Annotated in this window: 58 protein-coding genes and 1 tRNA gene (1 of these 59 cut by a window edge); 26 read left to right on the top strand and 33 right to left on the bottom strand. The window is 66.9% G+C overall.

Features of this window, described 5'->3' with window-relative positions:
* A protein-coding gene (locus ACWF5H_RS05135) for a cystathionine beta-synthase (RefSeq protein WP_452035261.1) crosses the window boundary here: on the bottom strand, window positions 1-964 show its 5' portion. 413 nt of this gene lie to the left of the window's left edge; only the first 964 of its 1,377 coding nucleotides appear in the window; it begins with the start codon at window positions 962-964; the stop codon falls past the left edge of the window.
* 174 nt (window positions 965-1,138) lie between these two features.
* On the opposite strand from ACWF5H_RS05135, the gene ACWF5H_RS05130 reads away from it, so the two are divergent.
* Window positions 1,139-2,209, top strand: a complete 1,071-nt coding sequence (locus tag ACWF5H_RS05130) for a DNA-3-methyladenine glycosylase family protein (protein ID WP_452035259.1) — start codon at window positions 1,139-1,141, stop codon at window positions 2,207-2,209.
* Between the two features lie 131 nt (window positions 2,210-2,340).
* On the opposite strand, the gene trxA is transcribed toward ACWF5H_RS05130, so the two are convergent.
* Window positions 2,341-2,730: a thioredoxin gene (trxA, locus tag ACWF5H_RS05125; RefSeq protein WP_364644056.1), complete on the bottom strand. Its 390-nt coding sequence runs from the start codon at window positions 2,728-2,730 to the stop codon at window positions 2,341-2,343.
* Window positions 2,731-2,973: 243 nt separating this feature from the next.
* Between trxA and ACWF5H_RS05120 the strand changes: the two genes are divergently transcribed.
* Window positions 2,974-3,381, top strand: a complete 408-nt coding sequence (locus tag ACWF5H_RS05120) for a hypothetical protein (protein WP_452035257.1) — start codon at window positions 2,974-2,976, stop codon at window positions 3,379-3,381.
* 47 nt (window positions 3,382-3,428) lie between these two features.
* Here ACWF5H_RS05120 and ACWF5H_RS05115 read toward each other — a convergent pair whose 3' ends face one another.
* The 3 genes from ACWF5H_RS05115 to ACWF5H_RS05105 all read right to left on the bottom strand — a co-directional run bounded on the left by ACWF5H_RS05115 (window position 3,429) and on the right by ACWF5H_RS05105 (window position 5,297).
* Complete coding sequence (locus tag ACWF5H_RS05115) at window positions 3,429-4,502, bottom strand: lipid II:glycine glycyltransferase FemX (RefSeq protein WP_452035255.1); 1,074 nt, start codon at window positions 4,500-4,502, stop codon at window positions 3,429-3,431.
* A gap of 177 nt (window positions 4,503-4,679) precedes the next feature.
* Window positions 4,680-4,761 (bottom strand) — tRNA-Tyr (locus ACWF5H_RS05110).
* Between the two features lie 95 nt (window positions 4,762-4,856).
* Window positions 4,857-5,297, bottom strand: coding sequence for a hypothetical protein (locus tag ACWF5H_RS05105; protein ID WP_452035253.1), 441 nt, complete (start codon window positions 5,295-5,297; stop codon window positions 4,857-4,859).
* A gap of 165 nt (window positions 5,298-5,462) precedes the next feature.
* Between ACWF5H_RS05105 and ACWF5H_RS05100 the strand changes: the two genes are divergently transcribed.
* On the top strand, window positions 5,463-5,954 hold the full coding sequence (locus ACWF5H_RS05100; protein WP_364644045.1) for a YajQ family cyclic di-GMP-binding protein: 492 nt from the start codon (window positions 5,463-5,465) through the stop codon (window positions 5,952-5,954).
* A 75-nt stretch (window positions 5,955-6,029) separates the two neighbouring features.
* Here the strand turns inward: ACWF5H_RS05100 and ACWF5H_RS05095 are convergent, their stop codons facing one another.
* From ACWF5H_RS05095 to ACWF5H_RS05080, 4 genes are all read right to left on the bottom strand, one after another.
* Window positions 6,030-7,202 (bottom strand): NAD(P)/FAD-dependent oxidoreductase, encoded by a 1,173-nt coding sequence (locus ACWF5H_RS05095; protein ID WP_452035251.1) that lies wholly within the window; start codon window positions 7,200-7,202, stop codon window positions 6,030-6,032.
* A gap of 177 nt (window positions 7,203-7,379) precedes the next feature.
* The gene (locus tag ACWF5H_RS05090) at window positions 7,380-8,066 is read right to left on the bottom strand and encodes a histidine phosphatase family protein (RefSeq protein ID WP_452035249.1); all 687 of its coding nucleotides are present in this window, start codon (window positions 8,064-8,066) and stop codon (window positions 7,380-7,382) included.
* Window positions 8,067-8,073: 7 nt separating this feature from the next.
* Window positions 8,074-8,943: a zinc metalloprotease HtpX gene (htpX, locus tag ACWF5H_RS05085; RefSeq protein WP_452035247.1), complete on the bottom strand. Its 870-nt coding sequence runs from the start codon at window positions 8,941-8,943 to the stop codon at window positions 8,074-8,076.
* Window positions 8,944-9,077: 134 nt separating this feature from the next.
* Entirely contained in the window at window positions 9,078-10,358 is a 1,281-nt protein-coding gene (locus tag ACWF5H_RS05080; protein ID WP_452035245.1) for an MFS transporter, read from the bottom strand.
* A gap of 299 nt (window positions 10,359-10,657) precedes the next feature.
* On the opposite strand from ACWF5H_RS05080, the gene ACWF5H_RS05075 reads away from it, so the two are divergent.
* Together ACWF5H_RS05075 and ACWF5H_RS05070 are read left to right on the top strand one after the other, a co-directional pair.
* Window positions 10,658-11,119: a Fur family transcriptional regulator gene (locus tag ACWF5H_RS05075; RefSeq protein ID WP_364644030.1), complete on the top strand. Its 462-nt coding sequence runs from the start codon at window positions 10,658-10,660 to the stop codon at window positions 11,117-11,119.
* The gene (locus ACWF5H_RS05070) at window positions 11,120-12,619 is read left to right on the top strand and encodes a catalase (protein WP_452035243.1); all 1,500 of its coding nucleotides are present in this window, start codon (window positions 11,120-11,122) and stop codon (window positions 12,617-12,619) included.
* 84 nt (window positions 12,620-12,703) lie between these two features.
* On the opposite strand, the gene ACWF5H_RS05065 is transcribed toward ACWF5H_RS05070, so the two are convergent.
* A complete protein-coding gene (locus ACWF5H_RS05065) occupies window positions 12,704-13,036 on the bottom strand; it encodes an ankyrin repeat domain-containing protein (RefSeq protein ID WP_452035363.1) in 333 nt (110 codons plus the stop codon).
* Window positions 13,037-13,200: 164 nt separating this feature from the next.
* Window positions 13,201-13,791 carry a TetR/AcrR family transcriptional regulator gene (locus tag ACWF5H_RS05060; protein WP_452035241.1) on the bottom strand — a complete coding sequence of 197 codons (591 nt, stop codon included), beginning with the start codon at window positions 13,789-13,791 and terminating at the stop codon, window positions 13,201-13,203.
* Window positions 13,792-13,939: 148 nt separating this feature from the next.
* Here ACWF5H_RS05060 and ACWF5H_RS05055 point away from each other — a divergent pair, with 148 nt between their 5' ends.
* On the top strand, window positions 13,940-14,302 hold the full coding sequence (locus tag ACWF5H_RS05055) for a hypothetical protein (RefSeq protein ID WP_452035239.1): 363 nt from the start codon (window positions 13,940-13,942) through the stop codon (window positions 14,300-14,302).
* Between the two features lie 117 nt (window positions 14,303-14,419).
* Here the strand turns inward: ACWF5H_RS05055 and ACWF5H_RS05050 are convergent, their stop codons facing one another.
* The 11 genes from ACWF5H_RS05050 to ACWF5H_RS05000 all read right to left on the bottom strand — a co-directional run bounded on the left by ACWF5H_RS05050 (window position 14,420) and on the right by ACWF5H_RS05000 (window position 23,470).
* Window positions 14,420-15,847, bottom strand: a complete 1,428-nt coding sequence (locus ACWF5H_RS05050; RefSeq protein WP_452035237.1) for an FAD-dependent oxidoreductase — start codon at window positions 15,845-15,847, stop codon at window positions 14,420-14,422.
* 119 nt (window positions 15,848-15,966) lie between these two features.
* A complete protein-coding gene (locus tag ACWF5H_RS05045) occupies window positions 15,967-16,149 on the bottom strand; it encodes a hypothetical protein (RefSeq protein ID WP_452035235.1) in 183 nt (60 codons plus the stop codon).
* A 204-nt stretch (window positions 16,150-16,353) separates the two neighbouring features.
* Complete coding sequence (locus ACWF5H_RS05040) at window positions 16,354-16,830, bottom strand: hypothetical protein (RefSeq protein WP_452035233.1); 477 nt, start codon at window positions 16,828-16,830, stop codon at window positions 16,354-16,356.
* 49 nt (window positions 16,831-16,879) lie between these two features.
* Window positions 16,880-17,329, bottom strand: coding sequence for a hypothetical protein (locus ACWF5H_RS05035; protein WP_452035231.1), 450 nt, complete (start codon window positions 17,327-17,329; stop codon window positions 16,880-16,882).
* Between the two features lie 79 nt (window positions 17,330-17,408).
* Window positions 17,409-17,567, bottom strand: a complete 159-nt coding sequence (locus tag ACWF5H_RS05030; RefSeq protein WP_452035229.1) for a hypothetical protein — start codon at window positions 17,565-17,567, stop codon at window positions 17,409-17,411.
* A gap of 370 nt (window positions 17,568-17,937) precedes the next feature.
* A complete protein-coding gene (locus ACWF5H_RS05025; RefSeq protein WP_452035227.1) occupies window positions 17,938-18,840 on the bottom strand; it encodes a hypothetical protein in 903 nt (300 codons plus the stop codon).
* Window positions 18,837-19,319 (bottom strand): hypothetical protein, encoded by a 483-nt coding sequence (locus tag ACWF5H_RS05020; RefSeq protein WP_452035225.1) that lies wholly within the window; start codon window positions 19,317-19,319, stop codon window positions 18,837-18,839. Before ACWF5H_RS05020 ends, ACWF5H_RS05025 begins: the two co-directional genes overlap by 4 nt.
* 2 nt (window positions 19,320-19,321) lie before the next feature.
* Window positions 19,322-22,138, bottom strand: coding sequence for a hypothetical protein (locus tag ACWF5H_RS05015; protein ID WP_452035224.1), 2,817 nt, complete (start codon window positions 22,136-22,138; stop codon window positions 19,322-19,324).
* Between the two features lie 121 nt (window positions 22,139-22,259).
* Window positions 22,260-22,637, bottom strand: a complete 378-nt coding sequence (locus tag ACWF5H_RS05010; protein WP_452035223.1) for a DUF6507 family protein — start codon at window positions 22,635-22,637, stop codon at window positions 22,260-22,262.
* Window positions 22,638-22,711: 74 nt separating this feature from the next.
* Complete coding sequence (locus tag ACWF5H_RS05005) at window positions 22,712-23,017, bottom strand: hypothetical protein (protein WP_452035221.1); 306 nt, start codon at window positions 23,015-23,017, stop codon at window positions 22,712-22,714.
* 105 nt (window positions 23,018-23,122) lie between these two features.
* Window positions 23,123-23,470 carry a hypothetical protein gene (locus ACWF5H_RS05000; protein WP_364643998.1) on the bottom strand — a complete coding sequence of 116 codons (348 nt, stop codon included), beginning with the start codon at window positions 23,468-23,470 and terminating at the stop codon, window positions 23,123-23,125.
* 269 nt (window positions 23,471-23,739) lie between these two features.
* On the opposite strand from ACWF5H_RS05000, the gene ACWF5H_RS04995 reads away from it, so the two are divergent.
* The 8 genes from ACWF5H_RS04995 to ACWF5H_RS04960 all read left to right on the top strand — a co-directional run bounded on the left by ACWF5H_RS04995 (window position 23,740) and on the right by ACWF5H_RS04960 (window position 33,538).
* Window positions 23,740-24,069: a hypothetical protein gene (locus ACWF5H_RS04995; protein WP_452035220.1), complete on the top strand. Its 330-nt coding sequence runs from the start codon at window positions 23,740-23,742 to the stop codon at window positions 24,067-24,069.
* A gap of 2 nt (window positions 24,070-24,071) precedes the next feature.
* A complete protein-coding gene (gene eccD, locus ACWF5H_RS04990) occupies window positions 24,072-25,397 on the top strand; it encodes a type VII secretion integral membrane protein EccD (RefSeq protein WP_452035219.1) in 1,326 nt (441 codons plus the stop codon).
* A 20-nt stretch (window positions 25,398-25,417) separates the two neighbouring features.
* Window positions 25,418-26,518: a nucleotide-binding protein gene (locus ACWF5H_RS04985; RefSeq protein WP_452035218.1), complete on the top strand. Its 1,101-nt coding sequence runs from the start codon at window positions 25,418-25,420 to the stop codon at window positions 26,516-26,518.
* The gene (gene eccCa, locus ACWF5H_RS04980; RefSeq protein WP_452035216.1) at window positions 26,515-30,660 is read left to right on the top strand and encodes a type VII secretion protein EccCa; all 4,146 of its coding nucleotides are present in this window, start codon (window positions 26,515-26,517) and stop codon (window positions 30,658-30,660) included. Before ACWF5H_RS04985 ends, eccCa begins: the two co-directional genes overlap by 4 nt.
* Window positions 30,653-31,090, top strand: coding sequence for a hypothetical protein (locus ACWF5H_RS04975; RefSeq protein WP_452035214.1), 438 nt, complete (start codon window positions 30,653-30,655; stop codon window positions 31,088-31,090). The genes eccCa and ACWF5H_RS04975 overlap by 8 nt, the downstream gene beginning before the upstream one ends.
* Window positions 31,087-32,085 (top strand): DUF6177 family protein, encoded by a 999-nt coding sequence (locus ACWF5H_RS04970; RefSeq protein ID WP_452035212.1) that lies wholly within the window; start codon window positions 31,087-31,089, stop codon window positions 32,083-32,085. Before ACWF5H_RS04975 ends, ACWF5H_RS04970 begins: the two co-directional genes overlap by 4 nt.
* An 82-nt stretch (window positions 32,086-32,167) precedes the next feature.
* Complete coding sequence (gene rarD / locus ACWF5H_RS04965) at window positions 32,168-33,196, top strand: EamA family transporter RarD (RefSeq protein WP_452035362.1); 1,029 nt, start codon at window positions 32,168-32,170, stop codon at window positions 33,194-33,196.
* A 165-nt stretch (window positions 33,197-33,361) separates the two neighbouring features.
* Complete coding sequence (locus tag ACWF5H_RS04960; protein WP_452035210.1) at window positions 33,362-33,538, top strand: hypothetical protein; 177 nt, start codon at window positions 33,362-33,364, stop codon at window positions 33,536-33,538.
* 59 nt (window positions 33,539-33,597) lie between these two features.
* Here ACWF5H_RS04960 and ACWF5H_RS04955 read toward each other — a convergent pair whose 3' ends face one another.
* The 3 genes from ACWF5H_RS04955 to ACWF5H_RS04945 are packed head-to-tail and all read right to left on the bottom strand — an operon-like array spanning window position 33,598 to window position 36,553.
* Entirely contained in the window at window positions 33,598-34,791 is a 1,194-nt protein-coding gene (locus ACWF5H_RS04955) for an ABC transporter permease (protein WP_452035209.1), read from the bottom strand.
* A complete protein-coding gene (locus ACWF5H_RS04950) occupies window positions 34,788-35,501 on the bottom strand; it encodes an ABC transporter ATP-binding protein (protein WP_452035208.1) in 714 nt (237 codons plus the stop codon). The genes ACWF5H_RS04955 and ACWF5H_RS04950 overlap by 4 nt, the downstream gene beginning before the upstream one ends.
* Complete coding sequence (locus tag ACWF5H_RS04945) at window positions 35,498-36,553, bottom strand: hypothetical protein (RefSeq protein WP_452035207.1); 1,056 nt, start codon at window positions 36,551-36,553, stop codon at window positions 35,498-35,500. The genes ACWF5H_RS04950 and ACWF5H_RS04945 overlap by 4 nt, the downstream gene beginning before the upstream one ends.
* Before the next feature lie 226 nt (window positions 36,554-36,779).
* Here ACWF5H_RS04945 and ACWF5H_RS04940 point away from each other — a divergent pair, with 226 nt between their 5' ends.
* Genes ACWF5H_RS04940 through ACWF5H_RS04920 form a run of 5 tightly spaced genes read left to right on the top strand, consistent with a single transcriptional unit; the run spans window position 36,780 to window position 39,250 of the window.
* Window positions 36,780-37,259: a DUF2975 domain-containing protein gene (locus ACWF5H_RS04940; RefSeq protein ID WP_452035206.1), complete on the top strand. Its 480-nt coding sequence runs from the start codon at window positions 36,780-36,782 to the stop codon at window positions 37,257-37,259.
* Window positions 37,259-37,465: a helix-turn-helix domain-containing protein gene (locus tag ACWF5H_RS04935; protein ID WP_127512832.1), complete on the top strand. Its 207-nt coding sequence runs from the start codon at window positions 37,259-37,261 to the stop codon at window positions 37,463-37,465. The genes ACWF5H_RS04940 and ACWF5H_RS04935 overlap by 1 nt, the downstream gene beginning before the upstream one ends.
* A complete protein-coding gene (locus tag ACWF5H_RS04930) occupies window positions 37,462-38,316 on the top strand; it encodes a DUF817 domain-containing protein (RefSeq protein WP_452035204.1) in 855 nt (284 codons plus the stop codon). The genes ACWF5H_RS04935 and ACWF5H_RS04930 overlap by 4 nt, the downstream gene beginning before the upstream one ends.
* A gap of 57 nt (window positions 38,317-38,373) precedes the next feature.
* Entirely contained in the window at window positions 38,374-38,748 is a 375-nt protein-coding gene (locus ACWF5H_RS04925) for a hypothetical protein (RefSeq protein ID WP_452035202.1), read from the top strand.
* A 49-nt stretch (window positions 38,749-38,797) separates the two neighbouring features.
* Entirely contained in the window at window positions 38,798-39,250 is a 453-nt protein-coding gene (locus ACWF5H_RS04920) for an SRPBCC family protein (protein ID WP_452035200.1), read from the top strand.
* Here ACWF5H_RS04920 and ACWF5H_RS04915 read toward each other — a convergent pair.
* From ACWF5H_RS04915 to ACWF5H_RS04900, 4 genes are all read right to left on the bottom strand, one after another.
* On the bottom strand, window positions 39,247-40,110 hold the full coding sequence (locus ACWF5H_RS04915) for a universal stress protein (RefSeq protein WP_452035198.1): 864 nt from the start codon (window positions 40,108-40,110) through the stop codon (window positions 39,247-39,249). The genes ACWF5H_RS04920 and ACWF5H_RS04915 overlap by 4 nt on opposite strands.
* 257 nt (window positions 40,111-40,367) lie before the next feature.
* Entirely contained in the window at window positions 40,368-41,744 is a 1,377-nt protein-coding gene (gabT, locus tag ACWF5H_RS04910; protein ID WP_452035196.1) for a 4-aminobutyrate--2-oxoglutarate transaminase, read from the bottom strand.
* Between the two features lie 281 nt (window positions 41,745-42,025).
* On the bottom strand, window positions 42,026-42,163 hold the full coding sequence (locus ACWF5H_RS04905; RefSeq protein WP_127512836.1) for a methionine/alanine import family NSS transporter small subunit: 138 nt from the start codon (window positions 42,161-42,163) through the stop codon (window positions 42,026-42,028).
* The gene (locus ACWF5H_RS04900) at window positions 42,160-43,731 is read right to left on the bottom strand and encodes a sodium-dependent transporter (RefSeq protein WP_452035195.1); all 1,572 of its coding nucleotides are present in this window, start codon (window positions 43,729-43,731) and stop codon (window positions 42,160-42,162) included. Before ACWF5H_RS04900 ends, ACWF5H_RS04905 begins: the two co-directional genes overlap by 4 nt.
* A 218-nt stretch (window positions 43,732-43,949) precedes the next feature.
* Here ACWF5H_RS04900 and ACWF5H_RS04895 point away from each other — a divergent pair, with 218 nt between their 5' ends.
* The 3 genes from ACWF5H_RS04895 to ACWF5H_RS04885 all read left to right on the top strand — a co-directional run bounded on the left by ACWF5H_RS04895 (window position 43,950) and on the right by ACWF5H_RS04885 (window position 46,642).
* On the top strand, window positions 43,950-45,383 hold the full coding sequence (locus ACWF5H_RS04895) for a PucR family transcriptional regulator (protein WP_452035194.1): 1,434 nt from the start codon (window positions 43,950-43,952) through the stop codon (window positions 45,381-45,383).
* 58 nt (window positions 45,384-45,441) lie between these two features.
* Entirely contained in the window at window positions 45,442-46,065 is a 624-nt protein-coding gene (locus ACWF5H_RS04890) for a putative glycolipid-binding domain-containing protein (protein WP_452035193.1), read from the top strand.
* A gap of 145 nt (window positions 46,066-46,210) precedes the next feature.
* Window positions 46,211-46,642: a hypothetical protein gene (locus ACWF5H_RS04885; RefSeq protein ID WP_452035191.1), complete on the top strand. Its 432-nt coding sequence runs from the start codon at window positions 46,211-46,213 to the stop codon at window positions 46,640-46,642.
* A gap of 10 nt (window positions 46,643-46,652) precedes the next feature.
* Here the strand turns inward: ACWF5H_RS04885 and ACWF5H_RS04880 are convergent, their stop codons facing one another.
* Genes ACWF5H_RS04880 through ACWF5H_RS04865 form a run of 4 tightly spaced genes read right to left on the bottom strand, consistent with a single transcriptional unit; the run spans window position 46,653 to window position 50,539 of the window.
* Window positions 46,653-47,291, bottom strand: a complete 639-nt coding sequence (locus ACWF5H_RS04880) for a LysE family translocator (RefSeq protein ID WP_452035190.1) — start codon at window positions 47,289-47,291, stop codon at window positions 46,653-46,655.
* 36 nt (window positions 47,292-47,327) lie between these two features.
* On the bottom strand, window positions 47,328-48,428 hold the full coding sequence (locus ACWF5H_RS04875) for a polyprenyl synthetase family protein (protein ID WP_452035188.1): 1,101 nt from the start codon (window positions 48,426-48,428) through the stop codon (window positions 47,328-47,330).
* Between the two features lie 9 nt (window positions 48,429-48,437).
* Window positions 48,438-49,775, bottom strand: coding sequence for a geranylgeranyl reductase family protein (locus ACWF5H_RS04870; protein ID WP_452035186.1), 1,338 nt, complete (start codon window positions 49,773-49,775; stop codon window positions 48,438-48,440).
* Window positions 49,776-49,777: 2 nt separating this feature from the next.
* On the bottom strand, window positions 49,778-50,539 hold the full coding sequence (locus tag ACWF5H_RS04865; RefSeq protein ID WP_364643931.1) for a demethylmenaquinone methyltransferase: 762 nt from the start codon (window positions 50,537-50,539) through the stop codon (window positions 49,778-49,780).
* A 111-nt stretch (window positions 50,540-50,650) separates the two neighbouring features.
* Here ACWF5H_RS04865 and ACWF5H_RS04860 point away from each other — a divergent pair, with 111 nt between their 5' ends.
* The 4 genes from ACWF5H_RS04860 (at window position 50,651) to ACWF5H_RS04845 (ending at window position 54,666) form a co-directional block, all read left to right on the top strand.
* The gene (locus ACWF5H_RS04860) at window positions 50,651-52,057 is read left to right on the top strand and encodes an isochorismate synthase (RefSeq protein ID WP_452035184.1); all 1,407 of its coding nucleotides are present in this window, start codon (window positions 50,651-50,653) and stop codon (window positions 52,055-52,057) included.
* 163 nt (window positions 52,058-52,220) lie between these two features.
* Window positions 52,221-53,042: a basic amino acid ABC transporter substrate-binding protein gene (locus tag ACWF5H_RS04855; RefSeq protein ID WP_364643929.1), complete on the top strand. Its 822-nt coding sequence runs from the start codon at window positions 52,221-52,223 to the stop codon at window positions 53,040-53,042.
* Between the two features lie 77 nt (window positions 53,043-53,119).
* Window positions 53,120-53,905 (top strand): amino acid ABC transporter permease, encoded by a 786-nt coding sequence (locus ACWF5H_RS04850; RefSeq protein WP_364643926.1) that lies wholly within the window; start codon window positions 53,120-53,122, stop codon window positions 53,903-53,905.
* A gap of 5 nt (window positions 53,906-53,910) precedes the next feature.
* Window positions 53,911-54,666: an amino acid ABC transporter ATP-binding protein gene (locus tag ACWF5H_RS04845; RefSeq protein WP_364643923.1), complete on the top strand. Its 756-nt coding sequence runs from the start codon at window positions 53,911-53,913 to the stop codon at window positions 54,664-54,666.
* Window positions 54,667-54,882: the final 216 nt, after the last annotated feature.

The raw sequence follows: 54,882 nt of genomic DNA, 5'->3' as shown, positions 1-54,882 counted from the left end.
CGATGAAGCCGTAGGACTTCATCCATTCGTCGTTGAAGATCTTGCCCAGGTAGCCGCGTCCGGAATCCGGCAGGATCACCACCACAATGTCGTCCGGTCCCAGGTCCTTGGCCACGTTCAGTGCCGCCACCACGGCCATGCCGGAGGAGCCGCCCACCAGCAGTCCCTCTTCCTGCGCCAGCCGGCGGGTCATCGCGAACGCTTCCGCGTCGTTGATGGCCAGCACCTCGTCCGGAACGGACTTGTCGTAGTTGTCCGGCCACATGTCCTCGCCGACGCCTTCGACGAAGTACGGCCGTCCGGTGCCGCCGGAGTAGACCGAGCCCGCCGGGTCGGCGCCGATGATCTTGACCGGGCCGCTGGGCCGGTCGGCGGAAATTTCCTTCAGGTAGCGGCCGGTTCCCGTGATGGTGCCGCCGGTGCCGGCGCCGATCACCACGTGCGTGACCTGGCCGTCGGTGTCGCGCCAGATCTCCGGGCCGGTTGTCTCGTAGTGGCTGGCCGGAGCCGCCGGGTTGTTGAACTGGTCCGGCTTGTAGCCGCCGTCCACCTCGGTCACCAGCCGGTCGGAGACACCGTAGTAGGACTCCGGGCTGTCCGGGGCCACCGAGGTGGGGGTAACGACGACGTCGGCGCCGTAGGCCTTGAGCACGTCGCGCTTTTCCAGGCCCACCTTGTCCGGGGTCACGAAGATGGACTTATAGCCCTTCTGCTGGGCCACCAGGGCCAGGCCCACACCGGTGTTGCCGCTGGTGGGTTCGATCACCGTGCCGCCGGGCTTCAGCCGCCCGTCCTTCTCAGCTTCCTCGATCATCTTCACCGCGATGCGGTCCTTGATCGATCCGCCCGGGTTGAAATACTCCACCTTCGCCAGGACGGTGGCAGCAATACCTTCGGTCACTTTGTTCAGCTTGACCAACGGAGTGTTGCCGATCAGGTCCAGAACAGAATTGGCATATTTCATGGGCCCAAATCTACCCGCCCGCCCAGACCGGGGCACATCCGGCGTAAGACGGGTTCACGCCGGCGCCTGCGACTGGCCTGCGGGCGGCCGGTGGATGGCCTGCGGATAGCGGGTGGATAACCCAGGGGAGCCGTCCGGGCCGCAACTGTCCGCCCCGCGTGCGACGATTAATCTATGCTGTCCACTGCCTCTGCGTCCGGTGCCACCGGGCTCACCAGCGAGGTGGAGTTCCCGGAGCCCTACGACCTGCCCGGGACGTTGTCCATCCTGTCCCGCGGCAAGCAGGATCCCACCGCCCGGATTGACGACGCCGGTGCCTGGCTGGCGCTAAACACCTCCTCCGGCGGGGCGACCCTGCGCATCACCCGCAGGCCGCGGCGGGGAAACGAAACCAGCAGCGGGAACCCCGCCGGCCGGGGCAACGACTTCAGCGGGGCAGGCGAAGCCACAGTCGATGCCCAAGGCGCGGCCGAGGCAGGCAGCCGGGGCACCGCCGTCGTTCTGGGACAGGCTTGGGGGCCGGGCGCGGAGGAAGCTCTGGCCGGGCTGCCGGCCCTGTTGGGTGCCGACGATGACTGGTCCGGCTTTGACGAACCGGCGTTCCACGCGGGCCTGCCGCGGCTGGTGAGCATGCCGCGGCGTCAGCATCCCGGGCTGCGGCTGCCGGCCACCGGGCGGATGATCGATGAACTGGTGCCGGTCATCCTGGAGCAGAAGATCACCACCATCGAGGCGCGCTACTCGTACAAATACCTGGTCCGGCGGCACGGGACGCCCGCGCCCGGACCGGCACCGGACGGGCTCATGGTCCCGCCGACCGCCCACGGGTGGCGGCGCATTCCGTCGTGGGACTGGCACCGCGCCGGGGTGGACTCGAAGCGCTCGGCCACCATCATCCGCGCCTGTTCCTCCGCCGGCGCCTTGGAGCGCTTGGCGTCGCTGCCGGCCGGCGCCGAGCTGGCCAGCAAGCTGTGCACCATCCCGGGGATCGGCCCGTGGACGGCGGCGGAAACCGCGCAGCGCACGCACGGCGACCCGGACTCCGTGTCCGTGGGCGACTTCCATTTGGCGGCGTTTGTGGGCTACGCCCTTACTGGGCGCAAGACGGACGACGCCGGCATGCTCGAGCTCCTCGAACCGTGGCAGGGCCACCGTCAACGGGTGGTGCGGATGCTGGTGCTCAGCGGTTTCCGCAAGCCCACGTTCGGCCCGCGACTGTCACCGCAGGACCACCGCCGGCACTGAACCCCCCGGGATAAGGGCAGAGCGAGTCACGCACCGAGCGAGCAGGCGTTAGCGCCGAATGAACAGGTGTTAACGCACCGAGGGAGCAAGGCAGTTGCCCTGCTCCCTCGGGAGGTTCGTGACCGGTGTGATTACTCGGTTGCCGTGCCGTCCTGAGCGGACTGTTGCTGCGCGGCGACCTGGGCGTGGACTTCCTGCATGTCCAGTCCCTTGACCGCGTCCACCAACTGGGTGAACTGGCTGGAGTTCAGTGCGCCGGGCTGGGAGAACACCAGCACCTTTTCGCGAAACGCCATCAGAGTCGGGATCGAGGTGATTCCGGCGGCTGCCGCGAGGCTCTGCTCGGCTTCGGTGTCCACCTTCGCGAAGACGATGTCGCCGTGTTGCTCGGAAGCGGCGTCGTAGACGGGGGCGAATTGCTTGCAGGGGCCGCACCAGTCGGCCCAGAAGTCAACGAAGACAATGTCGTTCTCTTCAATGGTCTGCGGGAACTGGGCCTCGGTGATATCGATGGTTGCCATCCCCCCACGCTACGCGCCGGACTTCCGGCTGTCGCCCCGTGTTCGCTCAGCGCATGAGCCTCCGGCGTGGCGCGGAGGCCGGCTGGGCTCGGCGGCGGGCCACAGCTGCAGGATGGGCATGGCGGCCCGCCGGGCATGGAGCGCTCCCCTCCTGTTATCCACAACCTGCGTTCGCGCCTTCCGACGAACGGGGCCGGCTACCTAAGGTCGATTCCACCAGACACCGCTACCGGAGGGAACGCCATGAACCGCTGCACCGTCCTGATTGTCACCGAAGGGCTGGAGCTCGACGCCGCCATCTCCCAGAGCATCGGTTTGATGGACGAGCTGAACGACAAGCTCCCGTTCGTCAATGATCCGTCGACGAACGAGCTGTATGCCGTGGGCGATGGCGCCTCGCTCAAGGACAGGATCGGCCTGCCCCACGGCAAGCCCGGCGCCGGCCCGGCGGCCACGTATGTGGGCGACCTGCACTACATCTGGAGCGACGGAAAGTGGTACACGCCGGCCGACTGCCCACCGGCTCCGGCCGACCATAACGACGCAACAGGGTGGCAATGGTTGTACTACAACGTCATGCACAACTCCGGGCCCAGCACATACTGCTTCCTCTGGGACATCCATCCGCTGCCGCTGTCAGAGGCAGCGTGAGGTCGGGGTGGATGGGCCCCGCCTCGCCGACGTGGGCAGCGAGCGGCTCAGTAGAACGGCTGGTGGCGGCCGCGCACGTAGAGTCCGCGGGCGATCTTCTCCCCCGCAGCCGACCAGAGCTTGTACTTAAGCGGGGAGATCACCTGGTCATAGCAGCCAACAAAGTCGGTGATGGTCTTGGTGAAGCTGGTCTTGAACAGCCCCAGGCCGTAGTACTCATGCTCGGGGTTCTTAAGTTCGGACGCCGGCGGAGTTCCGCACAGGTCGTAACTGGTGATGCCCAGCTCCTTGAGTTGGTTCATCGCGGTCCACTGGATCAGGTGTGAATCGCCGTACTGCTTGCGTCGCGGCAGCGATCCCCCGTCCTTGTAGGTGCCCTTGCGCCCGTAATTGACCACAAACGCGCCCACGGACGGCTTGCCGTCTTCGTAGGTGAACAGCAGCCTGCCCTGTCCGGCGGCAATGAAGTTGCCCCAGAACGCCTTGAAATATTCGAAGGAGCGGACCTGCACATTCTTCTGGCCCTGCTGCACCTGCCCCATCAGGTTGAACATGGCCCGGAAGTTCTCCTCCGTCGGCTCGGCCGTGACCACTTCGGCGCCTTCGCGGATCGCCCGGCGCACGGCGTTGCGGCCGCGGGAGGAGAAGCTCTTGAGCACCACCTCCGGGTCCGGGGCAATGTCCACGATGGCGGTGTGATCGTTCGGCTGCAGGTCCGGCATCTTGAGCAGGCCTTCGCGTGCCAGCAGGGCTCGCGTGTCATCCGTTGCCTCGACGTCGGGCTCGATCCGGATCGCGAAGACGCCGCGCGCCTGCTCTTGGCAGAAGCGCCGGTTCGCTTCGAAAATACCGGGCAGGTCATCGGGGGACGCAACGTCCGGGCCCTTGATCATGTACCAGTACTTGCCCAGCAGCGGAACCTGCTTTTCCAGCACCAGGTTGAAGCTGGTGTAGTCGGCGGTTTCATACGCGAGGTACAGCGGCTTCCACCCGTGCTCCGCTTTCACCGCGGCGTAGGCCTTGGCCTGCAGCATGTTGCCGCCGTTGGGGTTCGCCGTGACATGGCTGTCCCAGGCCTCGATTTCCTCCGGCGTTGCGAAGCGGGCGGTGAATTGTCGCAAGAGAACTCCTCGTTCTGGCGGCCAGTCGCCGCCGGTAACATCCGCGGTCAAGTCTATCGACGCCGGTCCCGGGGCCGTTGTCGCAGGGAGAACCAGCGGCGGCCGGCGAAACCGGCTAGTACGGAAAAACCCCGTCCGACCAGTAAGTCACTTGGTCAGACGGGGTTTCCCGTTCGGTGGCAGATGAGGGATTCGAACCCCCGTAGGCAATGCCAGCTGATTTACAGTCAGCCCCCTTTGGCCGCTCGGGTAATCTGCCGAACGCCTTCTTCAGAAGAAGACCGCTTCCCCGTGAGGAAGCAAGACAACTTTACACAAAGATCGGCCCAAGAATCGAATCGGCGTCCTCGGCCGCTACAAACCGCGCAGAATCCGCTCCTGGATCTGGTTCACAAAGCGGTCGGCTTGGTCCGCGCTGACCAACTTCAACTGCACGGCCTGATCCATTTCCTGCCGGATGCCGTCCAACCGGGCCGCCGACTCGGCGCCGGGGAGTTTGCTTGCTTCGGCGGACGCATCGCCCGCACTGAGGCGGTCGCCGCCCGAGCCGTCGACGCCCCTCGTGTTGTCCGTCAGTCCTTGCCCCGGGTGCCGCTCCAAGTCTTCCAATTCCCGCGGAAGCAAGGGAACAGCCCCAACGGCCCTGACCGGGGGCTGAACCGATGAGAGGGAGGCGGTGGCCGCCGTGGCCGGCGCGGAGCCCATCACAACCACCGTGGCGACGGCGGTGGCCGTCAGGAACGAACCCGCGGCAACTCTGATCGACGTGACTATGTACCGCGGGCGGGCTCCCATGTGCGCTTCTCCTGAGGATCGGTGATGGATACAACACAGTGATTCTGGCGGATCCGGATGAAGGAACGATGGACGAAAGCTGCGTGGAAGCTGGGAAATCTGCGCCGCAGCTACCCGATTCAGTAGGCTGGTGCCAAGCACAAACGCCCCGACCCAGGAGGAACCATGGCCAGCGAGTCTTCGTTCGACATTGTCAGCAAGGTGGACAAGCAGGAAGTTGCCAACGCTTTGAACCAGGCGCAGAAGGAAATTGCGCAGCGCTATGACTTCAAGGGAGTCGGCGCCGAAGTCGACTTCAGCGGCGAGAAGATCCTGATGAAGGCAAACTCCGAGGAGCGGGTGAAGGCCGTCCTGGACGTGCTGCAGTCCAAGCTGGTCAAGCGCGGCATCTCGCTGAAGTCGCTGGATGCGGGCGAGCCGTTCGCCTCGGGCAAGGAGTACCGGATCGAGGCCGGCATCAAGGAGGGCATCGCCCAGGACCAGGCTAAGAAGATCTCGAAGATCATCCGCGAAGAGGGCCCCAAGGCCGTGAAGGCCCAGATCCAGGGCGACGAACTGCGCGTCACGTCCAAGTCCCGGGACGATCTGCAGGAAGTCATTTCCCTGCTTAAGGGCTCTGACTTGGAAGTCGACCTTCAGTTCATCAACTACCGCTGATCTAAGTACGACGACGGTCGCGCGCCCCAGGTGCGCGACCGTCGTCGTACTTTGGCTGGGTCGTCCCTGCCGCTGCTACTGTGCGGCCCTGACGGACCTCGGGCCGCGCGGCCAGCTGTACGAGCCGCTGCGCCGCCGCTCTCCCCTGATCCACGACAACGTCATCCGGCAGATCTGCTCCTTGACCAGTGCCCCCGCCCGCCGGCTCAAGACGAAACGACGCGGGGCATCGTCCGCCTGCACTGGCTGGACCAGCCCGGACCTGCGGCCCAGGCTGATGCAGCGCAGCATGAACCCGGCCGACAACTCCTGAGGACTCCGCTGCTGGATCCGGGCGACGACGTTGTCGGCGGCATGGGCACCCATGGGCATGGCGATCGCACAGCTCATCCGCAGGTGCGAGGCAACCGTGTCAGGGACGTGGACGGCGTCGCCGGCGCCGAAGATTTCCGGGAACTCCGGGCAGGCCAGGGTTGAATCAACGAGCAGCCTGCCCTCGGCGTCGGTAGCCAGCCCACTGGCCCGGGCGAGGCCGGGAGCGGTGAAGCCGGCCGCCCAGACTGTGCAGTCGGAGGCCAGGGAGGTGCCGTCCGACAGCTTGATGTGCTGTCCGTCCGACCGGTCCACGCGCTCCCCCTCCATGACCTGCACCCCGAGGCATTGGAGTTGGGCGAGCAAGGCGCGGCGGCCGCCGTCGGAAAGGTCCTCCCCCACCGGACTACGCGAGACCAGCCGCACCGTCAGCCGCGGATGCGCCTCGGCAATTTCAGCCGCTGCCTCAATGCCGGTCAGGCCACCGCCGATCACGCTGACGACGGCGCCCGGCGCCAACTCCTCCAATGCCGGGCGAAGACGCTCGGCAGACTCGGCGTCCTGCAGTGCGTAGCCGACGGATCCCGAGGGTGCGGGCTGGCTGGCGCTGCCGGGAGCATAAACCAGGAAGTCATAGGGCAGCGGGGCGCGGCCGTCGTCGAACTGGACGGTGTGTGCGCGCGGATCGATCCGCGAGGCCTGGCCGGCCACCAGCGTGGCGGCCGGGTGCAGCACCGATTCCATCGGAACGGAGGCTGACTCCCGGCTACCCGCCGCCACCTGGTGCAACCGGATCCGCTCCACGAAAGCCGCCGCCGGGTTGATCACGGTCACGCCGATCTGGCCGGTGAGTTCCTTGCTGCCGGCCAGCCGGTTCGCGGCCATGACTCCGGCATAACCTGCCCCAATAACGACGATCCGTTGACGTATAGTCACCGCGAGCTCCCTTGTTTTGTGGTTACAACATAGGACACCGCCCAGTGCTGAACTGTGACATGTGGGCGGAAACGGGCCACAGCCGCTGGCGAGGCTCCTCAGCCCGCCGGCCAGGCTCCTCGGCCCGCCGGCGAGGCTCCTCAGCCGAGGAAGGCCCGGGCAGCGAAAAGCCCGTCGTCAGTCCCGGGAATCAGTGGGGATGCGGGCCGGATTGATCGGATCGGCGGTGGGACCGTCGGCGAGCGGGGCGGCCAGTTCGGGCCCGCCCACGGCTTGGCCCATCCAGGTGAGCGCCTCCCAGCCGTCCGTGCCGCCGTCGAGGACCACCACCCCGGTGTTGCTCAACTGGTTCTGTGCCACGAACGGGATCGTAAGGTTTGAGGCCCGCGCGCCGGCCCAGCTGCGGATCATCGCTCCGTGGCTGACCACGGCTAGGGTGCCGATGCCGGCGGCGCGGGCCTCGTCGATGACGGCATCGAAGCGGCCGAATGTTTCGTGCCCGTCCGGGCCACCGGGCATCCGCCGGTCCAGGTCGCCCGATGCCCAAGCAAAGACCGTGGTCATGTAGGCAATGATGGCGTCGCGGTCGCCTCGCATTTCCAGCTCGCCGGCCGAGATTTCGCGCAGTCCGTCGTGGACATCGGTCTCAAGCTTGCGGGCGGCGGCCAGCGGGGAGGCGGTGAGCTGGGTGCGGACGAGCGTGGAGACCAGGAGCGCGTCGATCGGTTCGCCGTCGAGCGCCGTCGGCAGAGCACGGGCCTGCTCCTCGCCCAACTGGGTCAGTTCGGCACCGGGCGCACCAGTATCGAGCAGCCCGCGGACGTTGGAGGGTGTCTGCCCGTGCCGGATCAGCAGCAGTCGCATGCGGGCCTCAGTAGCCCAGCGGCCGTCCGGCCATCCGTTCCAGCCGCGCCACGCGGTCGTCCATCGGCGGGTGGGTGCTGAACATCTTCTTGACGCCGCCGCCCTTGAACGGGTTGGCAATCATCAGGTGGCTGGTGTTGACCAGCTTCTGGTCCTGCGGCAGCGGCGCCTGCTGTGTGCCGTATTGCAGCTTGCGCAGCGCGGAAGCGAGCGCCAGCGGGTCGTCGGTCAGAGTGGCGCCGTCCTCGTCCGCGTCGTATTCGCGGGTGCGGCTGACTGCCATCTGGATCAGCATGGCCGCGATCGGGGCCAGCAGGGACATGGCGATCAGGGCGAGCGGGTTGGCGTTGCGGTCGCGGCCGCCGAAGAACAGCATGAACTGGGCCACCGAGGTGATGACACCCGCCACGGCCGCCGCGACGGAGGAGGTCAGGATGTCCCGGTTGTAAACGTGCATCAGTTCATGGCCCAGCACGCCGCGCAGTTCGCGCTCGTCCAGCAGGCGCAGGATGCCCTCGGTGCAGCAGACCGCCGAGTTCTTCGGGTTGCGCCCGGTCGCGAAGGCGTTCGGAGCCATGGTCGGGGAAACGTAGAGCCGGGGCATCGGCTGGTTGGCCCGCGTGGATAGTTCGCGGACGATTCGGTACATTCCGGGCTGATCCGCTTCGGTGACCGGGTAGGCCTGCATGCTGCGGATGGCCAGCTTGTCGCTGTTCCAGTAGCTGTAGGCCGTCGTGGCCACGCCGATCAGGGCCATGATCCAGATCCAGTTGGCGCTGCCGGTCCCGCTGGCTAACAGCGCGCCGATCGCCAGCAGCAGGGCGAAGAGACCGCCCAGCAATCCTGCCGTTTTCAGTCCGTTGAAGTGGTTGTGCACAGCCTGTAAGTCCTCTCCCGCGCCGATGCGGCCCTCTGCCGCTGCGGGCGCAGCATGTCCGGTTTCAGTGTATCTACCGCACACTTAGTCCAACGCCGGATTCCGGCGGCAGGTTCCCAGCGTCCCGGCGGCAGCTATGGCTCCGGGTGCCTGTCGTCGTAGCGGGCGAATCTGGGCTGCAACCGGTGCAGCAGCCCGACCAGGCAGACGCAGGCGATACCGCCGGCCACGGCTGCGAAACCCTCGCCCAGCCATTCGCCGCCTCCGCCGGCGACGGCATCGCCCAGCCGCGGGCCGCCGGCCACCACCACAATAAAGATGCCCTGCAACCGTCCGCGCATGGCGTCGGGCGTGGCCGATTGCAGGATGGTGTTGCGGAAGACGCCGCTGACCGTGTCCGCGCCACCGGCAACGGCAAGGCAGAGGACCGCGGGCAGCAGCCACTCACTGACATCGCCGGCAGCCGCGGCGTCGGCACGGCCCGCCATCACGACGACGGCGCCGAACCCGGCAACGGCGATCCCCCAGACCACCACGCACCACAGCACCGCCAGCCCTTGCCTCCGGACGCCTCCCAACGGCCCGGAGAACACCGCCGCGAAGAACGACCCGGCTGCCACCGCGGCCAGCAGGATGCCCGCGGTCGCCTCGCCGCCACCGATGATTACCGCTCCGATGGCCGGCATCAGCGCACGCGGCTGGGCCAGCACCATCGCGGCCAGGTCCACCAGGAACGTCATCCGGATGTTCGGACGGGTACGCAGGAACTGCAGTCCTTCCACCACTGATTGCAGGCCGGCCTTGCGTACGTCCCCCTCGGGCGGGATCGGCGGCAGCTTGAGCACCGCCCAAATGGCCGCCGTGAATGTCAGAACGTCCAACGTATAGGTCCAGCCGAAGCCCACATTGGCCACCAGCACGCCCGCGGCCAGCGGCCCGATGGTCATGCCCAGACCGAACGTCATCATGGTCAGCGCATTGGCGGCCGGCAACATCTCCCGCCGCACCAGCCGCGGCACAATCGCACTGCGAGCCGGCTGGTTGATCCCGGCCGCCGCCGAGTGCACCGCAATCACCAGATACAACAACCACACCTGTTCCAGCTGGAACCACGCCTGCAGGGCAAACACCGCGGTGCAGGCCCAGAGCACCAGACCGGAATAGAGTGCTACCTTCCGGCGGTCGTGGGCGTCCACCACCGAGCCGCCGTAGAGCCCCGCCAGCACCAGCGGAATCAAGCCGACGACGCCGACCGCGCCCACCGCCCACGTCGATCCGGTGAGCTGATAAACCTCCAGGCTCACCGCCACGGCGGTCAACTGTGCGCCGATCGCAGAGAGCGACGTGCCGATCCACAACCGGCGGAATTCCGGGCTCTCCGTCAGCGGCGCCGTGTCGGCGAACAGTTTGGGCATGGCGGAAATTCTAGTTGCCCGCGGCACCTTTCCTCGGCCGGCGGGGCGCAGGCGCGGAGCGTGGCGTCCCTGACGCGGCGTCGCGGAGCGTGGCGTCCCGGAGCGCGGAGTCGCGGAACGTAGCGTCCCGGAGGCAGCACTCTCCGACGCAACAGTCACGCCGCCACCAGGGCGGGCCGACAGACCGAGGCAAGACACCGCCGTCGTGCTTGTTCGACACCTGCAGTTCACCGACTAGTCTGGACTCGTTCCAGAACATATTCTGGACTGAGTCCAGAAAAGCTGTCAGAATGGCTGTCATGGTCGATATGAGGGAACCCGAGGACATGTTGCGCGAGGCTTCGCTGCGCGTCACCCGTCCGCGGACCGCGGTGCTGGAAGCAGTCCGCGCGCACCCGCATGCCGACGCCGATGCCATCACCGGCATGGTGCGGGACGAGCTGGGCGGGGTTTCGAAGCAGGCCGTGTACGACGTGCTTGCCGCGTTGACCGATGCCCGGTTGCTGCGCCGGATCGAGCCGTCGGGCTCCCCGGCGCGCTACGAGGCCCGGGTTGGCGACAACCACCACCACGTGGTGTGCCGGCGGTGCGGCGACATTGCCGACATCGACTGCACCGTAGGCGAGGCACCGTGCCTCACGGTGGGCGATAACCACGGCTTCTCGATTGACGAAGCCGAGGTAACGTTCTGGGGCATCTGTCCCGCCTGCAGTGCCACGAAAGACCTTCAATTGGAAGATCCGACAAGGAGCGATACATAAATGGCTGATAACACCAAGCCGTTGACAACCGTTGCGGGCGCGCCCGTAGCGGACAACCAGGACAGCCTGACCGCTGGTCCCCGCGGCCCGATGCTGCTGCAGGACGTCTGGTTCCTGGAGAAGATGGCGCACTTCGACCGCGAGGTCATCCCCGAGCGCCGCATGCATGCCAAGGGCTCCGGTGCGTTCGGTACCTTCACGGTGACCAACGACATCACCAAGTACACCAAGGCCAAGATCTTCTCCGAGGTCGGCAAGAAGACCGAACTGTTCGCCCGTTTCTCCACCGTTGCCGGCGAGCGCGGCGCAGCCGACGCCGAGCGTGACATCCGCGGCTTCTCGGTGAAGTTCTACACCGAAGAGGGCAACTGGGACCTGGTGGGCAACAACACCCCGGTGTTCTTCTTCCGCGACCCGCTGAAGTTCCCCGACCTCAACCACGCGGTGAAGCGTGACCCGCGCACCAACCTGCGCAGCGCCGAGAACAACTGGGACTTCTGGACCAACCTGCCGGAGGCCCTGCACCAGGTCACCATCGTCATGTCCGACCGCGGCATCCCGGCGTCCTACCGCCACATGCACGGCTTCGGATCGCACACCTACAGCTTCATCAACGACGCCGGCGAGCGTTTCTGGGTGAAGTTCCACCACCGCACGCAGCAGGGCATCAAGAACCTCACCGATGCCGACGCCGCTGCTCTGGTCGGCGAAGACCGCGAGTCGCACCAGCGCGACCTGCTCGACTCGATCGACAAGGGCGACTTCCCGAAGTGGAAGCTCATGGTCCAGATCATGCCCGAGGCCGACGCTGAGACTTACAAGTACCACCCGTTCGACCTGACCAAGGTCTGGTCCAAGAAGGACTACCCGCTGATCGAGGTTGGCGAGTGGGAGCTGAACCGTAACCCGGAGAACTACTTCGCCGACGTGGAGCAGGCTGCCTTCACCCCGGCCAACGTGGTGCCGGGCATCAGCTTCTCCCCGGACCGCATGCTGCAGGGCCGCCTGTTCTCCTACGGTGATGCGCAGCGCTACCGTCTGGGTGTCAACCACCACCAGATCCCGGTGAACTACCCGCGCGGCGCAGGCCTGGTGAACTCCTTCCACCGTGACGGCTCCATGCGCGTGGACGGCAACCAGGGCGCAACCCCGGGCATCGAGCCCAACGGCTACGGACGCTGGCAGGAACAGCCGGCGTACCGCGACCCGGCCCAGGCCGTGGGAGCCGTGGCCGACCGGTTCAACTTCCGCGAGGACGACGACAACTACTTCGAGCAGCCCGGCATCCTCTTCCGCGAGAAGATGACCGCCGAGCAGCGCCAGGTGCTGTTCGAGAACACCGCCCGCGCCATCGACGGGGCATCCGAAGCCACCATCGAGCGCCACATCGCCAACTGCACCAAGGCCGACCCGGCCTACGGCGAGGGCGTGCGCAAGGCCATCGAGGCCCTTCAGGCCGGCAAGCTCTCCGCGACGGACGTGAACACCGACTCGGCGTAATGCCCCTCGCCTGACGGCATAAAACTGCCCGGGACCAGCCATTGCGGCGGACCCGGGCAGTTTTTCGTTGTTAGGAGCCGATGCCTACTTCTCCAGCAGGTGCTCGCGGCCGAACATCTTGGCCGCATCCCGCGCGGACGGCGTGCCGGCATCCACGTCCGCGCCGGCCGCCAGCAGCTTGGCCACGACCGCGTCCTCACCCTTGAAGAGGGCACCGGCAATCGGGGACTGGTCACGGACGTTGCGGATGTCCGGGTTGGCACCCCGGGCCAGCAGCATATTCAGGGTCTCTTCCTGCCCATGGTAGGCAGCCAGCATCAACAAGGTGTTGCGGTCCGGGTCCAGCGCATCCACGGGCAGGCCGTGGTCGAGGAACTCAGCCAGCTCGCCGGTTTTGCCTTCGCGGGCCAAATCCATGGCGATGCCAACAATCCGTTGGGTCTGATCTTCACTGAGCGGCTTTTCGTTGGTCACTCCCCCAGACTATGCGAGCCTGTACCAAACCACGACGGCGGAGCCCGGCTTCTGCCGCTGCGGCGCCTTTTGCGGTGGTCGGCGCGCCGCTTCACTTGCCGAGGGCGTCAGGGGGCTGCCTGCAGGAGGCGCTCCAGCAACAAGTGGAACGCTGCTTTGGCCCCTTCCGGCGGCTCGGCGGCTGCGACCTGTCCGAACCACAAGCCGCACAGTCCGGCGGCGAAGAGCGTTCCCTCGGCTGCCGATGTCTGCTCGTCTGCCCCGCGTGCGCTGAGCCAGCCTGCAGCGGCTTCGCGCCACAGGGAAAAACCCGCCGCCCGGAGTGCGGATCCGTCCGGCGCGGACTGTGCGGCGGCCGCCCGCTGGATGGCCGCCTCGAATCCCAGCCGCTGGAGCACGCGGCTCTGCGGAGTCTGTGAACATTCCCAAATCTGCAGCAACTGCTGGCGCAGTGCAGGGGCGTCCAGGCCCGCCAACTGCTCAGGCGATGGCGCCGAGAGCTGCTCCTGGACCCGGTGCACAATCTCCTCGAGCAGCTGTTCGCGGTGCCCGAAATGGTAGACCAGCATGTAGCTGCTGATGCCCAGGGCTTCGGCCAGCGGGCGGAAGGACAGCTCGGCCAGGTTCTTGTCCTGCAGGTAGTCCAGGATGTCTTCGAGCAGCTGGGGCTTGCGCTGCGGGTTCTGCGGTCTGGCCATGCGGTGCGCTTCCTCCTGCTGCTCGGACCTGTGCTGGTACGACGCCGATCGGTTTCGCTCCGCGAGCGGTCGTATCCGGCCGGGTCTCAGCTTAGCCGCTGGGTTTGCGTGCGCGCCGGAACGCGCGAATCACAGGCTCTTCCGCGACTTGCCGGAACACCTCGCGCATTTACGGCCCGCGCCTCCCATACTTGGTGAAAGGGCCGACCCAGGGGAATCGGACCGGCCGGCCGCCGGCAGTGAAGCGAGCAAGGAAGCGGGCAACAAGGCGATGGTGGTCCCAGCACAGTCTCGATTGCAGCGGTTCGGAGGGCGGTTCCGGGCCCTACTCAACCGCCAGGCCGCGGAAATTCAATCCGGGACGGAACTTCCGCCCGCGGATCCGTATCAAACGCTGCTCAACAGCCTGCGTTCCACCTACCCCGGAGCGCGCCTCAGTCTGGCCGGCAACGGCAAGGTCCGGGTGGAACTGCCCGGCGGAGACGTGCTGCGCTTCTACGTCAAGGGTTAGGACTCCGCCACCGGCACGCCGTTCGGGGTCTCTACTCGGCGCTGGCGCGCCTCCATCGACCACCGCACTCGGCGCTGGCGCGCCTCCATCGACCATCGACGGCCCGGCCAGCTTGCCTCAGTGCTGCGAAATCTTGATCATGTCTTCGCGCGGGACCACCTTGACGCGCTCGCGCTCGACGGCGGGAGCACCGTCGTCGTTGTTGTCCGCCACGAAGGAGGCGCCGAGCTCCCGCTCATGGGCGTCCAGCTTCAGCCAGCCTTCCCAGGTCGTGTACGCAACGCCGCGCTCTTCGAGCAGCTTGATGATGGCGTCCTCGTCAGGTTCTTCGGCGGCCGGCAGGTCCAGCCGGTCCTCGAGCAGGAAGCCGATGGTCTCCAGCGCATCGCCCTTGGTGTGACCGATCAGGCCAACGGGGCCGCGCTTGATCCAGCCCGTGGCGTAGATGCCGGGGACGGGGCTTCCGCCCTCGTCGATCACGCGCCCGCCCTCGTTGGGGATCACGCCGCGGCGGGCATCGAAGCCGACCTCGGGCAGTTCGGAGCCGAAGTAGCCGATGGCCCGGTAGACGGCCTGGACCGGGTACTCGACGATTTCGCCGGTGCCGCGGACATTGCCGGTGCCGTCCAGTTCGTTGCGCTCGAACTTGATCGCGGCAACATGGCCGGCGCCGTCCCCGGTGCCCTCGACGATCTCCAGCGGTGTGTGCAGGAAGTGCAGGTGCAGCCGACGTGAGGCACCGGTGTCCTGTTCCTCCACCAGCCAGTTGGTGAGCGTGTTGACCATGGTCTTGGTCTGGTTGTTGGTGCGGATGGCCTCGTCGGATCCCTCGTCGAAGTCGAAGTCCTCCGGGTACAGCACAATGTCCACGTCGCGGGAATGCGAGAGTTCGCGCAGTTCCAGCGGGGTGAACTTCACCTGGGCGGGGCCGCGCCTGCCGAAGATATGCACGTCGGTGACCGGCGAGCCCTTCAAGCCCTGGTAGACGTTGTCCGGAATCTCGGTGCTGAGCAGGTCCTCGGCGTGCTTGGAGAGGATACGGGCCACGTCCAGCGCCACGTTGCCGTTGCCGATCACCGCGATCTCTTTGGCGTCCAGCGGCCACTCGCGCGGCACATCCGGGTGGCCGTCGTACCAGGAAACGAACTCGGCGGCACCGTAGGACCCGTCCAGCTCAACGCCCGGAATGTCCAGGGCCGCATCCTTGATGGCGCCGGTGGCGAAGATGACGGCGTCGTAGAAGTGCCGGAAGTCGCTCAGGGTCAGATCCTGGCCGTAGTCGACGTTGCCCAGGAAGCGGATGTCGCCGCGGTCCAGCACCTTGTGCAGCGCGTTGACAATGCCCTTGATCCGGGGGTGGTCCGGCGCCACGCCGTAGCGGATCAGGCCGTACGGGGCGGGATAGCGGTCGAAGAGGTCGATGCTGACCTCGAAGTCGCGCTCAGCTTTGGTGAGGATGTCAGCGGCGTAGACGCCGGCTGGTCCGGCGCCGATGATAGCCACCCTGAGGGGACGCTGGCTGATGGCCTCGGCAGAGTTAGACACGGGCAGTCCTTCTTCTTGTGGAATCCTCCTGCGCAATAAGCGCACAGTTTCCTATTCTAAATGCCCGCGGGTTTGCCGCCTAACAGTGTGCCGTGTATCTCACCCCGCGCACGGGGCGCTCAGCGGCCGGAGCCTGGCAGGCCGGCCAGCCGGTTCTGCATGAACTGCAGATCCTGCACGTCGTCCTCGGCCGCGACGGCCCGGTACACCCCGGCATCCGCCTTCTCGAGTTGCAGGCCCTCGGCAAAGTCGGCGTTGTGACCGGTATAGGAGAGCTTGAAGAGGCGCCGGCCGCCATCCATAGCGGAATCGAGGACCCGGAAAGGAAGCCCGTTGAAGGTGCAGGAGACGTTCAGTTCGTCGAGGTCGATGACGTCCGCCAGAGGAACCTTCGCCCGCCCGGCTCCCGCAGGGTCTTCTCGAAACCCGACACGTCCGCCGGGGGTCCCCGGCCGACGCGAGCACCGCGGTGTTGCCTCCGGTGGCCCGACCTCGGACTTTCGAAGTCACGACGATCGTTCTATTCGTTCGACTTTGATGTCAGTCAGCGCATTCTGGGGAACCCAGCCGAAAACCCACGAACGGTCGTATTCTTCGAAACCGTATTCCCGGATCAGCGCATCCCAATGGTGACGCGGTTCATGGGGTTCTGTCTCGACCGCTAGGCGGCCCTGATCGTCCTGCGCGATGACGCGCACGTATACCTGGATATCGTGGCCAGTTGAGTCGTGCAGCGGGACGTAGCCGGTGGTCAGGATCCCGTGTACATCGGAGACTTCGGCTTCCGGAACGCGGAAACGATAGCGCACTGGAGTACGAGCGAACCTGTTCGGAAAGGTGTCCCGCTTCCATTCGGGCCCGAGCCGGTCTCCCCCGTCCTGAATAAGGGTGTACTCGCCTGTGGATGAGACCGGTGAGCGCAGTTCCAGTTCGCGGTTCCGCCACGTACCGTAATAGCCAGTCAGTTTCGTTCCATCAGGCATCCACAAGGCCTTGACCCTTCCCGGCCCGGACAACCTGCTTGTCGGACAGTCATCCATCACGCTCTGTGCGCTCGATGGTGATATCGACGAGGGCGTGCCGGGGAACCCATCCGAAAACAAAGGCATTCTCGTAGCGCTCAAACCCGAATTCCTCCACGAACCCGTTCATGAAGTTCGGCGCGGCCCCGCCCAAAGTCTGCACAGCGAGGCGCCCTTCGTCTTCCTCCGCCAGCAGTTCGACCGACACCCGATCCAGCTTGGCCGTGGCACGAATGGAATGTAAGTCCGAAACTTCGTTCGCGTCTACGATGCGTCGGAAGCGAACCGGGGTGCGGGCAAACCGGTTCGGAAAATGATGCTCAGCCCACTCCGGCCCCGGACTGTCGCCTCCATCCTGGATCAGGACGAGCTTCCCCCTGAGCGGCCGGGTGCTGTCCAGTTCGAACTCCTCGCCCCGCCAGGTACCGTACGATCCTGAAAGCTTGGTTCCGTCACTCATCCACATGCGTTGCACCATGCTTTTACTGAGTCCCGCGGCGACCTTGATATGAGCGGACGCTCAGGGAGTCGAGCAGGACTCATTCCGATACCTCGGTGCGTTCGATAGAGATGTCGGCAAGGGCATGCGGGGGGACCGATCCGAAAACGAACGCGTTCCCATAGCGCTCGAACCCGAATTCGTCCACGAACCGGTCCATGAAGTTCGGCGGTACCTGACCCAACGTTTGTACCGCCATCCTCCCCGCGTCACCCTCGGCCAGAAGCTCAACCAGAACTCCTTCGAGTCTGGCCGTTGCCCGAACGGAATGGACCTCGGAGACAGAGGCTGCTTCGACATCCTTGTAGAATCGGACCGGCGTACGGGCGAACCTGTTGGGAAAGTCCAAGCGTTTCCAGTCCGGCCCGGGTTGCACGCCGCCGTCCTGGACCAAGGTCAGGTTTCCGCGATCGTTGGCGGAGCTCCACAGCTCCCATTCACGCCCATGCCAAGTCCCATAAGTACCACTTAGTTTCGAACCGTCTTTGCGCCACATAATCCCAGTTCCAATCCGGTTTTCCTCTCCTAAGCACCAAGACGCAGCCTTGCATCGCAAGCGCACTTGACACTCAGCGGGTGGCGCCCGGCAGGCCTGCCAACCGGTTCTGCACGAACTGCAGATCCTGCACATCGTCTTCGGCAACAATGGCCCGGTACACACCGGCATCGGCCTTATCGAGCTGCATACCCTCGGCAAAATCGGCGTTGTGACCGGTATAGGAGAGCCTGAAGAGGCGCCGGCCGCCATCCATAGCGGAATCGAGGACCCGGAAAGGAAGCCCGTTGAAGGTGCAGGAGACGTTCAGTTCGTACATGTCGGTGATGTCCGGCAGCGGAACCTTCGCCCGCCAGACCCCTCTCGGGGTCTTCTCGAAACCCGAGACCTCCGCCGGAGGCTCGCCGGGTGATGAGAGCACGACCATGTCGCCGTCGCCGACCACGTCGGCAACGAATTCTGCCCCGCGCCAAGCGGCACGCCAGCCCAGCAACGACGACGGCGGTACGGGCTTCGGCTCCACCTTCACCTCAGCGGCGACCACCGCCCAGCCCCGGGCTACATCGACATAAACCGCGAGCAGATCCTCCGCTCCGTCCCGGCCGATGCGCCAGAGTTCCGCTCCGGCCGGCAAACGCGTTTCATCGAGGTAGAACAACGGCGCCTGCCCACCGTCCCAGGACGTGAATCCGGTTCCGGTAAACGGCTCACGGTCCACAAACTCCGGAGCAAGCGCGTCGTGCAGGTAGTTCCCGACCGGTGCCTGGAACCGGAGCACGTCGATAGTTTCCGCATCCCGCTGCCACGGAGACCCTGAAAATCCCAGTCTGTGGGCGTCAAACAGCAGTTCGGGGGTCCGTGCCCCGACGGCGTCCGCTGCCCGCAGCACGTAGCCGGCGACCGTGTCCGCGGAGTTGGCCAGATAGCTGCGGCCCAGGGCCGGACTAACAGCTTTCTGCAGGATCGTTCGGGTCAAACTGCCAGCTCCACTCTTTCCGACTTGAAGTCCGTCAGCGCCGTCCCCGGAATCCAGCCGTAGACCCAACTGCGGTCATATTCTTCAAAGCTATATTCCCGGATGAGCGCATCCCAGTGGATGCGGGATTCGCGCGGCATGGTCTCAACTGCCAACAGCCCTTCTTCGTCCTGCGCGATGATTCGCACATGGGCTTGGATATCGTGGCCCGTGCTATTGGTGAGCGGGACATATCCCGTAGCGACGATCTCATGGAGATCGGATACCTCGGATTCGGGAACCTTAAGATAGTGCCGGATAGGCGTCCGGCCAAACCGATTCGGAAACTCCAGTGTGGACCACTCCGGCGCAGGCTTATCTCCGCCGTCCTGAATGATCGTCAGTTTCCCCTCGTAGGGGGTTCGTCGCTGGAGTTCCACCATCTGCCCCTTCCACATTCCGTAGATACCGTCCAACGGAGTTCCATCGCGAAGCCACATGGTTACACCCTAATCCAACGTTCTCCGTCGAATCTCCCGATCAGAACCTCTTGTCCCGCCTTGTTAATCCGCCACATTTCCGCGCCCGGATCAAGAGCGGTGCCTTGATTCACCTTGAGTTCGGGTACTACCGGGGACTTGTGGACCCGGCTGCTGGTGAAGCCGTGACCGGTGTTGGGCCAGGCAGCTTCGTCCGGCTTGATATCGTCACCGTGGGCATTCGCGACCTCGGCTTTAGTCCGTTCTACGTCCTCCGGCCGCTCCGGGGCATTGGTGCGCTCTGCGGCCGATCGGTCATAACGGAGTTCATCGACCCGGCTGCGGTTCGACAAGTCCGGTATCTCGATCTTTTGCGGCGTCTCGGTCTTGAACCGGATGGCAACGATGTCATTGACTTCCCCTGCCTTAAAGGCCACATGACGGGTAGCGTCATCTCCCAACCAGTAATCGAGCCTTAGGCCTTGAACGATGTCATCTACGGACTTCAAACCAGCGGTATCAGCCGCCTGACTCACGAATCCGCCAATGGTACCGGGAAAGCCGTCCGTACCCGCGAGGACATGGGCGGCATCTTCTACCGACATGACCTTCTGGTAAAGCGTGTTCCTATCGCCGGTTCCCATCGCATGACGCAGATCGTGGATGAGCGCCGCCTGGTTGTCGGTCAGGTCGTAGTAGTAGCGGTTGGTGAACGGGGCCAAGGCATGTTCGACGGCGCTAGCATTCTGCGGCGGTGCGGACCAGAGCCCGCTCGGTTCGCCGAACTCGCGTTCGACCAGGCCGGCCAACTGCTGGTCGATGACGTCGTCCGGGAGCTTGCCGTCTGGCCCGCGCAGGTCGTCGAGGCGGGCGAGGTCGCTTTCCGGAAGGTGCCGTTGCAGGACTGATTCTGCATCAGCCCAGTTGGCGGGCGTAGTGGAACGCGGGAGCTGGGCGATCTGGTCGGAGCGGGTCGACACCGTGTGGGTCTCGCCATCGATGATGACTTCAGTCGGCTGGCCCGACTCGTCACGGCGGACGATGACTTCGGGCTCGTGTGCCCCCTCCGCGGCGGCACCCTCGCTATCGGGAGTGGTCTGCGCGTTGTCCGGCTCCCGTGCCGTCTGGGGAGCTTCGGCATCCGGAGTCTGGTGCGGCGCTTCGGCGTCCGGGGTATTCCGCGGAGCCTCGGTTTCCGGGGTATTCCGCGGAGCCTCGGTTTCCGGGGTGTTCCGCGGTGCCTCGGTTTCCGGGGTATTCCGCGGAGCCTCGGTTTCCCGGGTGTTCCGCGGCGCCTCGGTTTCCGGCGTGGAACCCCGTCCGGCGTTGGTCTCCGGGGTTTCGATCCGCTGGCCGTACTGCGGCGGTGCGGAGCGGTCCGGGAGGGTGTAGCCGGACTGGCCGGAGGGCGGCTTGGGTCCGTCGGCGTCGAAGTTCATGGTGCTGTTGGAGTTCCGGCTGGAGGGCATCTCCACGTCGAACCGGTGCGGCGTGGTGAAGCCGCCGCCGGCGGTAGCCACACGCGGGCCGCCGAGCGCATTGGCGAAGTTGTCAGCGCTGGTGCGCACCGACGTCGTGAGGTTATCCAACCCGGTGCGCAGGCCGGTGGAAGCATGTCTGAGCCCGTCGGTGATGGTGTGTCCGGCGGTGCTGACGTACGGGCGGACGGTGTTGCTGACCGTCCTGAAGCCGCTGGTGGTGACGTCGATGGCGGTGAACTTGAGGTTGCTGGAAAAGTCGAGGGCCCGCGTGGTGACGCCCGCCGTCTTGGTCAGGCCCGAGAAGTCCAGCACCTTGGAGGCCACGCCGCCGGCCCTGCTGACGGCCGTGACCTTGTTGGCCACGCCACCGACCTTCGCGGCAGCTCCGCCGCCGGCGGTGAGCAGGATGGCGGAGAGATCGAACGCCGTGGCGCCGGCGGCGTAGGCCGGATCGCGCTGCCAGTCGTCCCAGTGGATGGCTGCCTTGCCCACGGCGAGCAGTTCCTCGCCGGCCTTCTTGACCGTGCCCGGTCCGCCGATCTTCTCGGCCACCACTGCCGTGATCGGGCTGGAGACGATGGCAACGTTCAGGGCGATTTGGCCGATGCCCTTCCAAGTGGCCGCAAAGGTTTCCCCGTCGGTGAAGTTGACCATGTTCCACAGGCCGGTCACCGTGCCGGTAATGCCGCTCCAGACGCCTTTGCCAAAGGACACCACTCCGTCCCAGGCATCCCGGTACCAGGGCTTGTCCCACTCCGTGGGCTTGCCCCACGGGATGTGGCCTTCCCCGGTGGCGGAATCCAGCTGTTCGGCCGAGTAACCGTAGGCTTGCTGGCCGGTGCCCGGGCCATCCTGCGTGTTCTCGACCAGGGTGATGCCGCCGTACAGCGCGGTGATGGCATTGTGGCATGCGCGTTCGGCCGCCATGTGCTCTGCCGCCAGTGCATTGGCGTCCTTGAGGAGCTGGTTGTCGTCGTTGACCAGGTCCTCTTCCTTGCGCCAGTCGTCGCCTTCGCTGGCGATCCGCGAACGTATGCCGTGCCAACGGACCACCAGCGCGTCATAGCGGGCCTTGAAGGTGTCGGCCCAGTCGGCAAACGTTTCGATGGCCGATTTGATGGCGGCGGTGTCGGCCTTGATCTCCTCGGCGGTGGTCTTGACCGGTTTGACCGCAACATAGACTTGGGGTGCTTCCGGCGACTTGTAGACCGCTTCCAGCCCGCTCCAGTCGCTCTCGATCAGCTCGACGGCGTCGACAATGCCCTCGGCCGTCTTATCCAGCGCCCTGGCGTGGGTGCGCAGAAGTTCGGCGTCGGGCCGCGGCGGGTATGCCTCGGCATACGGATCCCAGGCCGTCATGAATTCCCCTTATGTGGTGCGAGCTGTGGTGCGAGAGACGTGTAGTGGTTCGAGCAACGTGCAGTGGTGGGAGCTTTCGGCAGGTGGTGGCCGGACACTCCGGCTTCCAGCGTTCCCCGCTTCAGAGTGCTTGCGGAACCGGGCCGTACGGGCTGTGCGGGCGCGCGGCCTGCTCCTCCTCCGGCAGCGTGCCGATCAGGTCCTGCGCGTCGCCGGCCATCCTGGCATCGCCTAGAACATACGCGTTGACCGCGTCCATGGTCCCTTGGAACGTGGTCTGCAGGCGTCCGCCGACACTCTCCAGGCCCGGCTGGACCGTTTTCTCCGCCCAGCCGTTCAGCGCTTCCATCACCGGGCCGGATTTGGAGGCGGTGGCCATCTCGGACAATTCCGTGCCGAGCGCCGGGAAGTCCTTCTCGAAGCCCTCCGTCCGACCGCTGGCGGTGCTGACGATCGCCTGGACCCTGGTGGGGTCGATATCCCAGCCGTCGAGTGCCACTGCTGTCCGCCTTCCGTACTAGATGTTGCCCTGTGCCCCTGGATGTTGACTGCGCCCTGGTTCTGCGGGCGGTGTTAGATGTTGGCGATCTTTCCGCCGGCGGTCTTGATGGTGCTGCCAGCGGTGCTCTTGGCGTCTTCCAGCAGCTTGTGCACATCGGCCATGATGCCCGCGAAAGCTATACCGGCGTCGGCCCATGCCTGCTCCACACGGTCGTACTGCTCGGCGATGTCGGTGGCCTGGAACTTTGCCTGCAGGTCCGCGGCGTCCTTCTTGCGGGTCTCCACCAGCGCGTTGAGCTTCTTCTTCACCAGGTTCAGGTTGTCCTGGGCCTGCGATGCTCCGCCGTCGGAAAAGGCGAATGAATTCTGGTCTGCCATGATGTTTCCTCCCTCATGCCCGGCCTTGGCCGGAAAGTCTCTGATCGGTGCGTGCGTCTGTTGGCCGCTGCTGCCGGCCGGTTGCCGCTTCACGCGGCGGGAGCGCTAGCCGCGGTTGCGGAAGACGGCGTCGTCCCAGGCTGCCTTGCCCTCGGTGGCGTCGGCGTCGTCGGCCTGCTGCTGCTCGCCCTGCTGCATGGTGGTGTTGACCTCGGACTGGCCCTGCTGGATGGAAACCAGCGACTTCTGCAGTCCCGAAGCCACCATGTTGGCCCGGCCCATGATGCCCTTGAACTTCTCCCAGAAATCACCGGCCGTGTTGCTGCGCATCGGCTCCGGGACGGCCTCGAGTTCCTTCATCAGTGCCTGCAGCTCGGTGTCGGCCGCCGCGCTGGCCTTGCCGGCGTCGACGAACGCGCTCTTCTCCATTTTGATGAACTGGTTGCCGCTCATTGCTCCACCTCCGTGCCCCATCGGGGCTGTAGCTGCCGCTGTCCCGGCGGGCATGGCCCGTCCGCCGAATGCCGGGTTGCCGCCCGGCCGGTTGTCGTGAGGCGGTTCCCCGCCTTTACCATGGAACGCGCTGGCCCATGCCTGCGTCAATCGGCGTTAATGGGTACATCTCCCCATCCTGCGCGGGACAGCAGCGAGTTTGTCCATCAATTGGAGCGATAAGCTCGAGAAGCGACACACCGTATTTCGCACCGCTTGGGAGGAGAGGGATGGCACACGATTACGACAATCAGCTCATCGAGTCCGTGGCTGTCCGGCGGACCCGTCTGGCCACCGCCCTGCTGTACGGCAACAACCCGTTGCAACGGCGGTGGAAGTCCAGCGTGCGCACTTTCTTCTTCAGCGTGGCCATGGCCGCGGTGATTGCTGCAGTCTGCGTCGGCTATTCGTTTGTGACCAACTTGCTCGAAGACCTGCGGGAGCAACAGCAGCAGCGCACCCAATCCGCCGTCGTCCTCCAGATCACTGGTGATTTAGCGGACGACGACGGCGGCGGCGGTTTCCGTCTCACGCATACCCCCCATTCAGGAGCCGCCTGACCATGGCCGAAACCTTTACCCGCGTCACCGTGGCCGGGCCGCAGCGCCACGTTGATGTGCTGCTGCCTTCGCAGACCCCTGCCGGCCTGCTGCTGCCCCAGATCCTGGAGCTGCTGGACGACCAGCCGACGTCCGCCGTCTCGGTCAAGACGCTGATCACTCCGGCCGGTGACCCGGTGCGCGAGGACGCCTCGCTCAGCGACGCCGGGATCGCCGACGGCGCCATGCTGCGGCTGGTGAACGTGTCCGAGGCGCCGCCCGCGCCCGTGGTGTACGACATCACCGACGCCGTGGTGGAGCAGACCGACGACATCGGCGGCCGCTGGACGGAGAAGGTCCGCCGGGCCACGGGGGCCGTCTTCGCTGCCGCGGGACTGTACCTGGGCGTGCACTTGCTGCTCGACGGCGCAGCCACCGGCCTGGCGGCCTCGGTCTTTTTCGGCCTGGCCGCGGTGCTGCTGGGCACGGGCATCTATCTGGGCCGGGCAACAGCCACCGTGCTGGGCCCGCTGCTGGTGGGCACCGGCTGGCTGCTGGCCGTGGGCGGCGTGCTGCGGCTTCCGGCCGGTCCCGGGACGCATGTGCTGCTGGCCGCGGCGGTGAGCGCCGTGGTGCTGGTCTGCGCGGGCCTGATCTCGCAGCGCCCGCGGGCGTTGATGTCCGCCGCCGGGCTGTTGGCCCTGCTCACTCTTTTCTGGGCCGCGTCGTTGGCCTTGTTCAGCACTCCGGTGCAGGCCGCCAGCGTGGCAGCACTGCTCAGCTGCGCCACCCTGGGCCTGCTGCCGCAGATCGCCCTGTCCGTCTCCGGCCTGGCCACGTTGGACGACCGCCGGGCCAAGGGCGGCCGGATCGGACGCACGGACGTGCATGTGGCGATCGGCTCCGCGCACCGCGGGCTCAGCCTCGCCACCGCGCTGGTGGCGGTCTCGGTGGCCGCCGGCTTGTGGATCCTGGGCACGGACACGGCCGGGCAAGCCTGGACCATGCCGCTGGTCGGCTGCCTGGCCCTGGCCACCGGGCTGCGGGCGCGCGCCTTCCCACTGGCGCCGGACCGGATTGCGCTCTACCTGGCCGCGGCAGTGGGCACGCTGGCGCTGGCCCGGTCGGTGTTGGCCTTCGCCCCTGCGCAGGGCTGGCTGGTGGCGGCCGGCCTGTTGGCGCTGGCCGTCGCCGTCGTGATTTCGCTGACCGTGACGCTGCCGGACCATTCCGCCGCGAAACTGCGCCTGCTGGCCAACCGGTTCGAGACGCTGGCCATCCTGGCCTCGGTCCCGCTGGTCATCGGCCTGTTCGGCGTCTTCGCATCGCTGCTGACCACCTTCGACTGACTCAGGCTGGGACCGACTCTATGGAACCGATTTCGCGCAGGGACTTGATTGCCCGGGAACAGGCCGCCACCGGCCATCTCACCGCGGGCCACGCCCATCCGGGCAGCGTGCCGCCGGGTGCCCCGTCGGGGGCTGGCCGCGCGGGTGCGGCGGCAGCGGCCGATCCGTGGAGCTCACCGGCACCGGCTGCCGGACCGGTGGCAGCCGGACCGTTCGAGTCCGATGCCGAACAGCGCCGCCGCCGGCTGCGCAGCCGCCCGGGCGAGCCGTGGCTGGTCCGCACCGCGCGCGCCGCGAAGGGCCTGGTGTCCTCCGACGACTACCCGCAGCGGCTGGTCGCCGCCACCGCCGGGGCGCAGGCCGCGGTGAGCACCGGGCGCCGGCTGGCCGTGATCGGCAGCCGGGGCGGCGCCGGCAAGACCACGACGGCGGCGCTGCTGGCCTCGCTCTATGCCGCGGCCCGGCAGGACACCATTGCCGCCGTGGACCTGGCCCCCGCGGGCGGCACCCTGGCGCTGCGCCTGGGCGTGCCGGATGCGCCGGCCATCGACGAGGCCGCGGCCGTGCTCCAGCAGGTACCTGCTGCCAGTGCCGACGAGCTGCGCCGGCAGCTGGCTTCCGCCGGCGCCAACCTGTGGGTGGCCGGTGAGCGGGCGCTCGGCGGCTATGCCGGAAGCGCGGCGCTGTCTGCGGCCGGCCAGAGCATCTCCCGGTACTGCCCGGTGGCGGTCTACGACTGCGCCACCGGGCCGGGCGAGAATCCGGACACCAACTGGGCCATCGGTGCCGCCCAGTTGGCTGTGCTGGTTGCCCCCGCATCGGTGGCCGGGGTCCAGGACGTGCGTCGGACAGCCGCGGCCTGGGCCGCCACCCCGGAACTGGCCGGCACCGGGCTGCTGGTCGTGCTGACCCAGACCGATGCGAAGGCACCGCTGGACCCGATGTCGGAAGCCAAGGCGCTGGCCCGGGACGGACTCGCCGTGCTGCCGTTGGGCTACGACCGGCATCTGGCCAGCGGCGTGGAGTTCGAACCCGGACTGATGTCCCGCGCCGTCCGGCTGCAGGCGGCGGAGCTGGCCTCCACCGCCTTGGCCCTGGCGATGGAGCACACCGGCCGATGAGCGTGAAGATCATCCACCGGCCGGCCCGCACCACCGCACCGGCCCGCGAGGCTGCCCCGTTCAGCTTGGAAGCACCGCCGCCGATGGCGGAGAAGTCCGGCCGGATGAACGCCATGGCGCTGATTCCGCTGCTGGGCGCCGGCCTGTCCATGACCGTGATGATGCTCTTCCGCGGCAACAGTCTGGCCGCCGTCGGCGCCATCGCCATGATCGTCACCGTGGTGGCATCCATCATCATGATGCTGGGCCAGCGCGGCCGGGCGGCCCGCACCCGGGCCGAGGAACGCGACCGCTATCTGGAGTATCTGGAGGAATCGCGGGCGACGCTGCGCACCGACGAGCAGCGGACCATCACCACAGCCCGCACCAGCAACCCGGAACCCACCGCCCTCTTCGACATCGTCCGCAACAGCCGGCGGCTGTGGGAACGGCGCCGCGGCAACGAAGACTTCCTGCAGGTCCGGATCGGCTCCGGCGAGCGGATCAGCCGGCAGATCACCGTGAACGAACAGGGCCCCGCCACCGCGCAGCGCGACACCTTCATGGACAACGAGGTGCGAATCCTGCAGCGGCGGTACGAAAGGTCGCCGGACCTGCCACTGACCCTGCCGCTGGACTCGGCCGGCAATGTCAGCATCATTGGTTCCCGCGAGTTCGTGCTCAACGCTGCCCGGAACCTGCTCATCGAGGCCTGTGCCTTCCACTCGCCGGAAGACCTGCAGGTGGGCCTCGCGGCCCGCGAAGACCGGCTGCGCGACTGGGACTGGACCCTGTGGCTGCCGCATCTGGCCGACCAGAAGCAGACCCATGCCACCGGCCCGGTGCGCCGGGTGGCGCGCTCCGTGGACGAACTCGGCGCCGTTCTGGCCGACGAGCTGAACCGCCGCGCCGTGGTGGCGGCCGAATCGTCCAAGAACCTCAAGGGCGCCAGTCAGCACCTCCCCCGGCTGCTGGTGTTGGCCGACTGCTACGGCACCTTGCCGGAAGACCTGGTGCTGCCGGACCGGCACGCCGGGCTGGCCCAGCTGGGCATCACCGTGGTGTATCTGGTGGCCGACCGCGGACAGGAACCCGGCGAAGTCAGCGTGCGCGTCAGCCAGGACGGCGCCGCTGCGGACCGCGGCCCGGCAGGCTCCCGCAGCTACCGCGCGCAGGCCGAACGCAGCCAGGCCGGTGCCGGCGCCCGGCCGGGCCGCGCGGCTGGCGACGCAGCAGCGGAAGCTGACGCCCCGCCGTCGGACGCGGGTTTCCTGATCCAGAACTATCGCCAGGATCCGGTGGAACCGGTCGAAGAACGCGGCACCTTGGACGGCCTGGCCGTGGCCACCGCCGAGGCGCTGGCCCGCGAGCTGGCGCCGATGCGGCTTTCCGCGGACTCGCTGGAACACAACACCGCCGCCGGTTCGGACAGCTTCCTGGAAATGCTGGGCCTCAGCCCGGCACTGGACGAAGCGGACATCATGCGGCTCTGGAAACCGCGCAGCGAGGTGGACTTCCTGCGCATCCCGCTGGGGCCGGACGACCGCGGCCGGCCCGCCCTGCTGGACCTGAAGGAGTCGGCGCAGTTCGGCATGGGCCCGCACGGGCTCTGCGTCGGCGCCACCGGTTCCGGCAAATCGGAAATGCTGCGGTCGCTGGTGCTGGGCTTGCTGGCCACGCATCCGCCGGAGTTGCTGTCCATGGTGCTGGTGGACTTCAAGGGCGGCGCCACCTTCGCGCCGTTCGCCGACGCGCCGCAGGTCTCCGGCGTGATCACCAACCTGGCCGACGACGCCAGCCTGATCGAACGCATCTACTCCAGCCTCAACGGCGAGGTGGTCCGCCGGCAGGAAGTGCTCAAGGCCGCCGGCAACATCGCCAACATCACCGACTACCAGCTGCACCGCCAGGAACGGCTGGCCCGCGGCGAGGCGATGGACCCGCTGCCGCACCTGGTGGTGATCATCGACGAGTTCGGTGAGCTGCTCACCGCCCGGCCGGATTTTATCGACCTGTTCCTGTCCATCGGCCGGATCGGCCGGTCCATCGGCGTGCACCTGCTGCTGAGCAGCCAGCGGATCGAAGCCGGCAAGCTGCGCGGGCTGGAAACCTACCTGTCCTACCGGATCGGCCTGCGCACGCTTTCGGAGTCCGAGTCACGCACCGTGCTGGACACCCCGGATGCCTTCCATTTGCCGCCGGTTCCCGGCTTCGGCTACCTGAAGGTGGACACCACCGTCTACACCCGGTTCAAGGCCGGCTACGTGTCCGGCCCGCTGGAAGACGTCCAAGTCCAGGAGGCGCAGGAAACCGCCGACGACGACGGCCCCCTGGTGCTGCCGATGCCCACCTACGCGGCAAGCCTGGCGAAGGCGAACGACGGCGCCCTCTCCGCAGGCAAGCCGGCCCGTACCGGCGCGTCCAAGCGGACCACGGGCCCCACCGTGATGTCCACGCTAATGGACACCCTGGCCCGGTTCCCGCGTGCAATTGATCCGATCTGGCTTCCGCCGCTGCCGGCCGCGGTGGCACTGGATACCGCCGCCGGTTCGGTGACCAGCACCAGCCAGGGCATCCGGCTGACCAGCGGAGGGTCGCTGAAGATCCCGGTAGGCCTGCTGGACGATCCGGCCAAGCAGTGGCAGGGCGTCTGGGAGTTGGACCTAAAGTCCGGCGGCAACGTGGCCATCATCGGCGGCCCGCAGTCGGGCAAGAGCACCGCGCTGCGCACCATCGCGGCCTCGCTGGCCATGACTCACAGCCCGCAGGAAGTAGGCATCTACTGTGTGGACCTGATGGGGAACTCGCTGATCCCGCTGGAGGGCCTGCCGCACGTTGGCGGGGTGGCCGTGCGTACCAACCGCGAGGTGGTCCGCCGGACGGTGGAGGAACTCCTCGCCATGCTGACCGTGCGCGAGAACGTCTTCGAGAAATACCAGGTGGACTCGCTGGCCACGCTGCGCAAACTCTGCGCCCAGGGCCGGATTCCGGAGCTGCCCAGCGCCGACATCGTGCTGGTGCTGGACGGCTACGGCCTGCTCACCGACGAGTTCGAGGACATCGAACCCGCCGTGCACGCCTTGATTGCCCGCGGCGGCGGCTACGGCATCCACGTGGTGACCACCGCCAACCGGCAGAACGAGATCCGGCTGGCCCAGCAGTCCTTCTTCGGTACCAAGATCGAGCTGCGGCTGGCCGACCCGGCGGACTCTTCCTACGGCCGCAAGCTCGCCGAGACCATGCCCGCGGACCGGCCCGGCCGGGCGCTGACCGATGCCAAGCTGTTCGGCCACTTCGCGCTGCCGCGCATCGACGGCGTGGCCGACGCGGACACCGCCACCCAGGGCACCCGGGACATGGTGGCCGCCGTCGCCGCCTCCACCGACGCCCGCGCCATGCGGGTTCGCATCCTGCCGCAGCTGGTGGAAGCCGCCGGGATCGAGGTTCCGCCGCTGCCGGGCTTGCTGCCGCTGGGCCTGCGCGAGACCGATCTGGGCCCGGAAATGCTGGATGTGGTCCGCGGCGAACACCACCTGATCGTGATGGGCGACGAGCAGTCAGGCAAGACCAACGTGGTCCGCTCGCTGGTCTCCTCGCTGGTGGCCCAGTATCCGTCCCGGGACCTGGTCTTCGCGGTCTTCGATCCGCGCCGGGCGCTGGCCGACGTGGTGCCGGACGCCTATTTGGGCGGCTACGCCCCCAGCGCCGCGCAGGCCGAACCGCTGGCCAACGCCATCGCCTCCGAGCTCTCCAAGCGGTCCGCCGGCGGCGACGCCATGCAGGACAGCATCGGCGAGCCGGACAGCATCCCGCGGATCGTGCTGCTGGCCGATGACTACGACATCCTCACCGCCGGCGGCGCCGGGCCGCTGCGGTCGCTGATCGAGTACCTGCCGATGGGCCCGGAACTACAGCTGAACGTGATCCTCACCCGCCGCGTGCGCGGTGCCGGCCGCGGCATGTACGAGCAGTTCTTTGCCGCGCTGCGCGACTCGGGCAGCACAGGCCTGATCCTCTCCGGCGACCGTTCCGAGGGCGGCCTGCTGAACAACGTGCGGGCCCGCCGGCTGCCGCCCGGCCGCGGCCTGCTGGTCCGCTCCGGCGGCCCGGTGCAGACCGTGCAGACCCTGTGGACCCCGATGGAGGCAACTGCCGATGTCTAACACCGTCACCGTCGTCGCCCTCGACGAGCCGAACCAGGACGTGGTCATGGTCTCGCTGCTGGCCGTGGTCCCGCAGGAGTACGTCCGGCAGGCCGCGGAGAGCACCCTGCTGGAAGTGGAGGACGGCAACGGCACCACCATGTTCGCCGTCGAGCTTCCCCGCCTGATCCGGGTGCCCGGCGAGGTCTCCCGACTGCTGGCCGGCGCCAGCGTGGATGCCGTCGAAGGTGCGCCGATCCCGTCCGTCTTCTCCGACGACCCGGACTTCGCCGCCGCGGAGCATCAGGACCTGTGGTGGCAGGAGATCACCATCCGCAACGGCATCCCGGATGGTGAATCGCTGGGCTACCGGCTGGCACAGAACATCGCCGTTCGCTGCCGCGGCGCCGTCGTGGGCCACCAACTGCCCGGATCCGGAGAACAGGGATGACCATGCACGCCTCGGCCTTCGATTTCCACACCGACCGCACCGCCGTCGTCTTCCAGGACAAGCCGCTGGCCTTCCTCTCCCCCGCCCTCACCCGCGCGTACGTGGCCGCGCGCGAATCCGAGCGCCAGTTCGTGGTGATGACCCCCAGCGCCAGCAAACTGACCCTGCCGCTGTACCAGCTGCTGCAGCGCGCGGGCTGCATCTGGATGGCCAGCGCGGCCGATGGCACGTTCTACAACGGCTTCACCGGCCAGCAGTACCGCTGGAACGGCGACGTCTTCGCCGCCGAGGAACAGCTCGCACCGGACTACCTGCAGGCCCCGGCCGGATCCGACGGCGTGGTCCAGGGCCGCGGCGAGATCCTGCACCCGGCCAGCGAATCCACCCGGATTGGCGCGTCCACCGCGGCCCTGTTCCGTGAGCTCACCGGTTCCGAGCCGGCCGGCTGGGGCATCCACGAGCCGGTCAGCGAGCCGTGGGACACCGCCGAACTGACCCGCTACTGCTACGAGAACGCGCCGATGACCAGCAACATCATCGTAGTCGGCCGGCCCCGCCCCGGCACCGAGGTGCCCTCCATCGGCGTGCTGACCGTGACCCGATCCTCTACCGGCGTGCACGAGTCCGTGGAGCTGTTCTGCGAGTCGGTGGACCCGCTGACCGAGGACGAACTGGCCTCCTTCGGCTCGGCCATGCACCGCGCCCACGCCCGCACCGCTTTGGCCGGCCACACCATGCTGCTGGACCAGCTGGCGTTTCCCGCCCGCTTCACCGGCGTCAGCGTCCCGGCTTGCTCGTTCTTCGGGCCGGAGGCGCTGCAGCTGGTCGGCCCGCAGCAGGCCCTGGCCGCAGCCGGCGAGCGCGCCCGGCTGGTGGGTGTTCCGCCCCTTCAGTCCCTCGCCGTCACCTACCACCGCGACCCGTCCGGCGGGCGCCAACATCCGCTCGACGAGTTCACCGAACTGCTTGGAAAGCTGGCCGGCGGAAAGTTCTGACCGCGGCGGTCGCTTCGGGATACCGTTGGCAGAGAACCCAGCGGAATAGAACCACGTGACCGGAGGTTGTCCCAGCGTGTCAATGAACGACGGCGGTGCCTCCTCCCAGCCTTCTGCCCCTGCCGCTGTGGCTGCCGAGGCTCGCGCCCGCCGCGGGACCGGCCGTTTCCGCAAGCAGGGCGGCCGCCCCAGCGAGACCGGCGCCGGCATCGCGTACGGGCTCGCCGCCTACGGCCTCTGGGGCACCCTCCCGCTGTACTTCACCGCGCTGATACCGGCCGGTCCCCTGGAGATCGTGGCCAACCGGATTGTCTGGTCGCTGCTGTTCTGCTTCCTGTTGATCACGGCGCTGCGCGGCTGGCGCAGCTTCCGGGCAGCGCTTACCAACTGGCGCATCTTCGGAACCCTGTCCCTGGCCGCCGGGCTCATTGCGGTCAACTGGTTCACCTACACATTCGCGGTGCTCAATAACCAGGCCATCGAAGCCTCCCTGGGGTACTTCATCAACCCGCTCGTTTCCGTGCTGCTAGGCGTCATCCTGCTCAAGGAACGGCTGCGCCCGGCGCAGTGGGTGGCAATGGGCGTAGCCTTCATCGCTGTGCTGGTGCTGGCGTTCGGCTACGGCAACGTGCCCTGGATCGCCCTGATCCTGGCCCTCAGCTTCGGGTTCTACGGCCTGGTCAAGAACCGCGTGGGCGGACGCGTCGATGCCGTGACCAGCCTCAGCGTGGAAACACTGGTACTGGCCCCGGTCTCCGTGGTGATCATGCTCATCCTGTTGGCCGGCAGCCAGGCAACCCTGCTCTCCGAAGGCGCCGGCCACTTCTGGCTGATGGCGGCCAGCGGCCTGATCACGGCCCTGCCGCTCTTGTTCTTCGGCGCCGCCGCCCGCCGGTTGCCGCTGAGCACGGTCGGCATGCTGCAGTATCTGGCCCCGATCCTGCAGTTCATCACCGCCCTCGTCTTCCTGCACGAGCCCATGCCGCTGGAACGCTGGATCGGGTTCAGCCTGGTCTGGCTCTCGCTGGCCATCCTGACTGCCGACATGGTTGTCGCCCGGAAGAGAGCCCCCAAGGCCCGTGCCGCAACCGCCGGCTTGACGTCGCACTAGATCCCCGAAGGCCCTAGGCGCCTGACCCCGAATGACCCCGGTGGCCCAAGTGGGGTTACAGCTTTGCGGCATCAAGGCCTTCTGGTCTCCGCGTCCAACCGATAGTTTCTGGGCGTTCGGAAGGGCCAGGCACCCACGCATGGCGTCCAGGAGCACATTGCCGCCATGAAGGCCTACGTAGAGTCTGCCGGCGGCACGCCACCGCAGATCACGTCCCACCCGATTGGCTTCGGGTCCGGCGAGTGGAACTGCGTTGTCGGCGAGTGCGAGGGCGGCGGCCGCATGGTGACCGTGGCCCGGTGGAAGGACGGAGCGATCGCCGAGGAGTACATCTGGGCCTAGGCGTCCAACCGAGGCGTCCTCTTCCCTCACGTTTCACTGGCCCGCAGGCGTCCCTGCGGCTAATAGCGGATCGCGTCGATGACCTTCACCCGGACGGCCACCAGCGCGGGGATCAGGCCAGCCAGCGCGCCGACGGCGGTGGCGGCTCCGATGCCGATCAACGCCGCTTCCACCGGGAACGGCGGCAGTTCGCTGATGCCCTGGGCAATCAGATCCTGGATCCACGGGCTCTTCACCACCGCGACGGCGAGCATCACCCCGACCACACCGGCCACGAAGGTCGCCACCACCGATTCGAGCATGACGCCGAAGAAGATGCGCCCCGACGTCGCACCGAAGCTGCGCCTGATGCCGATCTCCCGCACCCGGTACTTGACCGTGACCATGGAGATGTTGAGCAGCCCCACCGCCCCCAGCAGCAGCACCAAGCCGGCGATGCCGCCCACCGCCCACTGAATACCCTCGAACGGGTCACCCCAGGCGGCATAGTCGCTGCGGTAGACCTGCACGTGCGCGGCGGGGAATTGAGCCTGCAGATCGCCGGTGATCGCGGCCGTCAGGCCCGGTTCGGCGTCGACCGGGAGCCACATCTCCAACGCGGGAGGAGGCTCTCCTGCCCCGCCCAGGCCCCAGCGTTCGTACTGGGCGGTGAGCATCATGGCTGCCGGCATGGCGTTCTCGTGGCCATCCGGCGTGACACCGACGACCGTGGCTGCGACCGGCCGCTGCTGGAAAATCTGCACCACCGGGTTCACGGCCAGATCGGGTTCGCCCAACTGGCGGTGGAACGCTTCGTTGATGATCACCGCAGGCGCCAGCGCCGCGGCGTCGGCCTCGGTGAACCAGCGGCCAGTAGCCAAATTTACCCGCCGCATCTCGCCGTAGCTTCTGTCCACCACCGTGGTTTCGGTCGCTATCACGCCATGCGGAAATTGGAAGGAGACCTGGCCGAACGCGCGCCGGCTCGCGTACTCCACGGCGTAGCGTTCCAGCAAAGAGTCGAAGGCAGCCTTGAGAACGGCCGGGTCATCATTACCTGTCTCCGTGAAAACTTCAACCGACACAGTGGCCGCACGGCCGCCGGATTGCTCCTGCGCCTGCACCATGCCCTCCCGGGCCATGTTGCCGAGGCCGACGACGGTGGTCAGCGCCGCGACCGACAGCGCCACCCCGATCAGTGCCAGAAGGATCCTGGTTTTGTGGATGCGCAGCTCGGCCCACGCCTCGACCAGCAGGGCAACGACGCCGGTCATGCCGCCAGCTCCGGGGCGTTGAGGATGCCATCACCCAGCCGGTAGTGCCGCTGGGCCAGCGCGGCAACATTCGCGTCGTGGGTGATGGTCACCAGCGCCGCGCCCGATTCCAGAGCTACTTCGTCCAACAGCGCCATCACGCGCTGTCCTGTCTCGATGTCCAAGGCGCCGGTGGGCTCGTCCGCCAGGATCAGCTTGGGGGAACGCACCAACGCCCGTGCAATCGCGATCCGCTGCTGCTCGCCGCCGGAGAGCTTGTGCGGCTTCTCGCGCAGCCGGTCGCCCAAGCCAACCCGCTCCAGCATCCTCGCGGCCAACCGCTCGCGCTGCCAGAACTGTGTGCCGCGTGCATACAGCAGGGGCGTCATAACGTTCTCCAAGGCGGTGCGGCCGGGCAACAGGTTGAACTGCTGGAAGATGAATCCCACCTGGGCGCCGCGGGCGACGGCACGCTGCTTCTCCCCCATCGAGGAGACCGGCCGGCCGTCGAAGTACAGCTCGCCGGTGGTGGGCACATCCAGCAGCCCGAGGATGTTCAGCAGCGTCGATTTGCCGGATCCGGAACGGCCCTGGATCGAGACATGGTCCCCGATACTGATGCTCAGGTCGATGCCCTGCAGGATGTGCAGCGGGTCGCGGTCCGGGATGTGCACGCTCCGGGTCACACCGTGAAGTTCCAGCAGCGGTGCGCCCGTGGCCGCAGCACTCATCCGCCGATCATCCCGAAGCCGCCCTCCATACCGGGCATCATTTGCTCCCCGGGAGCCCCCGGGATGAACTGCAGAACCATGTCGCCCTCGGCGAGCCCGTCGACGATCTCCACCTGCATGCCGTCGTTCAGGCCCAGGGCGACTGAGCGCTCGACCGGTTCTCCGCCGTCGTTCTCCACCACCCAGACCAGCCCGGTGTCCACAGATCCTTGGACGGCGGTGGTGGGAACAACCACCACGCTCTTCGCGGTTCCGGCGGTGATGTCGATGGTGGCGCCCAAGCCGGCGAAAACCTTGACGTCCGCGGGTACGGCGCAATTGACCGTGCCGGTTGCCGCGGCCGCCGGGGCTTCCGGCCCGAACGGACCGACAGCCGCAGGCCCCACCTGCACCGGCTCCGAGCCACCGTCCGGAGCTTCCCCAACCGTCACCGCCTTGCAGTCAAACGGCGCCGGGCCGCCGTTGACCGTCACCGTGGCCGAGCTGGGGCGGTCCAGCAGCCGGAACTGCTGGTCGGCGGTCAACGTCCCGGTGACCGAGAACGTGCCGGGCGAAATCGTTGCGGCGTCGGCACCGACCGAGACCTGCTGGTCCACCAGCACGGACAACTCGGTGAGCTTGCCAGCCGCAGGGGAAACCACGTTCACGTACGTGTACACGGGGGCGGGCGGCGGGGCCGGTTCCTCATCCGGATCCGGCTCGACCGCCACCAGGGTGGGGTCGGGTTCCACCAGTTTCTGCACTTGGAACAGCGGGTCGCCCTTGGACACGTTCGCGCCGGCGTCGACAAACAGGAAGTTGACTGTTCCCTCGGCGGTGCTGCGCACGGGCACGGCCGGGTCGCTTGCCACCGACCCCTCGAGCTGCACCACATTGGTCACCGTGCCCACTGTTGCCGGGACGCTGGGCGTGACCAACTGGGCCGTGGGCTGCTCAGTGACCGCCTCGGCGCGCATGCCGTCCACGAAGGCGAGCTTGAAGAGTGCGACGGCGATGACGGCGAAAATCGCCAGCCAAGCCACCGGAAAGACGTAGCGACGCAGAGCGCGCATGCGGGATCCCCTCTATACGATGCACGCCACGGCGCACGAGACTGCGGGTCATTCAGGACAATGCCTGCGACAAACTCCGCCTGTGACGGAGGCTACCATTCACCGACAGCGCCGCCGGGACAAGGACACGGCACCCGCCGCAATCGTTACGGCGGGAAACGGCCATCCACCAGCCCGCACTTCGGTATCGATTGATATTCGATAGGAAAGAAGCGATACTCGATGGATGCGAAAGACATATCTGGCGGTCACCGCCCTCAGGATCCTGCTGGTGGTGGCGTTTGCCCTGCTCCTTCTCTTCCAGGTGATGTCGCTGCCGGGCCAATTCGCCCACATGGCGGCGGAGTCTCCGCAGCTGGCCTACCTGCAGTGGCCGTTGACGGTGTTCTCGATCGTGGAGCTGCTGTGTGTCCAGGCGGTGATCGTCAGCACCTGGAAACTGCTCACCTTGGTCAAGCACGACCGGATTTTCAGCAAGGCATCCCTGGCTTGGGTGGACGTCATCGTGTGGGCCGTGGTCGCCGCCTGGATCCTCCTGCTTGGGGTCTTCCTGTTCGTCGGGTTCAATGCCGACGACCCCGGCATGCCGCTGCTGCTGTTCCTGTTTGTGGTTGCCGGCGCGGTGCTCGGGCTGCTGTTGGTGGTCTTGCGGGCCGTGCTGCGGCAGGCCATCACCCTGCGGACCGACATGGACGCGGTGATCTGATGCCGATCGTGGTGCGCATCGACGTCGAGCTGGCGAAACGAAAGATGAGCGTCGGGGAGTTCGCCGAGCGGGTAGGGCTCACTCCCGCCAACGTGGCAGTGCTGAAAAACGGACGGGCCAAAGCAGTGCGATTCAGCACCTTGGATGCGATGTGCCGGGTGCTGGAGTGCCAGCCCGGGGACTTGCTTGAGTGGGTTGAGGAGTGAGCGGCGTCGGCGCCGCGGCCGCCGCTCCGCCGCTTCCGGCGCTCCGGCGTGCCGCATCCGCAGCGGTCCAACTGCTCCGGTTCGCCTGGCTTCAGGTGCAGTGCTGCCTGTTCGCCGCCGCGATTTTTGTCGGCCTCGCGGCGAGTACGGCGGTGCCCCTGCCGCTCCCCCGCTACGATGCCCTGCTGGTTTTCGGCTTGGCCCTCACCGCCGTCTTCTACCTGCTGCGGCTGGAAACGGGCCGCGAGGTGGCGGTGATCTTCGGCTTCCACCTGGTCGGGTTGGCACTGGAATTGTTCAAGGTCCAGATGGGCTCGTGGTCCTATCCGGAGGAGGCTTGGACCAAGGTCGCGGGAGTGCCGCTCTACTCCGGTTTCATGTATGCGGCCGTGGGCTCCTACATCTGCCAGGCGTTCCGCCGGTTCGACCTGCGGATCAACAGCTTCCCGTGGGTTCCGGCCGCGGCACTGGCCGTGGCCGCCTACGCCAACTTTTACACCCACCATTACCTGCCGGACGTGCGCTGGCTGATTGCCGCCGGCTTCGTCGTGGTGCTCTGGCGCAGCCGGGTGCTGTTCACCGTGGGGACGCGCCGGTATGCCATGCCGCTGAGCCTGTCCTTTGTCCTGATCGGCTTTTTCCTGTGGGTCGCCGAGAACGCCGCCACCCTGCTGGGCGCCTGGCAGTATCCGGACCAGTCCCAGATCTGGCAGATGGTGCACGTGGGCAAGTGGGGTTCCTGGGCTCTGCTGGTCAGCCTCAGCTTCGTCCTGGTCGCGGCCGTGAAATCGCAGGAGGGCCGCTTCTACGGCGGGGCCGGCGCGGTGCCCTCCGTTGAACCGCCACGCTGACGGTAGCCTGTTCACACAGGCGCGCCGCTGATGGCCGCCCTGCCATCAGGAGGGGCAATGCGCGGGACCGGCGGCATCACTACTTTGATCTTCGGAATCATCCTGGCCATCATCGGACTGCAGGTGTCCGGCCACGGGGACTGGGCCGGGTTCGGCATCCAAGGCCTGATGATCCTTGCCGTGGCGACGACCGTGGTCCGCGCGGTCCGGGGCCGCAAGCATAAGACCGCCCGTCCGGTCGCGGATCCGGGAAGCGAGATCAACAATCTCTACCTAGGTACCGTCTACCGCGGGCCGCGGATTGTCGCGCCGCCGCAAGCAAAGCACGTTGAGCTGGTCATTGACGACGCTGAACGCCAGCAGTTCTTAAAGGCTCTCGATGACGCAGACCCTCGATCCGCGCCGGGGCGCACCCACGACGGCAGACTCTGAGCTGAGCGCTGCGGTTGGCCTGTCCGCTGCCGGTTTGGGACCATGAAGCATGGTTGACGTCACTACCGAAATAATAATCGGCGTGCCTCGGGAACGTGTTGCCGAGTATGCCGCCGACCCGGACAACGCCCCCGCCTGGTACCAGAACATCGATTCGGTCCGCTGGGAGACTTCCGGGCCGCTGTCGGTAGGATCCAGCGTGGCCTTTGAGGCCGCCTTCCTCGGCCGGCGTCTCTCCTACACGTACCAAATCGTCGAGTTCCGCCCGGCCGAAAAACTGGTCATGCGTACCGCCCAGGGTCCGTTTCCCATGCAGACCACCTACGAGTGGACCGAGGCGGGCAGCCACCGTACGCTCATGACCCTGAGGAACACCGGAGAGCCGGCAGGTTTCTCACGATTCCTTGCGCCGTTCGTCGGCTTCATGATGAAGCGGGCCAACCGCAAGGACCTGGCGCGGATCAAATCGATCCTCGAGTCGGGCCGACCGACCGAACGCTAGTCCCGCAGCCCGTCGACTTCCCGCGGCACCACCACCATCGGCACCGGCAGTGAGCGGAGGACCTTGTGCGCGGTGGCGCCGAGGAACAGCCGATTGTGCTGGGCCAGCCGGCTGGAGCCGACCACCACCAGCTCGCCATCCTCCCAGTCCAGCGAGTCGATGGCCTCCTCGATGTTCCGCCCGTGCGCCACGGTCACCGTGGCCTTGCCCGGGGGCAGTTCCGTGGCAGCCGAGGCGAGCACCGAGTTGGCATGCAGGTGGGCGCTGTGAATGGCCTCGCCGCTGTCGGAATCCTCCCGCGTATCCAGTGATACCAAAGAGACCAGCCGCAACTGCAGGCCGCGGCGGGAAGCCGCGTTCAGGGCCACGTCGCGGGCTGCCTGGGCGCCCTGCCGCTCGCCGATGAATGCGGTCAACCGAGTCAAGGGCTCCGTCCGCTGATAGCCGCGCGGGGCCAGCGCCACCGGAATGGGCGAGGCATGCAACAGCGCATTTGCCACGCTGCCCACCGTGAAGCGCTTGAACAGACTGCTGCTGCTGGCCCCGATGACGATCAGCCGGGCACCAGTTTCCTCACCGGCTGCGATCAGGCCCTCGGCGAAGGAGTCGGCTGACCGCACCTTGAATTCGGCATGCACGTCGGACGGAATCAATTTCAGGGCCTCGCGCCGTGCCCTGACGACTTCCTGCTCGCTGGCGCTGGCGCGCTTGCCTTCGGGGGTCAGCGCGGCATAGGGAGCACTGTCGGCCACCACGTAGACAATATCCAGCCCGGTGCCCTGGGTCCGGGCGATGGCCACGGCCAGCGCCACGGCATCGGCCCCCCGATCGTCCGGCTGGTAACCCACCACATAGCGCATGCGACAACCCCTGTCCCTGTCCATAGACCAGCGGATGCGACGGTTCCGGCACATCCGCATTCGCTGAGGCGACTGTGGTTCCGACTTTAGTCTGCGAGCGCCCACGGCAACAGGGCGGCACCGCGCGGGAGCCGATACTCCCCTTCCGGACGCCCGAAACCGCCCAAAACTCCCCTGAACGACCACGGGGCGGCCACCGAATACCCGTCCGGCAGGACGAAGGGATCCGGCAGCCGCCCCGGCGGGACAGGCGAAGGCTAGGCCGCAGCTACCTTGCGGATGGCTGCTTCCAGCACGTCGAGTGCGTCGGCCAGCAGTTCGTCGCCGATGACCAGCGGCGGCAGCAGGCGCACCACGTTGCCGTAGGTGCCGCAGGTGAGGATGATGACGCCTTCCTGCAGGCAGGCCGCAGCGATCTCCTTGGTGGCCTCGGCGTTCGGCTCCTTAGTGGTGGCGCCGGTGCCCGGCTTGACGAACTCCATCGCCAGCATGGCGCCGCGGCCGCGCAAGTCGCCGATGATGTCCACTTCTTCGGCCAGTTTCCGCAGCCGGCCCATGACCTGCTCCTCGATGTGGCGGGCCCGGGCGCTCAGGTCCTGGGCTTCCATGGTCTCGATGGCAGCCAGTGCTGCCGCGCAGGCAACCGGGTTGCCGCCGTAGGTGCCGCCCAGTCCGCCCGGGTGCACGGCGTCCATCAGTTCGGCGCGGCCGGTGATGGCGGACAGCGGCATGCCGCCGGCAATGCCCTTGGCCATCGTGATGATGTCGGGCACCACGCCGTCGTGCTCGGAAGCGAACCAGGAACCGGTGCGGCAGAATCCGGACTGGACCTCGTCCGCAATGAAGACCACGCCCTTCTCCTTGGCCCACTCCGCCAGCGCCGGCAAGAAGCCCTCGGCCGGGACAATGAAGCCGCCCTCGCCCTGGATCGGCTCGATCAGGATGGCTGCCACGTTCTCGGCGCCAACCTGCTTCTCGATCATGGTGATCGCGCGGCGGGCTGCGTCCTCTCCCTTGATCTCAGCTTCCTCGCGGTACGGGTAGCTCATCGGCACGCGGTAGATCTCCGGCGCGAACGGGCCGAAGCTGCCGGCCGGGCTGGACTTGTACGGGTTGGCCTTGGCTGTCAGCCCCATGGTCAGGTTGGTGCGGCCGTGGTAGGCGTGGTCAAAAGCGACGACGGCGGTGCGTCCGGTGGCGATGCGCGCCACCTTCACTGCGTTCTCCACTGCTTCGGCGCCGGAGTTGAACAGCACCGAGCGCTTCTCGTGGTCGCCCGGGGTCAGCTCGGCCAGCTTCTCGGCCACCGCAATGTAGCCCTCGTAGGGGCTGACCATGAAGCAGGTGTGGGTGAACTTGGCAACCTGATCCTGCACCGCGGCGACGACGGCGGGGTCCGAGGCACCGACGCTGGTGACGGCAATGCCGGAGCCCAGGTCAATGAACGAGTTGCCGTCCACATCGGTGATGATGCCGCCGTCGGCGTCGGCCACGTAGACCGGGACGCTGGAGGCGACGCCACCAGCCACCACCGCGCTGCGGCGGGCAGACAGTTCTGCAGATTTGGGGCCGGGGAAGCCCGCGGACACATCACGCTTCTGTGCAAGCCGGAACTGGGTCGTCTGAGTGGTCATGGTGTGCCTTTCAGGTTGGGGTGGGGATGCCGTAGGCCATCTGGATGCCCGGCGCACGCATGTCACCGCCGCAGACCAAGGTAAAGGCCGTCCAGCCGTTGAACAGCGCGTGCCAAGGGAAGCCGTGCTCTACAGCGAGAGTACGGTTTCCGCGCGAGTGCTGCCTATGGCGCCCCGCACAGCCAATGTGCCATCCCGCCGTGCAATTGGCCAGACATGCAGACGGTGGCGCCCTCCGGCACATCGGCCGGAGGACGCCACCGGGGTAAACGGCAGCCGGGTCAGAGTTCCGGCGCGTGCTCCGCCGGCATTGCTCCATCGTCCTCGGGGTGGCGGTTGAGGTTGACCAGTGCCAGCGCCAACCCTCCCCACACGGTGAGGATGGCGATAATCAACATCACGATCGCTGCGGTGCTCATCGTTGTGCCTCCTGCAAGGTGGGGGAATCCAGTTCCGGATCGTTGGCGGCCGAGTTCCTGCCCCACGGAATCAGCGAGAGCAGGAACGCCACAACGATCAGGCCGCCGGCCATTCCCCAGCCGAAGACACCAACAAACCAGTCGGGCATGGCCGGATCGCCGTAGCCTTCCTGGATCCTCTTGATCACTTCGCTGATCAGGATGTAGCCCAGCACAATCGGCGAGACGATGCCGACCATGATCCGCCACCACAGCCCCAGCTTGATGGACGATACCTCGCTGACGTGTCCGCCCAGCAGCGGCAACTTGCGGAAACCATAGGTCACCAGCAGGACCGTCACCAGGGCACACGCCATGATGCCGAAGTTGTTGACGAACGCGTCGGTGACGTCCAGCAGGTTCAGACCGGTGGTGGTCGGGAACAGCAGGATGGAAATCAATGCCAACGGGATGCCCACGCACCAGGTGGTCTTGATCCGACTCATGCCCAGCTTGTCCTGCACCGCCGCGATGATGACCTCAATGATGCTGATCAGCGAGGTGAATCCGGCGAACACCAGCGAGCCGAAGAACAGCACTCCCAGCAGTCCGCCCAGCGGCGCCTCGGAAATGATGGTGGGGAACGCGATGAAGGCCAGGCCGATCCCGCCGGCGGCAACATCGCCGACCTCGGCACCGGAGCTGAAGGCCATGAAGCCCACCGCGGCGAAAACACCGATGCCGGCCAGGATCTCGAAGCCGGAGTTCGCGAAGCCCACCACGAAGCCGGAACCGGTCAGGTCCGTCTTGTGCTTGAGGTAGGACGCGTAGGTGACCATGATGCCGAAGGCCACGGACAACGAGAAGAAGATCTGGCCGTAGGCCGCGGCCCAGACCGTGGTGTTCGTGAGCGCGCCCCAGTCCGGAGTGAACAGGGCATTCAGCCCATCTGCGGCACCCGGCAGGAACAGCGACTGCACCACCAAGATCAGGAACATGACAAGCAGCAGCGGCAGGAAAATGATGTTCGCCCGGCCGATGCCCTTCTGTACGCCGGCGGCCAGCACCAGCAAGGTCACTACCCAGACGATGATCAGCGGGATCAGGACCATGGGCACAAAATCGAAGCCGATGTTCACGTCCTCGCTCACCTGGAGGAAGGAGCCCATGAAGAAACCGGCCGGATCGTCGCCCCACGCCTCCGTGACCGAGAAGATCATGTACATGGCGGCCCACGCGATAATCACCGCATAGTAGACGCAGATGATGAAGCAGATGGCCACCTGCCACCAGCCCAGCCCTTCGGCGCCACGGGCCAGCCGGCGGTAGGCCAACGGGGCGGACCCACGGTGGCGGTGCCCCACGGCGTAGTCCAGGAACAGCAGCGGGATGCCGGCCGTCAGCAGGGCCACCAGATACGGAATGATGAAGGCGCCGCCGCCGTTTTCGTAGGCGACATACGGGAAGCGCCAGATGTTGCCCAGGCCGACGGCGGAGCCGATCGCCGCAAGGATGAACACCTTGCGGGTGGACCACATCTCGCGCTTGGGCTTGGCGCCCGGCACGGCCTGCGGTGTAGGGGTACTCATGAATGGACCTCAAAGGATAGGGATTTCGGTGCTGTGACGGCTGTTACGCCGCGGACCATCCTAGCGGCGCTGCCCCGGCGCCGGAAACCGCCAAGGCCCGCGCGGTCGCCGTCGAGCGACCAATCCTTTCAGCAAGCAGCTACTGCCCTGCGCCACGGCCGAGGGGTGCCACCGCCTGCATAGTGCACCTGCACAACGATCAGCCGTATAGTGGGAACATGGCTGTCACTCTCGCCAAACTCCTGGCCTCCCCTGCGCTGCACCTGAAACTGGTGGGCACCGCGCAGGGCGATCCGAACGCGCCCATCACCTGGGTGGCTTCCACGGAGCTGGAGGACCCGCTGCCGTTCCTGAGCGGCGGCGAGGTGGTGCTGACCACCGGCCTGCGGCAGAAGACCGCGGCCGCGCAGCGCAAGTTCGTGGCCCGCGTCCATCAGGCCGGCGCGGTGGGCATGGGCTTCGCGCTGGGGCTCACGCACCGCAAGGTGCCGCCGGGGGTGCTGGCGGCAGCCAATGAGCTTGAGCTGCCGGTCTTTGAAGTGCCCTACGAGACGCCGTTCGTGGCGATCAGCAAAATGGTGGCCGATGCGATTTCCGCCGACCACTACAACCGGCTGGAGCACCTGCTCAAGGACCACCAGGCGCTGGCTGCCTCGTTGCTGGGCGGTGGCGGCCTCCCCGCGCTGCTGCGCAAGCTTGCCGCGATGGTGGGCACCGACGTCGTGCTTTCGCAGTACGGCACGCGGCTGTACGGAACCGGCGGCAAGCGCACCAGCTGGCATGAGGTTCCGATCGCCACGGGGCTGAAGGACCGCTGCACGCTGGCGCTGGCCGAACCGTACGAGCGCAACGCCATCGTGGACTACGCGCAGAGCCTGATCAGTCTGGAGTTGAGCAACCAGGCCCACCGGCGCGCGGCCGACCGGCGCTCCGTGGGACAGGTACTGCTGGACGTGGTGGGAGGCGTGCTGCAGGGCGGCGACGCGTCGCTGCGGCTGAGCAACGTGGGGATCGACGCCGGACGGCGGCAATTGGTGGTCATGGTGCAGGTGGCCGGGGCCCAGCGCCGGGCGCTGCCCACGTTGCCGCTGCCGGCTGCGTTCGACGGCGTGGTGACCGGCCTGGTGGATGAGCGGCTGGTGCTGGTGGTGCAGGGCGCAGAATCGGGTGAATCGCCGGGCCGCGAGCTGAGCACCTACCTGCAGGACGCGGGCCTCACCGCAACCGTGGGTGTGGGCGGCAGCTACGCCCAGGCGAACGGGCTGCGCTGGAGCTACTTCGAGGCCAAGGAAGCCGTGGGCCGGGGCGGCCGACTGAATGTGCCGCAGCGGCTCTCGCTGACTTCCCTGCTGCTGGCATCCGAAGACGTTCCGCTGGGCGATCTGGCGGCCGAAGCGCTGGACCCACTCGCCGACTTCGACGCCGCGCATGATGCCGCCCTGCTGCCCACCTTGCAGACCTATCTGGAGCTGAACGGATCGGTAGCCGCCGTGGCGGAGGAGCTGGGACTGCACCGGAACTCCGTTCGCTACCGGCTGTCCCAGATTGTGGAGCTGACCGGTTACGACCCCGCGCTCACCGCGGACCGGGTGCACCTGTGGCTGGCCCTGACGGTGCGCCGGCTGGGTTCCGACTCCGGATCGCAAGGCTAGCTACTTCGGCCACCCTCACCCCTTGTCATCAGAGGGCGCAGGCACAAGGCTGGGGGTCATGGGACATGAGACGCACGAGAGCCGCACGGTGACCTGGCTGGGAACCGATGATCCGCAGCGCGCCGACACGGCCACCATCAACCTGGAACCCGAACGGCTCAGCGCCCACGGTGCCTCGCGCACCGCCGACTACGCCGCGAGCTGGTCCCTGACCACCACTGGCAATTGGTTCACCGAGAACCTCACGGTCTCCGTGCACGGTCAGGGATGGAGCCGGTATCTGGTGCTGGACCGCGCCACCGACGGCAGCTGGCGCGCGGCCACGAAGGTGTCCGGCGACGCCGACCTGCCGGAGCCGGGCATCGACGATCCGGCATCGCTGACCGGGGCGGTGGACTGCGACCTGGGCCTGTGCCCGGCCACCAACACCATGCCGATCCTGCGCCTGGGACTGGTCCACGACGCCGAGGCCGCCGCGGAGCTGACGGTGGCGTGGGTGGAGATGCCGAGCCTGCGGGTGCTCGGCCGGCAGCAGATCTACAGCGGTTCCCGCGCGTACGACGACGGCACCGGCACTGCCGCTGTCACCTACAGTTCCGGCGACTTCAGCGCCGAGCTTGAGGTGGACTCCGACGGCATCGTGATCGACTACCCGGGCCTGGCCACCCGCCGCCGGGATTGACGGGACTGATGGACTGACGGGGCTGTTGGACTGACGGGTTGAACGACGCTAGGCAAGCACCGTCGTCGTCATCGGTTCGAGCCAGTCGGTGCCGCCACATAGGATGGTAGCCAAGCCCGCCTACCAACCGTTCCAGGGAGAAACCATGCCCGAAATGTTCGTGGACAAGTTCCGTGCTCTCGTGCCCAAGTACCTGGACCGGACGTGGACCGAAGACGACGGCATCTCCTACGACGAACTCGAGGGGCTGCTGGGCGAGCACAAGTTCCAGGTCCCGCAGGCGCTGGTGGAGTTCTACCACGCGCTCGGCGGCTGCGAAGACCTGATGGAAGCGCACGATTTCTTCTTCGACCCGGACGAGCTCGAGATCGAGGACGGCTACCTGCTGTTCCTGGACGAGATGGACGAAGAAGCGAACTGGGGTTTCAAGTCCGAGCACCTGGATGTGCCCGACCCCATCGTCTGGATCCGCACCAACGGCCCGAAGCAGCGGTGGCAGAGCGAAGAGGCGACCTTCAGCGAGTTCGTCTTCGACATGTTCGAGTGGGTCTTCGGGGACGAGGAAGAAGAAGAGTAAGCAGCTCCGCCTAGCGCGCCTCCGCCGCCAGCGCCACGCCGAAGCCGACCAGCACGGTGCCGGCGATCCGGTCGATAGCGCGCACCACGGCCGGAGTGCGGAGCCATTGGCGGGCAACATGCGTGCCCCAGATGATGGCCGAGAAGAACACCAGCCCCTCCAGGTTGTGCACCAAGGCCAGCGCGGTGCCCATCAACGCCGGCGAGACATCCGGCGGAATGAACTGCGGAATCATCGCCATGTAGAACACGCCGACCTTGGGGTTCAGCAGGTTGGTGCCCACGCCGGTGAGCCACGCCTGGGCGTATGAACCAGGAGCCTCCGGCCCTGCCGCGGCGGGCACGTCGGCGGGCCGCTTGCGGAACGACTTCCACAGCATCCGGCCGCCCAGCCAGACCATGTAGATGGCGCCGGCGATCTTCAACACAGTGAACGCAGTCTCCGAGGCGGTCAGCAGGGCGGATGTCCCGACCGCTGCCGCGATGCCCCAGAACAAGGCCCCGGTATTGATGCCCAGCGCGGTGGCGTAAGCTCTGCCCCGACCTTGGCTGACGGCCGATCGGAGCACCAGTGCGGTGTCCATCCCGGGCACCAGGGTCAGCAGACCGGCCACCAAGGCAAAGGACAGCAGTGCCTGTTCCACGCTCATCGGCTCACCGCCAGGTCAAAGCGCGCCGCACCGTTGTTAGACCTCGCGGTCCACGACGGCTTCGGCGAAGGCCGTCAGCGCGAACTTCACCGTGCTCTCCGGCAGCGGGTCCAGCGATGCCTTGGCGGCGTCGGCCCATTCGCCGGCGATGGACCAGGCCTTCGCGGTGACCGGGTGTGCGCGCAGCGCGGTGACGGCCTCGGCCAGGGCTTCGTCGGAGGTCAGGTCGGCCTCCACCAGTGCCAGCACCGAGGCGGCGGAAGCATCGCCGTCGGCCGCGGCCTGGCGCAGCAGCAGCACCGGCAGCGTGGGCACGCCCTCGCGCAGGTCGGTCCCCGGGGTCTTGCCCGATTTGACCTTGAGCCCGGTCACGTCGATGACGTCGTCGGCCAACTGGAAGGCAACGCCCACCTTCTCGCCGTATTCCAGCATCACGTTGACGGCCTGCTCGCCGGCGCCGGAGAACATGGCGCCCAGCTGGCCGGAGGTGGCAATCAGCGAGGCCGTCTTGTCCGCGATGACGGACAAATAGTGCTCCACCGGGTCTTCGTCGTCGCGCGGGCCGACGGTTTCGTGCAGCTGGCCCAGGCAGAGCCGTTCGAAGGTCCGGGCCTGGATGCCCACGGCCTCCGGACCCAGCTGGGAGACCAGCAGCGAGGCGCGGGCAAAGATCAGGTCGCCGGCCAGGATGGCCACTTGGTTGCCCCACACCTCGTGCGCGGTCGGGGCGCCGCGCCGGTACGGGGCCGAGTCCATCACGTCGTCGTGGTAGAGCGTGGCCAGGTGCGTCAGTTCAACCACGACGGCGGCCTGCACCACGTCGGGCACTGAGCCGTTGCCCAACTGCGAGGCGAGGATGGTCAGCAGCGGGCGGATCCGCTTTCCGCCGGCTTCCACCAGGTGTTTGCTGGTGGCATCGGCGAACGGATCGGAATGCGCAATGGCCGCGCGCAGCTGCTTCTCCACCCGGGCCAGCGCGGTGGAGACCTCGGGACCGAGCACAGCGTCTTGGGCCACCGGGTCGAATCCGGCCGGCAGGTTCAAGCTGGTGGCAAGGGCGGCGGTTGCTGTATCCAGCTCCGGCGACTCCGGCGGGTTCTGGCCGGCAGGAGTCCAACTCGGTTTAGCGTCAGTCACGGTTCAACACTAACTAATCGTCGGGGCGGTATGGCTGATCGGCTTGCGGCCGCCAGTCTGGTTGGATGCCGGCGGCGTGAGCTGCTCCAGCAGATGAATAACTCTATCCTCAAATCCCTTGCCGCCTGAGTCTGTCAGATTAGCCAGCATCCGCACCACAAAGCGCATCAGCGGCGGGACCGGCATTCCGGTTCGCAGCGCCAGCTTCATGACGGCCGGTTTGCCGATCAGCTGGGCGAAAATCCGGCCCAGGGTGAAGTGGCTGCCCCAGTGGCCGCGGATGATCGCAGGGTAGGCGGACAGCGCGGCGTCGAATCCGGCCCGGCTAAGCAGCTGGCCGCCGGATCCGGATAGTCGGGTGTGGGCGTCGGCAATCAGCTCCGCGGCGTAGCGGGCCGACTCCATCGCGTAGGAGATGCCCTCGCCATTGAACGGGCTGACCATGCCGCCGGCGTCGCCCAGGAGCAGCAGTCCGGGGCTGTAGTGCGGCGTGCGGTTGAAGCCCATCGGCAGCGCCGCGCCGCGGATCTCGCCGACCTGGTTCTCCTCGGTGAAGCCCCAGTCCGCGGGCATTCCGGCGGTCCACTCGCGGAGCACCTGCTTGTAGTCCAGCTTGCCGAAGGACTTGGAGGAGTTCAGAATGCCCAGGCCCACATTGGAGGTGCCGTCCCCCACGCCGAAAACCCAGCCGTAGCCGGGCAGCGGGTTGCCGGCTGCGTCGGGCAGTTCCAGCCAGCCTTCCATCCAGTCGTCGTCGTGCCGGGGCGAGTTGAAGTAGGTGCGCACTGCCACACCCAGCGGCCGGTCGTCGCGCTTCTCGATGCCCAGGCTCAGCGCGGTGCGGGTGGAGTTGCCGTCGGCGGCGAGCACCACGTCGGCGAAGAAGTCCTTGGTTTCACCGGTCTTGCGGCCGCGTTCGTCCAGCAGGTTGGCGCGCACGCCGATGACCCGTCCGTCGTCGTCCCTTAAAGCGGTGGAGACAGAATGGCGTTCCAGCACCACGGCGCCGGCCGCCTCGGCGTGCCGGGCCAGTGCCTCGTCAAAGCCCAGCCGGGTGCGGATCAGCCCGTAGTCCGGGAAGTCGCTCAGTTCCGGCCAGGCAAGCTCAAGCTGCCGGCCGCCGGCGATCAGCCGCAGCCCCCGGTTCCGGCGCCAGCCGGCCGATTCCTCGTGCGGCAGGCCCAGCAATTGCACCTCGCGCACCGCGCGCGGCGTCAACCCGTCGCCGCAGACCTTTTCGCGCGGGAAAGCCGTCTTTTCCAGCACGGTCACTTCAACGCCGGCCGCCGCCAGGTAGTACGCCGCGGTGGCTCCGGCCGGACCGGCCCCAACAATCAGAACTGACATGGCTACAGGGTGCGCCGGCTGCTTTGGTGCTTCAGCGAAGCCTGCGCACCGGTGTTGGCCACATCGTCCCTGCCGGGCTTGGTGGCCCGGTGGACGGCCACGATGCCGCCGGACAGGTTGCGGTAGGCCGCCGCCTGCCAGCCTTCGCCGGTGATCCACTCGGCCAGCTGGTCCTGGTTCGGCCAGGCGCGGATTGACTCGGCCAGGTAGACATAGGAGTCGGGGTTGGACGAGATCTTCGATGCGATCGCCGGCAGCGCCCGCATCAGGTACTCGGTGTACACGGTGCGCCACGGCGCGAAGGTCGGCTGCGAGAACTCGGCGATCACCATCCGGCCGCCGGGCTTGGTGACGCGCAGCATCTCGCGCAGCGCCAGCTTCGGATCGCTGACGTTGCGCAAGCCGAAGGAAATGGTCACCGCGTCGAAGGAGTTGTCCGCGAAGGGCAGCGCGGTGGCGTCGCCGGCCACAAAATCGATGTCAGGGCGGCGGCGCTTGCCCACGCGCAGCATGCCCAGTGAGAAATCGCACGCCACTACATGGATGCCGGCGTCGGCGTATGGCTCGCTGGACGTGCCGGTTCCGGCAGCCAGGTCCAAGACCTTCTGGCCGCGCTCGGCGCCCACCGCCTCCACCACGATCCGGCGCCACCGGCGGGTCTGGCCCATCGACAGCACATCGTTGACCAGGTCGTACTTCGGCGCCACGTCATCAAACATGGCGGCTACTTCATCCGGGCGCTTCTCCAGCGATGCACGATTCACCGCTTCATTGTCTCAAAGACCGGCACCCGCCCGCGAACCCGGGCGGGCGCGCCCGGTGTCCGCAGGCGTTCTCTGCGCGGCCGGGGTTCTCGGCGGGGCAGAGTAGGCTTAATGTCCATGACCTCCGCGCTCTCCCCCTCGTCCGGCCTGCCCGGAACCCGGCCGGCCGCCGCTGCCGTCGGCACGGCCCCTGAGGCGGCGGTGCCATCGCCTTCCGGCATCCTGCGCGGCATTACGGTTGAGTGGCCTGCGGTCCCGGATACCCAGGGACTGCTGGAGTATCTGGTGCGCGACGATGTGCTCTGCTGGGTGCGCCGCGAGGGCGGCCTGGCCGGCTTCGGCGAGGTTGCGCGCTTCACGGCCAGCGGGCCGGACCGTTTCCAGCAGGCGGCCGCATGGTGGCGCGGCCTTCAGACCGGTGCGGACATCGACAACCAAGTGGGCGGCCCCGGCACCGGACCGGTTGCCTTCGGCTCCTTCGCCTTCTCCTACACCTCGGCCCACAGCTCCCGCCTGGTGGTGCCGGAGGTGCTGGTGGGCCTGGACGGGGACCGTGCCTGGCTCACCTATCTCACGTACGACGGCGATGCCCACCTCAGCGCCGCGACCGCCGAGGCTGCGCTGGCGGCGTGGGTGGAGGAAATCTCGGTCGAACGCAGCCCGGACCCGGCCGATTCTTTGGTGCCGGGACAGGTGTCCGAGCAGGCCTACATGGAGGCCGTGGCGGCGGGCGTTGAGCGCATCCAGGCCGGGCACCTGAGCAAGCTCGTGGTGGCCCGGGACGTGGTGGCCAACCTGTCCACGCCCATCGCCACCGCGCAGGTGCTGCGCGAACTGGCCGCACGGTACACGGACTGCTGGACGTATTCGGTGGACGGGCTGATCGGTTCCACCCCGGAGATGCTGATCAAGGTGGAGAACAACGTGGCCCGCGCCCGCGTGCTCGCCGGCACCCTGGACCGCTCCCGGACGCAGAACCAGGCCGGTGAGTCGGACACCGACTACGCCCAGCGGGTGCTGGCCGGTTCGGAGAAGCAGCGGCACGAGCACCAGATCGCCATCGACTCGCTGACCCGCAAGCTGGAGCCGTTCACCACCGCGATGACCTCGCACAGCGAGCCGTTCGTGCTGGAACTGCCCAATGTGTGGCATTTGGCCTCCGATGTCTCAGCTGAACTGGCACACGACGGCGGGCAGCCGCCGTCGTCGTTGGAACTGGCCGAAGCGGTGCACCCCACTGCAGCCGTCTGCGGCACGCCCACCGAGGTTGCCGGAGCCCTGATCCGCGAACTGGAACAGATGGACCGCGGCCCCTACGCCGGTCCGGTCGGTTGGACCGACAGCGCGGGCAACGGCGAATGGGGTATCGCGCTGCGCGGCGCCGTCGTCGAAAGCCCGCAGCGGGTCCGGCTGTATGCCGGATGCGGCGTCGTGGATGGCTCCGATCCGCAGGCCGAATTGGCCGAGACCTGGGCGAAGTTCCGGCCGATGATCGAGGCGCTCGGCCTGCGCCGCTGATAACTATTCGCAGACAATCGGCGCAGCCGATTCAAAGTGCCCCTTGGGGCGACTACGCTGTTTCCCTATAGGCAAATCCTGTAGCCTGTGGTGCATATCACTTGCGACGGATGTGTTCCCGCTACACTTAAGCCGGATTTCCAACGAGACAAAGGTAGTAACTATGCGCAAGAAGGCATCCAAGGCGGTCCAGGGGCTCTCCCTCCTGGCCGTCGCGGCACTCGCTTTGACCGCCTGCGGCGGTTCTGACAACGCCGGCGGCAACGGCGGCACCGGCAGTGCCAGCGGCGCGGCTAGCGACCTGCCCCTGGTTCAGGCCGGCACGCTGACCGTCTGCTCAGATATTCCCTACCCGCCGTTCGAGTTCGAAGAAGGCGGGAAGTACACCGGCTTCGACATCGATCTGATCACGGACATCGCTTCCGAAATGGGCCTTGAGGTGTCCGTCCAGGACGTCGGCTTTGATGCCCTGCAGTCCGGTGTCACCCTGGCCGCCGGCCAGTGCGACCTCGGCGCCAGCGCGATGACCATCACCGAGGACCGCAAGAAGAACATCGCTTTCTCCGACCCGTACTATGACTCGCTGCAGTCGCTGCTGGTTCCGGAGGGCTCGGACATCAAGTCAATCGACGACCTCGCCGGCAAAAAGGTAGGTGTCCAGCAGGGCACCACCGGCGAGTCCTACACCCGGGAGAACGCGCCCAGCGACGCCGAGATTGTGGCGTTCCCGTCCGACGCCGAGATGTACCAGGCCATCCAGGCCGGACAGGTCGACGCTCTGCTGCAGGACCTTCCGGTGAACATCGGCCACACCAAGGACGGCAAGTTCACCTTGGTGCAGGAGTACAAGACCGACGAGACCTACGGTTTCGCGGCGAAGAAGGAAGGCTCCGAGGCCCTGATCTCGGCGGTCAATGATGCCCTCACGACGCTGCGCGACAACGGCAAGTACCAGGAAATTTACGACAAGTACTTCACCGAGTAGTACGCCCTCCGGCCCTCGTCCCCGAGCCTGATCGCCGGGGACGAGGGCCGCCGACTTACAGCTGGAAGGCATCACCAGTGAAACCTTCGACCCGCCGCCGACTTTTCCGCGGGGTCCTCTACGCCATCTTCATCGCCGCCGTGGCGGCCGTTGTCCTGGTCGCCGATTGGCAGGCTATCCAGACGAACTTCCTCAATCCGGAAATCTTCAGCGAGCAATTCCCGGCGATCATTACCACCGCGGCCAAGAACACGATCGTCTACACGGTCATCGCCTTCATCGGCGGCCTGCTGCTGGGCCTGACCCTGGCACTGATGAAGCTCTCGCCGGTCGCGCCCTACCGTTGGGTGGCCACGGCTTATATCGAGCTGTTCCGTGGCCTGCCTGCCCTGCTGGTCATTTTCGGCTTCGCCTTCGCGGTCCCGATCGCTTTCCAGTGGCGTCCGCCGGGAGGCAGCGCAGGTGCGGGCCTGATCGCGCTGATCATCGTCTCGGCTGCCTACATGGCAGAGACCATCCGCGCCGGCATCGAGGCTGTTCCGAGCGGCCAGCGGGAGGCCGCACGCTCGCTGGGCATGAACCCGAGCTGGACCATGGTCTCCGTGGTGCTGCCGCAGGCGGTCCGCATCGTTACACCGCCACTGACGAACGAGCTGGTCATCCTGATCAAGGACACATCGCTGCTCTTCATTGCCGGCATGGCCCTGAACCAACGCGAGCTCACCACCTTCGCGCGCGACGGCGTATCCCAATTCGCCAATGCCACTCCCCTGGTTGCCGCTGCCCTCATGTACCTGATCATTACCTTGCCGCTCACCCAGCTGGTCGCCTGGCTGGAACGCCGCAACAAGAGAAGCCGGTAACCGCCATGACTGAACAATCCCTGCGCCCGGATGCACCCGCCATCGAGGTCAAAGACCTCTGCAAGAACTTCGGCAGCAATGAGGTCCTCAAAGGCATCGACTTCCACGTGAACCAAGGCGAAGTGGTCTGCGTGATCGGACCGTCGGGGTCGGGCAAGTCCACGCTGCTGCGCTGCGTGAACCGGCTCGAAGAGCCCACCAGCGGCACCATCCTGGTGGAAGGCGTGGACATCACCGACCCGGAGACGGACCTGGACAAGATCCGTACCCGAATCGGCATGGTCTTCCAGCAGTTCAACCTGTTCCCGCACCTCAACGTCCTGGGCAATCTCACGCTGGCCCAGCGCCGAGCGAAGAGTCGTGGCAAGGCAGAGGCTATGGACGTTGCCCGGAAGAACCTGGAGAAGGTGGGCCTGGCCAACCGCGAGAACGCCTACCCCGCCCAGCTCTCCGGCGGCCAGCAGCAACGCGTCGCCATCGCCCGCGCATTGTCCATGAACCCGGACATGATGCTCTTCGACGAGCCCACGTCCGCGCTGGACCCCGAACTGGTGGGCGACGTCCTGGGCGTCATGCGCCAACTGGCTGACGAAGGCATGACCATGATGGTGGTGACCCACGAAATGGGCTTCGCCCGCGAGGTCGGCGACCGCGTGGTCTTTATGGACGGCGGCGTGGTGGTGGAGCAGGGCAAGCCTGAGGATGTGCTGGGCAACCCGCAGCACGAACGCACCAGAGCGTTCCTCTCGAAGGTTCTCTAGGCCGGCTCAGCTCAACGGCTCGGCTCAGCTCAGCTCGGCTCGCTCAGGCCCATAGCTACGTCTCAACCAGCTACACCTCAACTCAATAGCTCGGACGTGGGGGGGGGGAGGGGGGGGAGGCAAAATGGCTCCAGCACGGCAAGAAGGGACGAGAGTTGATCGGCGGTGCCGGTAGCCTACACAACCAACGAGCCAGTAGACATGTCGACCACGGAG

It is taken from the genome of Arthrobacter sp. NPDC055138 (assembly GCF_053607305.1).
This window is presented reverse-complemented; position numbering and strand designations above follow the sequence as displayed.

Bases quoted from the DNA above. Each gene is read 5' to 3' on its own strand.
- ACWF5H_RS05130 (WP_452035259.1), top strand. From the start codon at position 1,139: ATGCTGTCCACTGCCTCTGCGTCCGGTGCCACCGGGCTCACCAGCGAG.
- trxA (WP_364644056.1), bottom strand. From the start codon at position 2,730: ATGGCAACCATCGATATCACCGAGGCCCAGTTCCCGCAGACCATTGAA.
- ACWF5H_RS05120 (WP_452035257.1), top strand. From the start codon at position 2,974: ATGAACCGCTGCACCGTCCTGATTGTCACCGAAGGGCTGGAGCTCGAC.
- ACWF5H_RS05105 (WP_452035253.1), bottom strand. From the start codon at position 5,297: ATGGGAGCCCGCCCGCGGTACATAGTCACGTCGATCAGAGTTGCCGCG.
- ACWF5H_RS05100 (WP_364644045.1), top strand. From the start codon at position 5,463: ATGGCCAGCGAGTCTTCGTTCGACATTGTCAGCAAGGTGGACAAGCAG.
- ACWF5H_RS05090 (WP_452035249.1), bottom strand. From the start codon at position 8,066: ATGCGACTGCTGCTGATCCGGCACGGGCAGACACCCTCCAACGTCCGC.
- ACWF5H_RS05080 (WP_452035245.1), bottom strand. From the start codon at position 10,358: ATGCCCAAACTGTTCGCCGACACGGCGCCGCTGACGGAGAGCCCGGAA.
- ACWF5H_RS05075 (WP_364644030.1), top strand. From the start codon at position 10,658: ATGGTCGATATGAGGGAACCCGAGGACATGTTGCGCGAGGCTTCGCTG.
- ACWF5H_RS05070 (WP_452035243.1), top strand. From the start codon at position 11,120: ATGGCTGATAACACCAAGCCGTTGACAACCGTTGCGGGCGCGCCCGTA.
- ACWF5H_RS05065 (WP_452035363.1), bottom strand. From the start codon at position 13,036: ATGGATTTGGCCCGCGAAGGCAAAACCGGCGAGCTGGCTGAGTTCCTC.
- ACWF5H_RS05060 (WP_452035241.1), bottom strand. From the start codon at position 13,791: ATGGCCAGACCGCAGAACCCGCAGCGCAAGCCCCAGCTGCTCGAAGAC.
- ACWF5H_RS05045 (WP_452035235.1), bottom strand. From the start codon at position 16,149: ATGGATGGCGGCCGGCGCCTCTTCAAGCTCTCCTATACCGGTCACAAC.
- ACWF5H_RS05040 (WP_452035233.1), bottom strand. From the start codon at position 16,830: ATGCCTGATGGAACGAAACTGACTGGCTATTACGGTACGTGGCGGAAC.
- ACWF5H_RS05035 (WP_452035231.1), bottom strand. From the start codon at position 17,329: ATGAGTGACGGAACCAAGCTTTCAGGATCGTACGGTACCTGGCGGGGC.
- ACWF5H_RS05030 (WP_452035229.1), bottom strand. From the start codon at position 17,567: ATGGCGGTACAAACGTTGGGTCAGGTACCGCCGAACTTCATGGACCGG.
- ACWF5H_RS05020 (WP_452035225.1), bottom strand. From the start codon at position 19,319: ATGTGGCTTCGCGATGGAACTCCGTTGGACGGTATCTACGGAATGTGG.
- ACWF5H_RS05015 (WP_452035224.1), bottom strand. From the start codon at position 22,138: ATGACGGCCTGGGATCCGTATGCCGAGGCATACCCGCCGCGGCCCGAC.
- ACWF5H_RS05005 (WP_452035221.1), bottom strand. From the start codon at position 23,017: ATGGCAGACCAGAATTCATTCGCCTTTTCCGACGGCGGAGCATCGCAG.
- ACWF5H_RS05000 (WP_364643998.1), bottom strand. From the start codon at position 23,470: ATGAGCGGCAACCAGTTCATCAAAATGGAGAAGAGCGCGTTCGTCGAC.
- ACWF5H_RS04995 (WP_452035220.1), top strand. From the start codon at position 23,740: ATGGCACACGATTACGACAATCAGCTCATCGAGTCCGTGGCTGTCCGG.
- eccD (WP_452035219.1), top strand. From the start codon at position 24,072: ATGGCCGAAACCTTTACCCGCGTCACCGTGGCCGGGCCGCAGCGCCAC.
- ACWF5H_RS04985 (WP_452035218.1), top strand. From the start codon at position 25,418: ATGGAACCGATTTCGCGCAGGGACTTGATTGCCCGGGAACAGGCCGCC.
- eccCa (WP_452035216.1), top strand. From the start codon at position 26,515: ATGAGCGTGAAGATCATCCACCGGCCGGCCCGCACCACCGCACCGGCC.
- ACWF5H_RS04975 (WP_452035214.1), top strand. From the start codon at position 30,653: ATGTCTAACACCGTCACCGTCGTCGCCCTCGACGAGCCGAACCAGGAC.
- ACWF5H_RS04970 (WP_452035212.1), top strand. From the start codon at position 31,087: ATGACCATGCACGCCTCGGCCTTCGATTTCCACACCGACCGCACCGCC.
- rarD (WP_452035362.1), top strand. From the start codon at position 32,168: ATGAACGACGGCGGTGCCTCCTCCCAGCCTTCTGCCCCTGCCGCTGTG.
- ACWF5H_RS04960 (WP_452035210.1), top strand. From the start codon at position 33,362: ATGAAGGCCTACGTAGAGTCTGCCGGCGGCACGCCACCGCAGATCACG.
- ACWF5H_RS04955 (WP_452035209.1), bottom strand. From the start codon at position 34,791: ATGACCGGCGTCGTTGCCCTGCTGGTCGAGGCGTGGGCCGAGCTGCGC.
- ACWF5H_RS04950 (WP_452035208.1), bottom strand. From the start codon at position 35,501: ATGAGTGCTGCGGCCACGGGCGCACCGCTGCTGGAACTTCACGGTGTG.
- ACWF5H_RS04945 (WP_452035207.1), bottom strand. From the start codon at position 36,553: ATGCGCGCTCTGCGTCGCTACGTCTTTCCGGTGGCTTGGCTGGCGATT.
- ACWF5H_RS04940 (WP_452035206.1), top strand. From the start codon at position 36,780: ATGCGAAAGACATATCTGGCGGTCACCGCCCTCAGGATCCTGCTGGTG.
- ACWF5H_RS04935 (WP_127512832.1), top strand. From the start codon at position 37,259: ATGCCGATCGTGGTGCGCATCGACGTCGAGCTGGCGAAACGAAAGATG.
- ACWF5H_RS04925 (WP_452035202.1), top strand. From the start codon at position 38,374: ATGCGCGGGACCGGCGGCATCACTACTTTGATCTTCGGAATCATCCTG.
- ACWF5H_RS04920 (WP_452035200.1), top strand. From the start codon at position 38,798: ATGGTTGACGTCACTACCGAAATAATAATCGGCGTGCCTCGGGAACGT.
- ACWF5H_RS04915 (WP_452035198.1), bottom strand. From the start codon at position 40,110: ATGCGCTATGTGGTGGGTTACCAGCCGGACGATCGGGGGGCCGATGCC.
- gabT (WP_452035196.1), bottom strand. From the start codon at position 41,744: ATGACCACTCAGACGACCCAGTTCCGGCTTGCACAGAAGCGTGATGTG.
- ACWF5H_RS04905 (WP_127512836.1), bottom strand. From the start codon at position 42,163: ATGAGCACCGCAGCGATCGTGATGTTGATTATCGCCATCCTCACCGTG.
- ACWF5H_RS04900 (WP_452035195.1), bottom strand. From the start codon at position 43,731: ATGAGTACCCCTACACCGCAGGCCGTGCCGGGCGCCAAGCCCAAGCGC.
- ACWF5H_RS04895 (WP_452035194.1), top strand. From the start codon at position 43,950: ATGGCTGTCACTCTCGCCAAACTCCTGGCCTCCCCTGCGCTGCACCTG.
- ACWF5H_RS04890 (WP_452035193.1), top strand. From the start codon at position 45,442: ATGGGACATGAGACGCACGAGAGCCGCACGGTGACCTGGCTGGGAACC.
- ACWF5H_RS04885 (WP_452035191.1), top strand. From the start codon at position 46,211: ATGCCCGAAATGTTCGTGGACAAGTTCCGTGCTCTCGTGCCCAAGTAC.
- ACWF5H_RS04880 (WP_452035190.1), bottom strand. From the start codon at position 47,291: ATGAGCGTGGAACAGGCACTGCTGTCCTTTGCCTTGGTGGCCGGTCTG.
- ACWF5H_RS04870 (WP_452035186.1), bottom strand. From the start codon at position 49,775: ATGTCAGTTCTGATTGTTGGGGCCGGTCCGGCCGGAGCCACCGCGGCG.
- ACWF5H_RS04860 (WP_452035184.1), top strand. From the start codon at position 50,651: ATGTCCATGACCTCCGCGCTCTCCCCCTCGTCCGGCCTGCCCGGAACC.
- ACWF5H_RS04855 (WP_364643929.1), top strand. From the start codon at position 52,221: ATGCGCAAGAAGGCATCCAAGGCGGTCCAGGGGCTCTCCCTCCTGGCC.
- ACWF5H_RS04845 (WP_364643923.1), top strand. From the start codon at position 53,911: ATGACTGAACAATCCCTGCGCCCGGATGCACCCGCCATCGAGGTCAAA.